Annotated in this window: 35 protein-coding genes and 1 pseudogene (1 of these 36 running past the window's edge); 26 read left to right on the top strand and 10 right to left on the bottom strand. The window is 44.3% G+C overall.

Annotated elements, in window-relative coordinates; all coding sequences use genetic code 11:
• The 12 genes from BUC01_RS07680 to BUC01_RS07625 all read left to right on the top strand — a co-directional run.
• On the top strand, positions 1-12 hold the end of the coding sequence (locus BUC01_RS07680; protein WP_025831442.1) for a discoidin domain-containing protein. The gene continues 888 nt to the left of window position 1, outside the view; 12 of the gene's 900 nt are visible here — the last part of the coding sequence; the start codon falls outside the window, past its left edge; its stop codon occupies positions 10-12.
• Between the two features lie 19 nt (positions 13-31).
• Positions 32-1,510 carry a family 16 glycosylhydrolase gene (locus BUC01_RS07675; RefSeq protein ID WP_025831443.1) on the top strand — a complete coding sequence of 493 codons (1,479 nt, stop codon included), beginning with the start codon at positions 32-34 and terminating at the stop codon, positions 1,508-1,510.
• Between the two features lie 88 nt (positions 1,511-1,598).
• Entirely contained in the window at positions 1,599-3,497 is a 1,899-nt protein-coding gene (locus BUC01_RS07670) for a family 43 glycosylhydrolase (protein ID WP_073313242.1), read from the top strand.
• A 96-nt stretch (positions 3,498-3,593) separates the two neighbouring features.
• Positions 3,594-4,844, top strand: a complete 1,251-nt coding sequence (locus tag BUC01_RS07665) for a DUF2264 domain-containing protein (protein ID WP_025831444.1) — start codon at positions 3,594-3,596, stop codon at positions 4,842-4,844.
• A 39-nt stretch (positions 4,845-4,883) separates the two neighbouring features.
• Positions 4,884-6,173 (top strand): alpha-l-rhamnosidase, encoded by a 1,290-nt coding sequence (locus tag BUC01_RS07660; protein WP_025831445.1) that lies wholly within the window; start codon positions 4,884-4,886, stop codon positions 6,171-6,173.
• A gap of 250 nt (positions 6,174-6,423) precedes the next feature.
• Entirely contained in the window at positions 6,424-7,548 is a 1,125-nt protein-coding gene (locus BUC01_RS07655) for a glycoside hydrolase family 88/105 protein (protein WP_025831446.1), read from the top strand.
• A 236-nt stretch (positions 7,549-7,784) separates the two neighbouring features.
• Positions 7,785-9,674 carry a glycoside hydrolase family 43 protein gene (locus tag BUC01_RS07650; RefSeq protein ID WP_243462450.1) on the top strand — a complete coding sequence of 630 codons (1,890 nt, stop codon included), beginning with the start codon at positions 7,785-7,787 and terminating at the stop codon, positions 9,672-9,674.
• Between the two features lie 71 nt (positions 9,675-9,745).
• Positions 9,746-12,673 (top strand): glycoside hydrolase family 97 protein, encoded by a 2,928-nt coding sequence (locus BUC01_RS07645; protein ID WP_025831448.1) that lies wholly within the window; start codon positions 9,746-9,748, stop codon positions 12,671-12,673.
• A gap of 200 nt (positions 12,674-12,873) precedes the next feature.
• Positions 12,874-15,402: an alpha-L-arabinofuranosidase C-terminal domain-containing protein gene (locus tag BUC01_RS07640; protein WP_025831449.1), complete on the top strand. Its 2,529-nt coding sequence runs from the start codon at positions 12,874-12,876 to the stop codon at positions 15,400-15,402.
• Positions 15,403-15,575: 173 nt separating this feature from the next.
• Positions 15,576-17,513: an alpha-L-arabinofuranosidase C-terminal domain-containing protein gene (locus BUC01_RS07635; protein WP_025831450.1), complete on the top strand. Its 1,938-nt coding sequence runs from the start codon at positions 15,576-15,578 to the stop codon at positions 17,511-17,513.
• 149 nt (positions 17,514-17,662) lie between these two features.
• A complete protein-coding gene (lacZ, locus tag BUC01_RS07630) occupies positions 17,663-20,758 on the top strand; it encodes a beta-galactosidase, LacZ type (RefSeq protein WP_025831451.1) in 3,096 nt (1,031 codons plus the stop codon).
• A 304-nt stretch (positions 20,759-21,062) separates the two neighbouring features.
• Positions 21,063-23,744, top strand: a complete 2,682-nt coding sequence (locus tag BUC01_RS07625) for a hybrid sensor histidine kinase/response regulator (protein WP_025831452.1) — start codon at positions 21,063-21,065, stop codon at positions 23,742-23,744.
• 66 nt (positions 23,745-23,810) lie between these two features.
• On the opposite strand, the gene BUC01_RS07620 is transcribed toward BUC01_RS07625, so the two are convergent.
• Positions 23,811-27,947, bottom strand: coding sequence for a hybrid sensor histidine kinase/response regulator transcription factor (locus BUC01_RS07620; protein WP_081795781.1), 4,137 nt, complete (start codon positions 27,945-27,947; stop codon positions 23,811-23,813).
• A gap of 225 nt (positions 27,948-28,172) precedes the next feature.
• Here BUC01_RS07620 and BUC01_RS07615 point away from each other — a divergent pair, with 225 nt between their 5' ends.
• Genes BUC01_RS07615 through BUC01_RS07605 form a run of 3 tightly spaced genes read left to right on the top strand, consistent with a single transcriptional unit; the run spans position 28,173 to position 35,757 of the window.
• Positions 28,173-31,139, top strand: coding sequence for a SusC/RagA family TonB-linked outer membrane protein (locus BUC01_RS07615; protein ID WP_073313239.1), 2,967 nt, complete (start codon positions 28,173-28,175; stop codon positions 31,137-31,139).
• Between the two features lie 11 nt (positions 31,140-31,150).
• Complete coding sequence (locus BUC01_RS07610) at positions 31,151-32,821, top strand: RagB/SusD family nutrient uptake outer membrane protein (protein ID WP_025831454.1); 1,671 nt, start codon at positions 31,151-31,153, stop codon at positions 32,819-32,821.
• 38 nt (positions 32,822-32,859) lie between these two features.
• The gene (locus BUC01_RS07605; protein WP_025831455.1) at positions 32,860-35,757 is read left to right on the top strand and encodes a glycosyl hydrolase 115 family protein; all 2,898 of its coding nucleotides are present in this window, start codon (positions 32,860-32,862) and stop codon (positions 35,755-35,757) included.
• 325 nt (positions 35,758-36,082) lie between these two features.
• Here BUC01_RS07605 and BUC01_RS07600 read toward each other — a convergent pair whose 3' ends face one another.
• Positions 36,083-39,403: a beta-galactosidase gene (locus BUC01_RS07600; RefSeq protein ID WP_073313236.1), complete on the bottom strand. Its 3,321-nt coding sequence runs from the start codon at positions 39,401-39,403 to the stop codon at positions 36,083-36,085.
• Between the two features lie 174 nt (positions 39,404-39,577).
• Here BUC01_RS07600 and BUC01_RS07595 point away from each other — a divergent pair, with 174 nt between their 5' ends.
• On the top strand, positions 39,578-40,195 hold the full coding sequence (locus BUC01_RS07595; RefSeq protein ID WP_025831456.1) for a NanQ anomerase/TabA/YiaL family protein: 618 nt from the start codon (positions 39,578-39,580) through the stop codon (positions 40,193-40,195).
• 323 nt (positions 40,196-40,518) lie between these two features.
• Here BUC01_RS07595 and BUC01_RS07590 read toward each other — a convergent pair whose 3' ends face one another.
• Complete coding sequence (locus tag BUC01_RS07590; protein WP_025831457.1) at positions 40,519-41,319, bottom strand: gamma-glutamyl-gamma-aminobutyrate hydrolase family protein; 801 nt, start codon at positions 41,317-41,319, stop codon at positions 40,519-40,521.
• Positions 41,320-41,513: 194 nt separating this feature from the next.
• Between BUC01_RS07590 and BUC01_RS07585 the strand changes: the two genes are divergently transcribed.
• The 3 genes from BUC01_RS07585 to rprY all read left to right on the top strand — a co-directional run bounded on the left by BUC01_RS07585 (position 41,514) and on the right by rprY (position 46,184).
• Positions 41,514-43,670 carry an elongation factor G gene (locus BUC01_RS07585; RefSeq protein ID WP_025831458.1) on the top strand — a complete coding sequence of 719 codons (2,157 nt, stop codon included), beginning with the start codon at positions 41,514-41,516 and terminating at the stop codon, positions 43,668-43,670.
• A 275-nt stretch (positions 43,671-43,945) separates the two neighbouring features.
• Positions 43,946-45,478 (top strand): sensor histidine kinase, encoded by a 1,533-nt coding sequence (locus BUC01_RS07580; RefSeq protein ID WP_073313234.1) that lies wholly within the window; start codon positions 43,946-43,948, stop codon positions 45,476-45,478.
• A gap of 4 nt (positions 45,479-45,482) precedes the next feature.
• Positions 45,483-46,184, top strand: a complete 702-nt coding sequence (gene rprY, locus BUC01_RS07575; RefSeq protein ID WP_009130608.1) for a response regulator transcription factor RprY — start codon at positions 45,483-45,485, stop codon at positions 46,182-46,184.
• A gap of 160 nt (positions 46,185-46,344) precedes the next feature.
• On the opposite strand, the gene BUC01_RS25430 is transcribed toward rprY, so the two are convergent.
• Together BUC01_RS25430 and BUC01_RS07570 are read right to left on the bottom strand one after the other, a co-directional pair.
• The gene (locus BUC01_RS25430) at positions 46,345-46,521 is read right to left on the bottom strand and encodes a hypothetical protein (RefSeq protein ID WP_175560869.1); all 177 of its coding nucleotides are present in this window, start codon (positions 46,519-46,521) and stop codon (positions 46,345-46,347) included.
• Positions 46,522-46,711: 190 nt separating this feature from the next.
• On the bottom strand, positions 46,712-47,158 hold the full coding sequence (locus BUC01_RS07570; protein WP_073313231.1) for a MarR family winged helix-turn-helix transcriptional regulator: 447 nt from the start codon (positions 47,156-47,158) through the stop codon (positions 46,712-46,714).
• 159 nt (positions 47,159-47,317) lie between these two features.
• Between BUC01_RS07570 and rpsF the strand changes: the two genes are divergently transcribed.
• The 3 genes from rpsF to rplI are packed head-to-tail and all read left to right on the top strand — an operon-like array spanning position 47,318 to position 48,402.
• Positions 47,318-47,662: a 30S ribosomal protein S6 gene (gene rpsF / locus BUC01_RS07565; protein ID WP_004288441.1), complete on the top strand. Its 345-nt coding sequence runs from the start codon at positions 47,318-47,320 to the stop codon at positions 47,660-47,662.
• Positions 47,663-47,664: 2 nt separating this feature from the next.
• Positions 47,665-47,937, top strand: a complete 273-nt coding sequence (gene rpsR / locus BUC01_RS07560; protein WP_004288442.1) for a 30S ribosomal protein S18 — start codon at positions 47,665-47,667, stop codon at positions 47,935-47,937.
• A gap of 15 nt (positions 47,938-47,952) precedes the next feature.
• On the top strand, positions 47,953-48,402 hold the full coding sequence (gene rplI / locus BUC01_RS07555; protein ID WP_009130611.1) for a 50S ribosomal protein L9: 450 nt from the start codon (positions 47,953-47,955) through the stop codon (positions 48,400-48,402).
• A gap of 237 nt (positions 48,403-48,639) precedes the next feature.
• On the opposite strand, the gene BUC01_RS07550 is transcribed toward rplI, so the two are convergent.
• The 4 genes from BUC01_RS07550 to BUC01_RS07535 all read right to left on the bottom strand — a co-directional run bounded on the left by BUC01_RS07550 (position 48,640) and on the right by BUC01_RS07535 (position 52,321).
• On the bottom strand, positions 48,640-49,350 hold the full coding sequence (locus BUC01_RS07550) for a hypothetical protein (RefSeq protein ID WP_025831459.1): 711 nt from the start codon (positions 49,348-49,350) through the stop codon (positions 48,640-48,642).
• Between the two features lie 20 nt (positions 49,351-49,370).
• A complete protein-coding gene (locus BUC01_RS07545) occupies positions 49,371-50,108 on the bottom strand; it encodes a BRO1 domain-containing protein (protein WP_025831460.1) in 738 nt (245 codons plus the stop codon).
• Between the two features lie 167 nt (positions 50,109-50,275).
• Entirely contained in the window at positions 50,276-50,488 is a 213-nt protein-coding gene (locus BUC01_RS07540; RefSeq protein WP_025831461.1) for a PG1828 family lipoprotein, read from the bottom strand.
• 159 nt (positions 50,489-50,647) lie between these two features.
• Positions 50,648-52,321, bottom strand: coding sequence for a long-chain fatty acid--CoA ligase (locus BUC01_RS07535; protein WP_025831462.1), 1,674 nt, complete (start codon positions 52,319-52,321; stop codon positions 50,648-50,650).
• An 85-nt stretch (positions 52,322-52,406) separates the two neighbouring features.
• On the opposite strand from BUC01_RS07535, the gene mtaB reads away from it, so the two are divergent.
• The 4 genes from mtaB (at position 52,407) to BUC01_RS07515 (ending at position 56,888) form a co-directional block, all read left to right on the top strand.
• Positions 52,407-53,726: a tRNA (N(6)-L-threonylcarbamoyladenosine(37)-C(2))-methylthiotransferase MtaB gene (gene mtaB, locus BUC01_RS07530; RefSeq protein WP_025831463.1), complete on the top strand. Its 1,320-nt coding sequence runs from the start codon at positions 52,407-52,409 to the stop codon at positions 53,724-53,726.
• A gap of 15 nt (positions 53,727-53,741) precedes the next feature.
• Complete coding sequence (locus tag BUC01_RS07525; protein ID WP_025831464.1) at positions 53,742-54,641, top strand: lysophospholipid acyltransferase family protein; 900 nt, start codon at positions 53,742-53,744, stop codon at positions 54,639-54,641.
• Positions 54,634-55,650 (top strand): glycosyltransferase family 2 protein, encoded by a 1,017-nt coding sequence (locus BUC01_RS07520; protein ID WP_073313228.1) that lies wholly within the window; start codon positions 54,634-54,636, stop codon positions 55,648-55,650. Before BUC01_RS07525 ends, BUC01_RS07520 begins: the two co-directional genes overlap by 8 nt.
• Before the next feature lie 716 nt (positions 55,651-56,366).
• On the top strand, positions 56,367-56,888 hold the full coding sequence (locus tag BUC01_RS07515; RefSeq protein WP_073313225.1) for a methylglyoxal synthase: 522 nt from the start codon (positions 56,367-56,369) through the stop codon (positions 56,886-56,888).
• A gap of 645 nt (positions 56,889-57,533) precedes the next feature.
• On the opposite strand, the pseudogene BUC01_RS07510 reads toward BUC01_RS07515, so the two are convergent.
• Positions 57,534-57,671, bottom strand: a pseudogene (locus BUC01_RS07510) (DDE transposase); the annotation flags it as partial.

The following is a 57,671-nucleotide window of genomic DNA, read 5'->3' as shown; positions in this document are numbered from 1 at the left end:
CCTTTGGATTAATTTAAATTGAGATAGTAATATGAAAAATAAGATAAGAATTTGGGCGGTTCTCTGTGTAGCCGCCTGCACAATCACTTTCTTTGCTTGCGATGATGAGAAAGATATCACTTATAAAGGAAATCTGGATCTGAACTTATTGGGCATCAAACAAGCCAGTGAAATATGGGATGGAACAAAATGTAACGTGACTACAAATATCCAGCAACCCAAAGAAGGAGAAAGTCAAAAAGTAGATAATTTCAGTTATCGACTGAATCTGGCACTTTACCAAAATCGCAAAGCGGAAAAAGATGCTACGGTAGACTTGGTCATAGCTACAGACTCTTTGAATAAAGCCATTGCAATGGTTGGCACATCATCTATTTATGATGTTTTTAAAGATGTTGAACTTTTGCCGGAAGAATATTACAATCTTTCAGCAAGTAAGATGGAATTAAGTGCTGATAGTAAAATATCAGAAGAAGTAGAACTGAATGTTTATTCCACTAAGCTAATCACTTTGATACAGGATGAGCGGAAAAAGAGTGCTACGTTTGTGTTACCCATACAAGTTCAAAACTCGTCTTCTTATACTATTAATGGAAAGACGAATACAATTATGTTCTTCTTTAATGTGACTTACGTAGCACCTGCAAATCCGGAAGACTATGTTGCTGACGGCGAAGGTGTTCCCGACGACCATACATTAGAAGGAGGTTATAAATTGTTGTGGCACGATGAATTTAATGGAACAGGTGCGCCTAATGCAGAAATGTGGAGGTTTGAAGAAGGCTTCCAACGTAATGAAGAAGATCAGTGGTATAAGAAGGAAAATGCCGAGATGAAAGAAAATGCACTGGTCTTTACTGCGAAACAAGAACGTGTGAAGAATCCGAACTACAATCCGAATGCAACGGGTGGTAACTCTTGGAAGCAGACCCGTGAATATGCGGAATATACTTCCGCTTGTGTGGTTGCTACGAACAATTATGCCTTTAAGTATGGAAGATTAATTGTACGCGCCAAAGTACCTATCGAACAAGGCGGATGGCCTGCAATATGGTCTACCGGTAATTGGTATGAATGGCCTTTAGGTGGTGAAATTGATATTCTCGAATTCTATAAAGAGAAAATTCATGCTAACCTTTGCTGGGGTGGTTCTTCTCGTTGGAATGGCACATGGAATTCGGCAAATTATCCTATAACTGATTTTACTTCCAAAGATGCTAAGTGGGCGGAGAAATATCATATTTGGCGTATGGATTGGGATGAAAAATATATTCGTATCTATTTGGATGATGTACTTCTTAATGAAACCGATTTGAGCACAACTAATAATAAAGGTGATCATGGTGCCGGAGATGGTGGAAATATCAATCCTTTCTCTAATAACATAGAGGGTTTTGGTCAGCTTATGATGTTGAATCTTGCTATAGGAGGTAATAATGGAAGACCTATAGAGGCAACTTTCCCGCTTGAATACCGTGTAGACTATGTACGGGTATATCAGAAACAGTAAAACGATCCTATAAATAATATTCCGTATTGTCCTATAGCCTAACAGACATTAGGATGGTACGGAATATTAGTTAAATAACGAAGAATACATGAGAACTATAAAGCATTTTGGAGGATTATTATTACTAATAATCATTTGTCTTCCTCTATCCTCACAGACCGGAAGAGAATGGAAGGATACAGCCAATGAGTATATCAACGCCCACGGCGGCGGCATCTTATTCCATGAAGGTCTGTACTATTGGTTTGGCGAGCACCGTCCCGAGAAAGGCTTCACCACCGAAGTAGGGGTGAACTGTTACACCTCCCCCGATTTACAGACTTGGACACATAAGAGTGTAGCGCTTCCCGTTTCCGAAACTCCCGGTGATGATATCGAACGTGGCTGCATCATCGAACGTCCGAAGGTGATATACAATCAGAAGACCGGAAAATTTGTGATGTGGTTCCATCTCGAACTGAAAGGTCAGGGCTATGGACCGGCACGTGCTGCCGTAGCCGTCAGCGACAAACCGGAAGGCCCTTACCGCTTCGTGCGTTCCGGACGGGTGAATCCCGGCATATATCCGGAGAATATGCCCGAAGCGGATCGTAAGGTGACGTGGAACCTGAATAAATATAAGAAATGGTGGACACCGAACTGGTACAAAGCCGTTAACCGGGGATTGTTTGTTAAGCGTGACCTGGAAGGCGGACAAATGTCCCGTGATATGACCCTGTTTGTAGATGATGACGGCAAAGCCTACCACATCTATTCTTCCGAAGAAAACCTGACTTTGCACATTGCAGAACTGACGGATGATTATTTGCAGCACTCAGGCCGGTATATCCGTATCTATCCGGGCGGACACAATGAGGCTCCGGCAATCTTCAAGAAAGATAATACCTACTGGATGATTACTTCCGGTTGTACCGGATGGGACCCGAATGCAGCCCGTATGTTTTCGGCTTCTTCCATCTGGGGACCATGGAAACAGCATCCCAATCCCTGCCGTGGCGAAAATAGCGAGAAGACTTTTGGCGGACAGAGCACATTTGTGTTGGAGCTTCCGGAGAATCGCTTTATATTTATGGCCGATGTTTGGAAACCGAAGAGTCTGATGTATTCCGGACACATTTGGCTACCTATTCAGTTTGACGAAAAAGGTGTTCCGTTTATTGAGTGGACGGACAAACAAGTGCTTCCGACAAACCCGGTCAGACAATCGGAGTGGAAACAGGTATGGAGTGACGAATTTAATACAGACGGTCTTCCGGATACCACTGTTTGGAGCTATGATAATGGCTTTGCACGCAATGAAGAAGCCCAGTGGTATCAGAAAGGCAATGCTTACTGCAAAGATGGAAAGCTGATTATTGAAGTGAGAAAAGAAGAAGGACGTAAAAATCCCTGGTATGAGGCCGGAAGTAACGATTGGCGGAAGAAGCGGGAGTTCATCGAGTACACTTCCTCGTGCATCACTACGGCCGGTAAGAAAGAGTTCTTGTATGGCAGATTTGAAATCCGTGCCAAGATTCCTGTAAGCGGAGGGGCATGGCCTGCCATTTGGACTTTGGGTAGCGGTATGGATTGGCCCTCGTGTGGCGAAATCGACATCATGGAATATTATCGCATCAAAGGCGTACCGCATATTCTGGCAAATGCCGCCTGGGGAACTGACCGGCAGTGGAATGCGAAATGGAAGAGCAAAGCAATTCCTTTCACTCATTTCACGGACAAAGATCCGGCGTGGGCGGATAAGTTTCACATCTGGCGTATGGATTGGGATGAAACGGCCATTAAAATCTATCTGGATGATGAATTGCTGAATGAAATTCCTTTGAGCGAAACTGTTAACGGTACTATTGGCGGGGGAACGAATCCTTTCCGCAAACCGCAGTATCTTTTGTTGAACTTGGCTCTTGGCGGCATCAATGGTGGCGAAATTGACGATAAAGGAATTCCCATGCGCTATGAGGTAGATTATGTACGCGTATATCAGAAATAGTCAATAATATACCCCTTTTTGCAACATTTTTAGTCGTTCGCTTTCTCTGAAAAGGTATATATTTGCAACGATGAAAAACAACTTATATACAATATCATGAAAACAAAAAAATATTTGTGGTTGCTATTGACCGTAGCATTATTGATTCCCGCCAATATCTCGGCAAAAAAGAAAACGGAAAAAGTGAAGACTGACCGTGAACTGTGGACCGGTGTCTTGTATCAGATGGCCGCCCCAGTACTTAGCAGCATGAGCGAAGGCCGCTTGCAGGATGATATGCAGGTGGAGTTAAGCCCCACCTGGGACGGACGCGACAAGCGGGTGACCTATATGGAATGCTTCGGCCGGTTGATGGCAGGTCTGGCTCCGTGGTTGTCACTGCCGGACGACGATACGGCAGAAGGAGTGCAGCGCAAGCAATTGCGCGAATGGGCGTTAAAGAGTTATGCCCAGGCCGTAGACCCGGAAAGCAAAGATTATCTGCTATGGAGAAAAGAGGGACAGCCTTTGGTAGATGCTGCATACGTGGCAGAGAGTTTTTTGCGCGGATACGATGCCTTATGGATGCCATTGGATGAGCTGACCAAACAACGCTATATCGCCGAATTCCAGCAATTGCGTCGGGTCGATCCTCCTTATACCAACTGGTTGCTGTTCTCCTCGACCATTGAGTGTTTCCTGAAAAGAGCGGGCGCACAGACTGATTATTACCGCATTACTTCCGCCCTGCGTAAAGTAGACGAATGGTATGTGGGTGATGGCTGGTACAGCGACGGACAGGATTTTGCTTTCGACTATTACAATAGTTTTGTGATTCATCCGATGTACGTGGAATGCCTTGAAGTGATGACGGATGGCGGAAAGAAGAACATCTGGAATGTAGCGGGCGGCAACTTCCCCAAAGCTATGAAGCGTATGCAGCGTTTCGGCATGATATTGGAACGCTTTATCTCTCCCGAGGGCACATTCCCGGTATTCGGACGCTCCATTACCTATCGCACGGGCGTGTTGCAACCGCTTGCCTTGTTGTCATGGCGCGGCTGGTTGCCCAAGGAACTGCCTGCCGGACAAGTACGTGCAGCAATGACAGCTGTCATTCAGCGTATGTTTGGCGACCACCGGAACTTCAATGAGAAAGGCTATCTGACTTTAGGCTTCAACGGGTCACAGCCCAATATTTCCGACTGGTATACGAATAATGGCAGCCTGTATCTGGCTTCACTGGCCTTCCTGCCTTTAGGACTGCCAGCCGATGCTCCTTTCTGGACGGATGAGCCATTGCCCTGGACATCGAAGAAAGCTTGGGAGGGAGAAGATTTCCCGAAAGACCACGCTTATCATGACTAAGATGCTGAGCTGTCAAATTACCTCTTAAATAAGGATATCATGAACAGACATATTCTCTTTTTCTTTCTAATTCTCTCAACGACTTTCACACTCCGGGCACAGCAAGCCCGGCTTGTGGAGGTGGGGCAGGGATATAGCCAAACGTCAGTCAACACAACCGTCTTCCGTAACAACTCTCTTGTGACACAAGGAGATGAGCAATATATCTGTTATTATGATGCGGACGGTTATCTGGTGCTGGGCAAGCGGAAACTGAATTCCGACCGGTGGACGCTGAACCGCACACAATACAAAGGAAACGTAAAAGATGCCCATAACGTCATCAGCATGATGCTGGACGGAGACGGTTATCTACACCTCTCGTTCGACCATCACGGGCATCTGCTGAATTATTGCCGCAGCACAGCCCCGCATACATTGGAACTTGGAGACAAGGAACCCATGACGGGTGTGGATGAAGGAAATGTCACCTATCCGGAGTTCTATCCGCTGAATGGGGGCGATTTGCTGTTCGTCTACCGTTCCGGTTCTTCCGGCCGGGGCAATCTGGTGATGAACCGCTATTCCGTGAAAGAGAAGAAATGGAGCCGGGTGCAGGACGTCCTGATTGACGGCGAAGATAAGAGGAATGCTTACTGGCAGCTCTATGTAGATGAGCAAGGCACTATCCACCTCTCCTGGGTGTGGCGTGAAACGTGGCATGTGGAGACGAACCATGATCTTTGTTATGCCCGTTCCTTTGACAATGGCGTGACATGGTATAAGGCGAATGGTAAGAAGTATGATCTGCCTATCCGCTACGCCAACGCGGAATATGCTTGCCGAATTCCGCAAAACTCAGAATTGATTAATCAGACCAGTATGAGTGCCGATGCGGGCGGCAATCCCTATATCGCGACTTACTGGCGCGACCCCGACAGTGAAATCCCCCAATACCGCATCGTATGGCATGACGGAGCCATGTGGCATAACCGCCGGGTTTCAGACCGCCGGACTCCTTTCTCTCTGAAAGGCGGCGGCACCAAGATGATTCCCATTGCCCGTCCGCGTATCGTGGTAGATGGTGGTGAAATCTTCTATGTCTTCCGTGACGAGGAACGGGGAAGCCGGGTGTCGATGGCGCATGCGTTGGCAGTCGGGACGGGCGAATGGACTTTTACTGATCTGACCGACTTTCCGGTAGATGCCTGGGAACCGTCGCATGATACGGAGCTTTGGAAGCAAAAGCGCCGTCTTCATCTCTTCGTGCAACATACCAAGCAGGGCGACGGAGAACGTATGGTGGACTTTGCTCCTCAGCCGGTGTATGTGCTGGAAGTGAATGATTGATGTGAATGTGTATATAATTTATCGCAATGGCAGATCCTCTCTGATCCCCTCTCAGAATGCTTCCTGAGAGGGGGGATAATGAGGTAACGACTGAAATAGGTTAAGTATACGAGTGAATGGCATTCAAGTAACGACTGAATAGGGTTCACTTAGGGATGCAATTGATAAGAGTGGTTTGACAGATATGAATTTGTTGTTCTTTATGAATGATAACAAATGGTATGCTAATTAAGTAAAAAAGGAAAAGTATATGAAAAAGTTTTTTGGAAACATCCTGATCCTGGCTTTTTGTCTGAACGGAGTGTTGGCTTGTACCACTCCCAAAGATGAAGCCAAAGAAGTAGTGGATATAATTTATAAAGTGAATAACTATTGGCAGGCGCAAAACCCCAAGCACGGACGTTCTTTTTGGGACAATGCCGCTTACCACACCGGTAACATGGAAGCATTCTTCCTTACCGGAGATTCGAAGTTCATGGACTATTCCAAAGCCTGGGCGGAGCACAACGAATGGAAAGGAGCCAAATCGGACGATAAAGCCGAATGGAAATACAGTTACGGTGAAAGTGATGACTACGTGCTCTTTGGTGACTATCAGATTTGCTTTCAGACGTATGCCGACTTATACAACATAGAGCCGGACTCGCAAAAGATAGCCCGTGCCCGCGAGGTGATGGAGTATCAGATGAGTACGGACAAGAATGATTATTGGTGGTGGGCCGACGGTCTTTATATGGTGATGCCCGTGATGACTAAACTATATAAGATAACCAACAATCCGCTTTATCTGGAAAAACTGCATGAATACTGGGCGTTTGCCGATAGCCTGATGTACGACCCCGAAGATGCCCTCTACTATCGTGACGGGAAATATATCTATCCCAAACATAAGAGTGTGAACGGCAAGAAAGATTTCTGGGCACGCGGAGACGGCTGGGTGCTTGCGGCATTGGCCAAAGTCTTGAAGGACTTGCCCGAAGACAATGCATATCGCCAGGAATATATCGGCCGTTTCCGGGCCATGGCAAAAGCGGTGGCCGCCTGCCAGCAACCGGAAGGCTACTGGACGCGCAGCCTGCTCGACCCCGAACATGCACCGGGACCGGAAACCAGTGGCACGGCTTTCTTTACTTATGGCTTGCTATGGGGCATGAACAACGGCTACCTGGATAAAGCCACTTATCAACCGGTAGTGGAAAAAGCCTGGACGTATCTGACGACTGTTGCTCTGCAACCGGACGGACGCATCGGCTATGTACAGCCTATCGGTGAGAAGGCTATCCCGGGACAAGTGGTGGATGCCAATTCAACCGCCAATTTCGGAGTGGGTGCATTTCTGCTTGCCGCTTGTGAAATGGTACGTTTTTTGAATTGAGTTTTCAGTTCTCAATATAGATGGGAAATGGGGCTTGTCGTTAGCGACAAACTCCATTTTTGTTTCATAGTAGCGGGTAAATCTTTGTTTTTTAATGAAATGACATAAAATTATTCCTATTTTGAATGAATCGTGGTGGTATATGTCTTTTTAAATGTGTATTTTTGACACCCAATAATTTATGCGAAATTCTTATGAGGAACACTATCAGAAAAATTGCAGTAGCAATCAGTTTAATGTTGGCAGTGACGCTGCCCACGTTCAGTCAGCAACATCCTGTTCAGGAAAAAGATTATGTAGCCTATCTGTTTACCTACTTCCATGGTAATCATATCAGCGAGGAGGCCGTGTGTTATGCCGTCAGTATGGATGGGTATACTTACTGGGCACTGAATGACAACAAACCGGTGATTGACTCCAAAGTTATCAGTTCAACAGGGGGAGTGCGTGATCCTCATATCCTGCGTTGCCAGGATGGAAACACGTTCTATATGGTTGTGACGGATATGGTGTCCGGCAATGGCTGGGACTCAAACCGTGCGATGGTATTGTTGAAGTCCACCGATTTGGTGAACTGGTCACATTCGGTCATTAATATGCAGAAACGCTATCCCGGGCAAGAACAGCTGAAAAGGGTATGGGCGCCACAGACGGTTTTCGACCCGGAGGCCGGAAAGTATATGGTCTACTGGTCCATGAAGTACGGTGATGGTGCAGATGTGATTTACTATGCATATGCCAATGAAGACTTTACGGATTTGGAAGGGGAACCGAAACCGCTTTTCATTCCGGAAAATAAAAAGTCGTGCATTGATGGCGACATTGTATATAAAGATGGTATATTTCATTTATTCTATAAGACCGAAGGCCACGGAAACGGCATAAAGGTTGCGACTACCCGTTCTTTGACCTCCGGCAAGTGGGAAGAAGAACCTGACTATAAGCAGCAGACAACGGACGCTGTGGAAGGTGCAGGTACGTTTAAGCTGATTAATCAGGACAAGTATATATTGATGTATGATGTATATATGAAAGGTAAGTATCAGTTTACGGAAACCACTGACCTGAAGAACTTCAAAGTCATAGACAGCGAGGTGAAGATGAATTTCCACCCCCGTCACGGAACGATTATCCCCATTACCCGTGATGAATTGATACGTATCACTGACAAGTGGGGCAAACCTGCCGAACTGGGTGAATTGCCCAACAATCCCGTATTGCCGGGCTTCCATGCCGACCCCGAAGTGTTGTATTCACAGAAAACGAAGAAATATTATATCTATTCTACCACCGACGGGCAACCCGGTTGGGGAGGATGGTATTTTACGGTTTTCTCTTCGGATGATTTGAAGAACTGGAAGTACGAGGGCGTCATGCTCGATTTGAAATCCGATCAGGTGTCTTGGGCTAACGGTAATGCATGGGCTCCGTGTATCGAAGAAAAACTGATAAAAGGTGAGTATAAATATTTCTTCTATTATAGCGGCAACCCGGTTAAGGAAGGCGGAAAACAGATCGGAGTAGCTGTGGCGGATTCTCCTACCGGGCCGTTTACGGATTTGGGTTATCCCATTGTTACGGAATCTCCCGTAGGTCATGGCCAGCAGATTGATGTGGATGTCTTCACTGATCCTGTTTCAGGCAAGTCCTACCTGTATTGGGGCAATGGCTATATGGCTGGTGCGGAATTGAATAAAGACATGGTTTCCATCAAGAAGAAAACCCTCACGGTGATGACTCCCGAAGGCGGAACTTTGCAGGACTATGCTTTCCGTGAAGCGCCTTACGTGTTCTATCGCAACGGACTCTATTACTTTATGTGGTCGGTGGATGACACCGGTTCACCTAATTACCATGTGGCATACGGCACATCCAAATCGCCGCTTGGCCCGATTGAGGTAGCCAAAGATCCTATCGCATTGATTCAGAATCCGGAAAAGGGAATTTATGGCCCCGCACATAATTCAGTACTACAAATTCCAGGTACGGATGAGTGGTATATCGTTTATCATCGTATTAATAAGAACTATCTGAAGGATAGTCCGGGTACGCATCGGGAAGTATGTATTGACCGCATGGAATTCAATGCGGATGGAACGATTAAACGGGTAATTCCTACCCTTTGAGTGGGAATTTGAAATGATAAATGATAAATGATAATATAAAAGTATTAAATACCTGAGAAACATTTTTAAACATGAAAAACAGACTGAAAGGATTAGCCTTTTTATGTGTGGCGGTCACTTTACCGCTGGCTGCACAAGATGTAACCGTCAGTGGACCGGACGGTAAGCTGCAATTGACCGTTTCGTGTCCGGAAGGAGGAGAAGCCGCGTATTCTCTCACCTATAACGGCAAGCAAATGCTCGAATCCTCTCCCCTGGGATTGCAAACCAATGTGGGGGACTTCGCGAAAGCAATGAAGCTGACCGGGCATAAAGAGAGAAAGATTGATACCGTTTATACTCAGACGCGCATCAAAGCCTCCCGTATACACTACCGTGCCAATGAACTGGTATGTGCCTTTACTAATGCGAAGGGGCAAAAGATGGACGTGACATTCCGCGTGAGCGACAATGATGTGGCTTTCCGCTATACATTGCCTAAACAAGGCGAGCGGGGAAGTGTCATTGTAGACAACGAAAAGACCGGTTTCCGTTTCCCGGCGCAAACCACTACTTTCCTTACTCCCCAGAGTGATGCCATGATAGGCTGGAAACGTACCAAACCCAGTTATGAAGAAGAATATAAGGCTGATGCCCCGATGGATGTGCGTTCGCAATACGGACATGGATATACTTTCCCTTGTCTTTATCATGTGGGTGAAGACGGCTGGGTGCTCATCAGTGAGACAGGAGTCGATAGCCGTTATTGCGGTTCGCGCCTGAGCGATGTTACCGAAGGCAATCTGTATACGGTAGCTTTCCCCATGGCCGAAGAAAATAATGGCAATGGAACGGTTGCTCCGGCCTTTGCTTTGCCGGGTTCTACCCCGTGGCGTACAATTACGGTAGGCGAGACGCTGAAACCTATTGTGGAAACCACTGTGATGTGGGATGTTGTGGAGCCATTGTATGAAACGGAACATGACTACCGGATGGGACGTGGCACATGGAGCTGGATTCTCTGGCAGGACGGTAGCATCAACTATGACGACCAGGTGCGTTATGTCGATCTGGCTGCGGCTATGGGATATGAATATGTGCTGATAGATAACTGGTGGGATACCCGCATCGGCCATAAGCGCATGGAGTCTCTTATCGACTATGCGCAGGGCAAAGGCGTGGATGTGTTCCTGTGGTACAGTTCCAGCGGTTACTGGAATGATATAGAACAAGGTCCTGTTAACCTGATGGATAATCCCATTGCACGCAAGCGTGAAATGAAGTGGTTGCAGCAGCAGGGCGTCAAAGGTATCAAGGTCGATTTCTTCGGTGGAGACAAGCAGGAGACTATTCGCCTGTACGAAGCTATCCTGAGTGATGCTGACGATCATGGTCTGATGGTTATCTTCCACGGTTGCACGGTGCCGAGAGGATGGGAACGTATGTATCCTAATTATGTGGGTAGCGAGGCAGTCCTGGCTTCCGAGAACTTGATTTTCAACCAGCACTTCTGTGATGAAGAGGCTTTCAATGCCTGTCTGCATCCGTTTATCCGTAATTCGGTGGGTTGTATGGAGTTTGGCGGTACCTTCCTGAACAAACGCCTGAACCGTGGCAATAATGGTGGAACCACACGCCGGACTACCGACGTATTCCAGTTGGCTACTGCCGTACTGTTCCAGAACCCTATCCAGAACTATGCTTTAGCTCCCAATAATTTGACGGATGCCCCGCAGGTTTGCCTCGACTTTATGAAGCGAGTGCCCACCACGTGGGATGAGACTCGCTTCGTTGACGGTTATCCCGGGAAGTATGCAGTGATTGCCCGTCGCCATGGCCAGCAATGGTATGTAGCGGCAGTGAACGGTACAAAGGAAGTGCTGAAACTGAAACTCGAACTTCCCATGTTGGCAGGACAAACCATTTCTCTCTATAATGACGACAAACTGTTGCAACCCGGGCTGCAATCGGTGAAGCTGAAAGCGGACGGCAAACTGCAACTGACCCTTCAACCGGAAGGTGGCGCCGTGCTGACCCGGGAGTGGAAGACGGATGAAAAAGAGATGGGCGCCTACCTGTTTACTTATTTTAAAGATGAAACGCACAGCCTGTACTTTGCCGTAAGTGACGACGGATATACCTTTACGGATGTGAATAACGGTCAGCCCATCATTGCCGGTGATACGATTGCCGAACAGAAAGGGATTCGCGACCCGCACATCTATCGTGCACCGGATGGCACTTTCTATATAGCAATGACCGACCTTCACATCTTTGCCCAAAAGAAGGGATTACGCAACACGGAGTGGGAGAGAGACGGTGCAAAATACGGATGGGGCAACAACCGCGGGTTGGTGCTGATGAAATCGAAAGACTTGATTCACTGGACGCATCATGTAGTCCGTATCGATAAATCCTTCCCGGGGTATGATGAAATCGGTTGTGCCTGGGCGCCTGAGTTGGTTTACGACGAACATGCAGGCAGAATCATGGTGTACTTCACCATGCGCATGGGCAATGCCCGGAATATGCTCTATTATGCTTATGCAAACGAAGACTTTGACGGCTTGGAGACAGAGCCGCGCTTGTTGTTCCAGTATCCTGATGCTACGAAATCGGCCATTGATGCGGATATTACGAAGGTAGGCGACAAATATCATATGTTCTATGTAGCTCATGACGGAACTCCGGGCATCAAGCAGGCGGTTTCCAAGTACATAAACCGTGGTTACTCCTATCTTCCGGAGTGGATTGATCCGGAACCGGGAGCTTGCGAAGCACCCAATATGTGGAAACGCATCGGTGAAGACAAATGGGTAGTGATGTATGATATTTATAGCATCAACCCTCATAATTTCGGTTTCAGTGAGACTGCTGATTTTGTGAACTTCACGCATCTGGGACACTTCAATGAGGGAGTGATGAAAGCCACTAACTTTACGTCTCCCAAGCATGGGGCGGTGATTCATATCACTAAGAAGGAGGCTGATAAACTGAGAAAATACTGGAAGGGGAAATGATAGTTTAGCGGCTTTGCCGCTAAAAATTGACAATTAACAATTGACAATTGACAATTACCATTCGGAACGATTGTTTAAGCACAATATAGCGCAGCCTAATTGTTAATTGTCAATTGTCAATTGTCAATTTTTAGCGGGCATCCGTCCGCAAAATTATCATTTATTACTTCAAAATATTAACCCAACAAATCTTATATATCATGAACAAATTGATGAAATTTTTAAGTTTGTGTCTGCTGCTATCCTTTGTGTTGCCTGTGCAGGCAAAGGTAGATGCTGTGATGAACGAACCTGACCAGGTATACCTCTTCTCGTATTCCAACCGTGACGGAAGAAGCGGTTTGAAGTTTGCCTGGAGTCCCGATGGAGAGAAATGGTTCAGCGTGGCAGATGGCTTTGCTTATGTAAACTCTGACTTTGGCCCGTGGGGACGTGCAAAAACGATGTTTAAACCCCACCTGACGCAAACCCGTGCCGACGGCAAATGGCATTGCATCTGGGCAGCCACCAATACCGGTGAAGCGCTTGCCTATGTAACCTCTCCTGATTTGCAAAAGTGGGAAGCACAGAAATACTTCTCTCCGGCCGAGCGTAGCAAGTACGAACCGAAAGACGTATTCCCCACTACTGAAAAGAAGATAGTGATAAACGGCCACGAACAGGAAGGCTGGATGCAGGAAGTACCTTATGCTACGGTTCAGAGTATCATCCGTTTTGCCGAAGCCAAGAAATACCGCCAGTCACTGAATGCCGAACGTACGGAACAAGACCCTGTTCGTTTTGCAAACCTGAAACCGGTAGAAGCTACTATCCGGGTGAAAGCTGATGAAGCCAAGAGTATCAGCAACCATCTGATTGGTATTTTCTTTGAAGACATCAACTATGCGGCTGACGGTGGTCTGTACGCTGAGTTGATACAGAACCGCGACTTTGAATATGCCCCTACTGACCGTGGTAACGACCAGAACTGGAACTCTACACATTCCTGGAGTGTCCGCGGAGAGAATGGAAAATTGAGCATCGCAACGGAGAATCCGATACATCCCAATAATTCCCATTACGCAGTGTTCGAAGTGAACATGCCTGCTGAAGTTTCTCTGGTGAATTCCGGTTTTGACGGTATTGCCGTGAAGAAAGAAGAGAAGTACGATTTCTCTTTCTTCTCAAAAATGCTGGAAGGAAAAGGCGGAAAGGTGAAAGTGGCTTTGCAGACTAAAGACGGTAAGGAGGTGGCAATGGCTGTGCTCTCCGTCACTTCCAAAGAATGGAAGAAGCAACGCGCTGTGCTGACGGCATACCAGGATGCCACGGATGCCGTACTGACTATTACTCCTCTTGTCTGGATGGGCACTCAACAACTGGCATTGGACATGGTTTCCCTCTTCCCGCAAAAGACTTTCAAAGGTCGTAAGAACGGACTCCGTGCCGACCTGGCACAGACGCTTGCCGACCTTCATCCCCGTTTTATGCGCTTCCCCGGCGGATGCGTGGCTCATGGCGATGGGATAGACAATATTTACGATTGGAAAGGTTCTATCGGCCCGTTGGAGGCCCGTAAGCCTCTGCGTAATCTTTGGGGCTACCATCAGACCCGCGGCCTGGGCTACCATGAATACTTCCTGTTCTGCGAGGATATGGGTGCAGAACCCGTACCGGTAGTTGCGGCAGGTGTGCCTTGCCAGAACTCGGGAACGTGTGCCCATCATTCCAACGGTGAACTGACTTGCATGGGACAACAGGGCGGTATTCCGATGGAAGAAATGCCGCAATATATTCAGGACGTTCTCGACCTGATAGAATATGCCAATGGAGATGCCCGCAAAACTGTATGGGGTAAGAAGCGTGCCGAAGCCGGACATCCGAAACCGTTCAATCTGAAGTATATCGGTATCGGTAACGAAGATATGATAACGGAAGTATTCGTAGAACGTTTCAAGATGATATTCGATGCTGTCAAGGAGAAATATCCCGAAGTAACGGTGATTGGTACTACCGGCCCGTTCTATGAAGGTACGGATTATGAAGTAGGTTGGGACCTTGCCACCGAACTGGGTGTGCCTATGGTTGACGAACATTATTATGTAGAACCGGGCTGGCTGATTCACAATCAGGATTATTACGACCGTTACGACCGTAAAAAGGCGAAAGTATACTTGGGCGAATATGCCGCCCACCTGCCGGGCCGCCCCAATAATGTAGAAACAGCACTTGCCGAAGCCTTGTACCTGACAGCCGTAGAGCGTAACGGTGATGTAGTGGAAATGACTTCCTACGCTCCGCTATTGGCTAAAGACGGACATACGCAATGGAATCCGGACTTGATTTACTTCAATAATACGGAAGTGAAGCCGACAGTAGGCTACTATACACAATTAATGTATGGTCAGAACTCCGGAAACGAGTATCTTGCTTCTGATGTGAAACTGAACAACGGTTGGGATGCCGTGAAGAAGCGCGTAGGAGTTTCTGTTGTGAAAGACGCCAACACAGGAGATTACATCGTGAAGTTGGTGAATATGCTCCCCGTAGAAGTATCTGCCCAGGTGAAGTTGGACGGAGCTACTTTGGTAAATCCTTCGGCTACAAAAACGATATTGACAGGTGATCCGAAAGACAAAGGAGCTAAACCTGCTTCTTCTGATTTCAAGGTAGAAGGAAATGACTTTTCTTACTCAATGCCGGCCTATTCGTTTACAGTGATACGTATCCATGAAGGCGTTGGCAAATGATGATAACAATCTAAGACTGATATTTATGTTTAATTAATAATTCGAGGATTCTGTTAACGTCTATTAGCTGTTAGACTAACGACTAGTCTAGGGTAGACTAGATGTTAGTCTGGCGGTGGACTTGCTTTCAGACCAGGGTAGACTGTCGGACCTCTTACTAAATCATATAAACCATGAGAAAATTAACCACCCTTTTAGCTTTGTCCCTTGCACTGGGTGTGCAGGCGCAGACGCATGTGATGACCGTTGATGTTTCCAAACCAACGGCACAGATACAGCCCGAAATGTATGGCATCTTCTTCGAAGACATCAACTTCGGTGCTGACGGCGGACTTTATGCCGAATTAGTGAAGAACCGTTCTTTTGAATTCCCGCAACCTTTCGTCGGTTGGGTGCCTTTCGGCAATGTAACCGTGCAGGATGCAAATCCCTGTTTCGACCGCAATCCGCATTACGTGCGTGTAGTCAATGACGGTCGTCTGTTGCGTGCCGGACTGGATAATGAAGGCTATCGCGGCATCGGTGTGAAACAAGGCGAAGAATACCGTTTTTCCGTATATGCCCGTACACCGGATGCCAAGCCGATGAAACTTTCCATCGAACTGGTGAATTCCAATGCGCAGAATCTTCTGAAAAAAGAAATAGAAGTGAGCGGCCGCGACTGGCAGAAACTGACCGCTGTGCTGAAATCTCCTTTCACCGATGCCCATGCCCGCCTGCGTATCGTTCTGGAAACCAAGGGTACGGTAGACATGGACCACATCTCCCTCTTCCCCGTCAACACTTGGAAAGGACGTGAGAATGGTCTGCGTGCCGACCTGGCGCAAGCCCTTTACGACCTCAACCCCGGTGTATTCCGTTTCCCCGGTGGCTGCATCATCGAAGGTAACAGTCTTGAAACCCGTTATCAGTGGAAGAACTCGGTAGGTCCTGTTGAAAACCGTCCTCTGAATGAAAACCGCTGGAATTATACCTTCAAGCACAAGGCATTCCCCGATTATTTCCAGACCCTCGGCCTTGGTTACTTCGAATATTTCCTTCTGAGTGAGGACCTCGGTGCAGAACCTCTCCCGGTGATAAGCTGCGGGCTCTCCTGCCAGTACGAAAGTAACGAAGTCGTTCCTATGGACGAGCTTGACCCCTACATACAGGATGCACTCGATCTGATTGAGTTTGCCAACGGCCCGGTTACCTCTACCTGGGGCAAAGTACGTGCCGATATGGGACATCCCGAACCTTTTAACCTGAAAATGATAGGTATCGGCAACGAACAGTGGGACAAGGTCTATGTAGACCGTCTGGAAGCCTTCACTAAAGCTATCCGTACGAAGTATCCCACTATCAAGGTTGTCGGCAGTTCCGGCCCCAGTGCCAGCGGTGATAAGTTCGATTACCTCTGGCCGGAAATGAAGCGTCTGGGTGTAGACCTGGTGGATGAACACTATTACATGAATCCCGACTGGTTCTTCAGCAACGCTTCCCGCTATGACAACTATGACCGTAAAGGTCCGAAAGTCTTTGCCGGAGAATATGCTTCACACGACCATTCCACGAAGAAAGATAACAACTTCCTTGCAGCCCTTTCCGAAGCAGCCTTCATGACGGGACTGGAACGGAACGCTGATGTAGTTCATCTGGCCACATACGCTCCTTTGTTTGCCCATGTAGATGCCTGGCAGTGGAATCCGGACTTAATCTGGTTTGATAACCTGCGGATGATGCGTACACCGAACTACTACGTTCAGCAAATGTATGGCATGAATGCCGGAACCGATGTGCTCAGTCTGAAAATGGACGGCAAAGCTGTTGCAGGACAAGACAGCCTCTATGCAACCGCTGCGTTGAATGCACCGACAGGTGAAATTATTCTGAAATTGGTGAATGCCGGTAGCCGGCCTGCTGAGGTTCAGATAGATTTCAACGGCTTGAAGAAACGCCAGCTTGTTGCAGGTTCATGTACTTACCTGCAAAATGATAATTGGAGAACGGTGAACACGTTGGATGAGGAAGCAATTGTTCCGCGTGTTCGTCCGGTACAAGTGAAAGGGCAGTCTCTGAAGCTTGAGCTTGAACCACGCTCGTTTGGAGTATATCGTTTGCAGGTGAAATAGGGAAATGAGTGGGGAGCAAAAGTCACTTTGGTCTGTTTTCCCCTCTTTTTGAACTATAATTCTCCTTTGAATTCATTAAATCACCCTATCTTTGTAGCAGTATGAAAAGAATTACTTTCATACTGCTACAAACATAATAACTTTATATCATGAAGAAACATCTTATCACCGGACTCTTTGCAGCCTTGGCTCTGACTGCAAATGCACAGTCCTTTAAAGAGTGGCTTGACCCGGAAGTCAATGCTGTGAACCGTGCGCCTATGCACGCTAACTACTTCGCCTACGAGTCGGCAGATGCTGCCATGAAAGGCGAGAAAGCCAAATCCGCTAACTACATGACTTTGAACGGCACCTGGAAATTCTTCTGGGTACCCAATGCTGACCAACGTCCTACCGATTTCTGGAAAGTCGGTTTTAACGACAAAGGCTGGAATGATATGCAGGTTCCCGCTGTATGGGAGTTGAACGGTTATGGCGACCCCATCTACGTAAACACCGGTTATGCCTGGCGTAACCAATTTCAGAACAATCCTCCCGAAGTTCCCACACAGAACAACCACGTTGGTTCTTACCGTCGCGAAATCCTTGTTCCGGCTGACTGGAAGGGAAAAGATATTATCGCACACTTCGGTTCCGTCACTTCCAATATGTATCTGTGGGTGAACGGCCGCTATGTAGGTTACAGCGAAGACAGCAAACTGGAAGCTGAATTCGACCTGACTCCTTACCTGAAACCTGGACAGGAAAATCTTATCGCCTTCCAGGTATTCCGTTGGTGCGATGGTACGTACCTGGAAGACCAGGACTTTTTCCGCTTCAGTGGTGTAGGTCGTGATTGTTACCTCTATGCCCGCAATAAAAAACGTATTCAGGATATCCGCGTTACTCCGGACCTGGACGAAGCATACAAAGACGGTTCCCTCAGCGTGAAACTCAACCTGAAAGGCAGTGGAAATGTAGACCTGGAATTGCTGGATGCAACAGGCAAGCAAGTAGCCACCGCAACCGCCAAAGGTAGCGGAAACGTCCTGATGAATGTGGAGAATCCTCACAAATGGACTGCCGAAACTCCTTATCTCTATACCCTGCGTGCTACTTTGCAAGGCAGCAACGAAGTTATTCCCGTAAAAGTAGGTTTCCGCAAGATTGAATTGAAGGGCGACCAGATACTTGTCAACGGTAAGGCTGTCCTCTTTAAGGGGGCCGACCGCCACGAACTTGACCCTGACGGTGGCTATGTGGTATCTCCCGAACGCATGATACAGGATATTCAGGTGATGAAGAAATTTAATATCAATGCTGTGCGTACCTGTCATTATCCGGATGACAATCTGTGGTATGATCTTTGCGATAAATACGGTATTTATGTGGTGGCCGAAGCGAATGTCGAATCGCATGGTATGGGCTACAAGGAAAAGACCCTTGCCAAGAATACCGCCTATGCCAAAGCCCACATGGAGCGTAACCAACGCAATGTGCAACGTGGTTTCAATCATCCCAGCATCATTTTCTGGTCACTGGGCAACGAAGCCGGTTTCGGACCCAACTTCGAAGCATGTTACCGTTGGATAAAGAATGAAGATCCCAGCCGTGCTGTGCAATACGAGCAAGCCCACGGCAACGAATTCACCGATGTTGATTGCCCCATGTATGCTGGTTATGAGCATATGGAGAAGTATGGCAAACGTACAGATGCTAAGAAACCGCTTATCCAATGTGAATATGCCCATGCGATGGGTAATTCACAAGGTGGTTTTAAAGAATATTGGGATCTGATTCGTAAATATCCTAACCTGCAAGGTGGATTTATCTGGGATTTTGTAGACCAGTCTGTCCGTTGGAAAGGTAAAGACGGGGTAACTATTTATGCTTATGGTGGTGATTTCAATCGCTATGATGCTTCAGATAAGAATTTCTGTGATAATGGTCTTATCAGTCCTGATCGTGTGCCCAATCCGCACATGTATGAGGTCGGCTACTTCTACCAGAACATATGGACTACCCCGGCTGACTTGAAAAATGGTGAAGTAAACGTTTATAATGAAAACTTCTTCCGCGATCTGTCCGCTTATTACATGGACTGGGAAGTGTTGGCTAATGGTAAGGTAATCCGCACCGGCCGTGTAGAAGACCTCGACGTTGCTCCGCAGCAGACTGCCAAAGTGAAACTGAACATCGGCAAGACTTGCGAATGCAAGGAATGGTTGCTGAATGTGAAGTATCGTCTGAAGAACCGTGAAGGATTACTTCCTGCCGGATATGCCGTAGCGAAAGATCAGTTTGTACTGAATCCTTACAAGGCTCCTTCAATGGAACTGAAGAATACAGAAAGCGTAAACGTAGCTACTGTAGTTCCGCAAGTGCAGGAGAACGACTGGCGTTATCTGATTGTGAACGGTGAGAACTTCCGTCTGGAATTCGACAAACATAGTGGTTACCTGAGCCGTTACAATGTGGCAGGTGTGGAAATGATGAATGAAGATGCTGTTTTGGCACCTAACTTCTGGCGTGCGCCTACTGATAATGACTTCGGTGCAGGTCTGCAACAAAAGTTTGCGGCTTGGAAGAATCCGGGATTGAAGTTGACTTCTTTCAAATGGGAAACCGTAGGCAACCAGGTACAGGTAAATGCAGAATATGACATGAAGAACGTTTCTGCACGTTTGAATCTGACTTATGTCATCAATAACAAGGGTGCCGTGAAAGTAACTCAGAAGATGACAGCCGACCAGCAGGCAAAGGTATCGCCCATGTTCCGTTTTGGTATGCAGATGCAGATGCCTAAGTCATTCGAAACGATAGAATATTACGGTCGTGGTCCGATAGAAAACTACAGTGACCGTAACCATGTGACTGACCTGGGCTTGTACCGTCAGAGCGTGGATGAGCAGTTCTACTCTTACATCCGTCCGCAGGAAACCGGAACGAAGACCGACATCCGCTGGTGGAAGCAATTGAATTCCGCAGGCCGTGGCTTGCAGATTGTGGCAGAAGCTCCTTTCTCTGCATCCGCCCTGCACTACACTATCGAGTCTTTGGATGATGGTTGGGACAAAGGTCAGAGCCACTCTCCCGAAGTGAAACAGGCTGACCTGACAAACCTTTGCATTGACAAGGCACAGATGGGGCTGGGCTGTGTGAATAGCTGGGGTGCATGGCCGTTGCAGCAATATCAGTTGCCTTATGGTGATTATGAATTCACATTCATTCTCACTCCGGTGCAACATGGTATAGAAGTGGAATAAGAATTCTAAAGATTGTGTCTGTTGAAAGGCACTTGATAGCTTCATAATAGAATATCTAATAGAAGAGACATGCCGAAAACAGGCATGTCTCTTTGCTTTTTACCTCCTGTATTCATGCTTTTTCCGCTTTTTTACTTGCCTAAGTTTAGTTGTATTTCAGTTTTGTTACTTTAAATTTTAGAATATCGTTTTTTAATCATACTTTTGCCATGCAAGCTCTGTATAAAAGAAGTATAGCTTGGAATACATGGACTGCTGAAACGACAAACCTGCCAGTACTGAAGTACCGACAAAAACTAATAATATGATGGAACAAGATGAAACCCTTTCCCACGAAGAACTTTTATTAGCAGAGAGTTTGTATGCCCGTTTGCCGATAAGTATTGATATATATGATGCAAACGGCGTCTTACGTAGTATCAATGACCATGCTTTGCGCATGTATGGCGTTGATGACCGGTCAACTGTAGTGAATATTGTCAATCTCTTTCAGAGTCCCTATATGGATGAAGAACTTGAAAGAAAGATACGGGCAGGCGAAGACGTTGCTTTGGAGTTTGAGTATGATTTTGACCGGATCAACGATGATGCTTACTTTACGAGCAATAATAAAAAATCCATGATTTATGAGGCTAAAGTTGTTCCTTTGCGAAATAGCGAAGAGAAGATTATCGGCCATATCCTGCTTTCCAATGATGTGACTGCTTTAAAGGAAGCTGATTTTCGTACGGAAGAAAACAAGAAGAATCTGGAGATGGCTATGAATGCCGCCAATATGTCTTCATGGGTGTATGATGTGCGTAAGAAGAGCTTTAGTTCTTTATATGGAGAAGCGATTGCAAAGGAAATGTTGCCATGGGAAGAAATGCTGGAAATACTACATCCCCAGGATCATGCCCCATTAAAGCAGATATTTGCTCAACTGATAAACGGAGAAATACAATACGGACACATAACGCTGCGTTATTACAATGAAGCAGAAGAACAGTATCGCTATTATGAAAGCCGCATGCGTATGTCTTCCGAGCATCGGGGCAAACGGTTGATTATCGGTACACAGTTGGATGTGACCGAGAAAGTGCTGATGGCAAAAAAGACCCAGGAACTGATTACCAAACGCGAACTGGCTATGCAAGTCAGTAATATCGTCCATTGGGATTTTGATATACAAACCCTGAAAATTGAGTCATACAATGATCCTGTCAATGACTATGCCAGTGACAAACTGATGACTTTGGAAGAATTTAGGGAATTTGTATACCCCGAAGACTATTCCACCTACAATGATGCCACGCAATCCATGGTGTTGGGTGAAGACAAAATGATTGACCTGACTTGCCGTATAAAGACGAAATATGATGAAACATGGCAGTATTGTCATGTGATGGGAGTGCCTTTTGAACGGGATGAAGCAGGGCATATCATAAAGTATACCGGATTTCGTCAGAACATCTCCAAGATGCACCAACTGAACGAAGAAATAAAGGAAAGAAACTACAAGATGGAGCTTACTTTCAAAACCGTTGGTATGAGCTATTGGGATTTTGATGTAGAAAGTGGGCTTTTCAGAGCTTTCAATGATCCGGTGAACGATTATAATCCTGAAACTCCCATTACCCCGGAAGACTATATGGAACATGCACATCCCGATGATATGGATCGTATACGTGAGTTCATTGATCTTATGCTCAACGGGATAGATAAGGACTTTAGCTTTAATTACCGCACCAAGACAAAGTGGGATAAGGAGTGGCAAAGTTTGGTGATTACCGGCATCCAGTCCGAGAGGGACAGGAAGGGAAAAGTAATCCGTTATACCGGTATTAGTTTCAACAATACGGAATGGGAAAGAGTAACCCGCGAATTAAAGGAACTGAAAGAAAAGGCGGAGCTTTCCGATAAACTTAAATCTGCTTTTCTGGCAAATATGAGCCATGAGATACGTACTCCTCTGAATGCTATCGTAGGCTTTTCCGAGCTCATGGCACATTGTGACGATCCAGCAGAGAAAGAAGAATATGTAGAAATCATCCAGTCCAACAATGAGTTGCTGTTGCGCCTGATTAATGATATTCTTGACCTGTCCAAGATTGAGTCGGGAATCCTTGAACGTAAGAGGGAAACATTCAACTTGGCAAAGCTACGTAGCGAGTTGTATACGATGATCTTGCCTAAAGTGGCAAATACTGATGTCGAACTCCTTCTGGATAGTTCGGGTGCGGAGTGCAACATCTTCCTGGATAGAAGTCGGTTGAAGCAAGTGTGGTCCAACTTCCTCACCAATGCGGTGAAATGTACCAAGTCGGGACATATCAAGATGGGATACACTCTTGAACGGGGAGGTATCCGGGTATACGTTGAAGATACAGGAGTCGGCATTCCACCGGAATTGCAAAACCGGGTGTTCGGACGTTTTCAGAAGCTGAATGAATTTGCGCAGGGAACGGGACTCGGACTGGCTATCTCGCGTGCCATCATCGAAGGTGCGGGAGGTGAGGTCGGCTTTACTTCTGCTCCTGGCGTAGGGTCTACTTTCTGGGCATGGATACCATGTGAGGTAGATTTGCTGGGAAAAGAAACTCCGGTCGTTGTGCTACCCGAAAAACAGGAAATGCCTGTAAGGATAGCAAACAGAAAAGACTTGAAAATTCTGATTGCCGAAGATAATGACGGTAATTACTCATTAGTGCAGCATATTCTTAAAGATTACAACATCACGCGTGTGCTGAATGGTGTGGAGGCTATTCAAAAAGTTCGTAACGGGCACTATGATTTTGTGCTTATGGATATGAAGATGCCTATAATGGGTGGTTTGGAAGCGGTTCGGAAAATCAGGGAATTTAATAAAGAAATCATGATTATTGCACTTACGGCAAATGCTTTTGAGTCAGACAGGGTTTGTGCTTTGGAGGCGGGATGCAATTTGTTTATTGCAAAGCCTCTAAAACAAAATGAACTGCTTGGCTTGTTTGCAACGGAAGAATAAAGTCTAAAAATAACGGTAAAGAAAGCGCTTGATTAATATTGAAGTGGACTTAGAGGAGATTCTTGTTTACTTCAACTGTTTTATATACTCTGATGGAGACATTCCGTATTCCTCTTTGAAACATTCTCTGAAATAAGATACGGAGTTCAGCCCAACCTGATGGGCTATTTCTGAAATATTATACTTTCCTGAGAGCAATAGTTGCTCTGCCTTCCTGAGCCTCAGTTTACGGATAAATTCTCCTGTAGACATCCCGGTCAGGGCTTTTATTTTTCTATAAAGAGAAGAGTAGCTCATTGATAACTCCTGGGCTATTGTGGGCACATCTATTTTTTCATCCATCAAGTTTTCTTCTATGATCCTTGTTATTCTCTCAATGAATTCATTATCTATTTTGTTTAATGATTCTTTGATGATAGATTGCTTAAGATGCGTGCTTGAAGATATTAAGGAAGCTATTTTCTTTCTTCCTTCCAATAGATTGGCCACTCTGCTTTTAAGTAAAGATGCGCTGAAAGGTTTGGTGACGTAGGAGTCGGCACCGGCATCATACCCTTCTGTTTTATCTTGTAATGTGTCTTTCGCTGTCAGTAGTATTACAGGAATATGGCTGGTTGCAATGTTATTTTTAATTTCCTTGCATAACTCGATCCCATCCTTCACGGGCATCATGATATCACTGATAACTATATCGGGAATACTTGTGAAGGCAACCTGGCATCCTTGTTCTCCATTCTCTGCGACAATAACATCGTAAGCACCCATCAGTGCTTCAGCAATATAATCACGGATGCCCCCCTCGTCTTCTACTACTAAAACGATGGGTTTACTTGATTTCTCTTCGTCTATAGATTCTTTGAGATTGGCATTGATATGTATGGCATCGGGATAGGAATTATTGGTTATTAACCGGACACGGAAGGATGAACCTACATTAGGCTCACTATCCACCAGGATAGTTCCTTCATGCAAATCTACCAGGTTTTTCACTAAAGCGAGTCCTATACCGAATCCGGGTATGTTTTTTCTTATATTAGTTTGATAATACCGTTCGAATATACGTGAGATATCCTCTTGGGGGATTCCAATCCCTGTGTCAGCTATCTCAATTTCGGTGTATTCTATATCATTAGCTATAACTGACCGCAAAGCAAGCGTGATGGTTCCCTTATAGGTATATTTGAATGCATTGGATAAAAGGTTATCGACAATCATCGAAATTACTTCTTGGTCAAAATATATCTGTATTTTGTCTGCATCAGTAATAATATCAAATGTGATATCAGCATTTCTGTTCAGTTCTTTATATTTGAAACCGATTTCCTGAATCTTTTCGACAATGTTTCCTTCAATTACACATAACTTCTTGTTTTGAGTTTCTGTTTTACGGAACTCCAATATTTGAGTGACCAGATTTAACAGGCGGATTGTGCTTTTATGAATAAGAGAAATCTTCTTCATGTGTTCCTCTTGAATTCTTGAATCGCACTGCAGGTCCTCAAGTGGCCCGAGTATTAACGTCAATGGAGTTTTCAGTTCGTGAGTGATATTGGTATAAAATCTTAATCGTTCTTCATTCAATTCCTGCTGTTTCTGGGCTTTTTCTTTCTCAAGTGATAGTGAGCTGCGTAATTGCAAACGTTTTTTATAAGATTTGATAATGAAGAATACAATGGTGGCTATACTTACTATATATATCAATTTAGCCCACCAACTGAGCCAAAACGGAGGATTGATGCTTATGAACAGTGTAGAATAATTATTTTGCCACTCCTGGTTTTTATAACGGGCTTTAATATGCAATTTATAGTTGTGATAAGGAATATTGCGAAATGCAACTTGATTTTCTCCTCCTATATTAATCCAGTTTTCCTCCAATCCTTCCAGTTTATAGGCATATTCAACTTTACCTTGCAGGGATTTGTTCATGACGTTGAACGTTATGCTGAATATATTCTGATTATGATTGAGTGTGACTTTTCCGTCTGTCATAGGTATGGATATGTCAATTGCATCTTCGTGAGGATTTCTACCATAGACTTTGAATTCGGTAAATATTACCGGAGGAAGAATAATATTCGAAGGCCTGTCATTGGGATTAAAGTAGCACACACCATTGATGCTGCCGAAATAAATAGTTCCGTCTTGAGTCTTACCGACAGAGTTGTTCATATATGTACCAAATAGGGTACCGTCTTTATGGTCATAATTAAGAAATCTTTTTTCTGGCTCAAAGAAACAACTGATACCTGAATGGGTACTCAGCCAGATATTACCTTCAGAATCTTCTTCAATAGAACAGACTAAATTACAGGCTAGTCCGTTTTGGGTGTTAAACAGTTGGTAAGCATCTGACTGCTCATCAGGGAATAAGACTAATCCTTCTGTTGTTGCAATCCAAATTCTGTTTTTAGAATCTCTGAATATCTGGTTGATTGCACAATTCTCAAATATGGTGTGTTCATTTATATGTTTCATTGTCTTGCTCTCCGGATTATATATACTAATCCCTCTATTGAGAGTACCGATCCATATGTTCCCGTTTTTATCTTGTGAGACAGCTCTGATTTCATTAGTCGATAGTTGGCTGTTATCTTTATTAAGAAAATCTTTTTTCTTGGTTATCAGGTTGTAAATTTCCAATCCGTTGCTGCTGCCAATCCACACATTTCTCTGATTGTCTTCAAAGAGACAATAGATTCTTGAATTGTTTTTTTGAGGGGTATAATGGATAAATCTGTTTTCTTTGCTTAAGAATATGTCAATCTCCATATCTCCAAACCATAAATCTCCATTAGAGTCTTTTAAAGAAGAATGATAAGCATTTGATGAAATCTCTCCTGTATCGTGGGAGTAAAATCTGCAATTCTTGCCATCTTTGTTGACATTGATACCTCCTCCATCGGTTCCCATCCATACATTTCCATTGTCGCCAACACATATTGTTAATACTTCTTTGTCATTGAGCCCGTTAGTGACTCCCGGAATCTTGTTAATTCTCCAACTATGAAAGAAAGATGAAGTGCTGCTGATGAAACTGGCCCCTCCGCCGTTTGACCCTATCCATACGTTTCTGAAAGAGTCTTCAAAGATGCTATGAACGGTTGGATTTGATATTCCCCAATAGATATCCTGGATAAACATATGATTGACATCCTTTTTCCCGGATAAAATCAGGTCTGTGTCTTTGGAGTCGAAATAACAAAGATCGGATATTGTACCCACCCATATTCGTCCATCACTGGTTTTGTAGACTTTATAAACTACTCCTTGCATCGTATAGTGAATTCCACTGACATTTTTAAAATTGCGGAATGTTTCTCTGAAGGGATCAAAAAGCGATAGTCCGCTGTTGGTTGCAATCCAGATTTTAGAATTGGTATCAACGAATATAGAATGGATTGTATTATCTGGAAGTGAATTTTTGTTTTGAGGTGAATGAGTGAAATTCTTAAAACTGTTGTTATCCGGAGAGAAAATAGTGAATCCGCTATAGGTATGTCCGAGGTATAAATCACCATTGCTGCCTTCAGCCAGTGCCATGATATCATTTGAGGGAAAATCAGGAACGGTCGATGTATTATAATGTATGAACTGCGAATTGTAGGGATTGTATAAATCTAATCCTTGATTCGTTGCGATCCATACATTCCCGTTAGAAGTGACCAGAATATCTTTTATTTCATTGGATATCAGTGTCTCCGGGCTATTCTTGTCATGTAAAAAAGAAGAAAATTGTTGTGTTGCACAATCAAATACATTCACCCCCATCCATCTGTTGGCAATCCATACCTTATTATTAATAATGTCTATAGCAATTTTATTAATATCGTTGCTATTAAGCAATTCTTTATTGGGTTCTTTTAGGTAGACAGTAAACTTATCTCCGTCAAATCTATTAAGACCATATTTGGTTGCAATCCATGTGAAGCCATACTTATCCTGAGCGATATCTGTTACATAGTTGCTGGATAATCCATCTTTCATGACTAAATTAATAGTCGGAATCTGCTGGCAGAAACCTCCTATGGAGTAAACTACTAACGAGAGTAATAAGATTAACTTAAATGGGCTGCTCTGTTTCATCTTTCTACTATTTTCATCTTCAAAATTACTACTTAATCTCAAACAAATACAAAAATCAGCATTAATAAGCACAATGATGGTCGCAATCCTTCCAAAAGTCGCCCACAATTCTGTCATTGAAAAAATAACGGCGGTATTCTGAATGATACAGATGCCTGAAGTCTTGGCTCGAATTTACCTTTGTCCGGTGAAATCTTTTGGAGAGCTAATTCTCCATGCTATGTGAAACCTTAAAATGATTGCCTATGAGAAGCACATAAGAGTTACAGTTCTTTTTTATTTCATTAGCTGAAAAACATAATGAATGAGTTTAAGTAGTTAATTTTAAATCACTATTATTTTATGAAACATTTTCTTATTTGGATTTTCTTGTTTTTTTTCGCTATGTCCGGTCTTGCGCAAGATTTGAATATCAAAGGGCAAATTACGGATACATCCGGTGAATCGATTATTGGTGTGAATGTAAAGGTGAAAGGTAAGGATACCGGGACTATAACAGATATAGACGGTAACTATCATCTTCAGGCTGCTCCGAATGATATTTTGGTTGTTTCTTATATAGGTTTTATTACTCAGGAAGTGCCTGTGAAAAATAGAACGGTTGTCGATATACGTTTGATAGAAGATGTGAAAGCATTGGATGAAGTGGTAGTAGTGGGATATGGAACACAACGTAAGGCTGACTTGACAGGTGCTGTTATACGTGCAGATATTAAAACGTTGAAAAGGTCTCCCAACTCAAATGTGTTGCAATCTTTGCAAGGGAATGTTCCGGGACTTAATATTGGGCAGGTGACCAATTCGGGAGGTACTCCGTCCATGTCTATCCGTGGTACGAATACTTTGGGAGGAAACAAGGATGTTCTGGTCATTCTGGACGGTATCATTTATACAAGCTCGTTATCTTCTATAAATCCTGATGACATTGAATCTGTTGATATCCTGAAAGATGCAAGTTCTACTGCTGTATATGGTGCACAGGCTGCCAATGGAGTAGTTATGATTACTACTAAAAAAGGTGTGGAAGGGAAACCGAAAATCACTTTCTCCAGTAGTTATACATTTTCCAACCCAACTCACAATTATTGTCCGATGAATCGTGAAGAGTATCTGGATAATGTCAGAGACTTCTATTATACGGAGGCTTTCCTGGGCCCTGATTATACTACCCCTAATCCTGATTTTGATCTCGCGTCTAAATTGCCGGATGCTCCGTTGAGGGATGAAAATGGAAATGTCAGTCCTTATAATTATAATTGGTGGGACGAAGGTACACAAAGCGGACATCTGTTTGAAAACCGTTTTAATATATCCGGTGGCAGTAAATCCATCAATTATATGCTTTCGTATTCCAATACGGATCAACGTGGATTTATCGTGAATGATGATTTTAAGAGAAACAGCGTTCGTATGAATCTGAATGCGGAAATAGCTCCCTGGTGGAAAATAGGAATTCAGACTTTTGGTGCATTTGTGAATCAGGATGGTGCGGAGCCGGGTTTGTGGAATCTGATAACTCAATCTCCATTGATTGAACCTTATGACGAAAATGGCAAAATAAAGCCATATCCTTTTAATACATTGGATACCAATCCTTTTATGGGATCGGATATTGATGATTACGAACGTCATAATTACTTTTTCGGTAATATATCATCCGAAATAAAATTGCCTCTCAAAGGATTGGTATATCGGTTGAATTTTGGTAATAACTATAGAGTTGATAATCACTTTCAAGCCAACCAGTATGGATATAATCTGCAAGGAGAGGCTTATAAAGAGCATACCGGTTACTATGATTATACTATAGATAATATTCTGGCTTACAATGCCACATTTGGTGAACATCATATTGATGCCACATTCTTATATGGAGCTTCAGAGCGTAAGTACGATTATACAAAGGCTTTGGGACAAGGATTTACACGCATGACATTGGGCTATAATAGTCTGGAACAGGCAACCACCCGCTATGTATATTCGGATGCCTGGAGAGAAGCCCTTTGCTATCAGATGGCCAGAGTCAGCTATCGTTTGATGGACCGGTATTTGATAACGGGTACAGTGCGTAGAGATGGTTTTTCGGGATTTGCGGCGAATAATAAATATGCCACTTTCCCTTCCATAGCTTTGGGATGGATTATCTCAGAAGAGTCTTTCTTTAAAATACCCTGGATTGATTATCTGAAACTGCGTGGGGGATATGGTATCAGCGGAAATCAGACCAGCAGATACAAATCTTTGTCCACAGTGGCTTCTGAGATCAGATATATTTTTGGTGATGGTGGAAAGCCTGTAATCGGACAGGAGGTTTCGGCTTTGGGAAATAATAATCTGAAATGGGAAAAAACAGCGGGGATAAACTTAGGGCTTGATTTCACAATTCTGGGCCAAAGACTCACCGGTTCTGTAGAATACTATTCGACAACTACGAAAGACTTATTGTATGATGTGGCTTTGCCCGATATTACGGGATTTTCGAAGATTGCTTCTAATCTTGGAAAAATCAAAAACAAGGGTTTCGAATTTATTCTCACTTCGAAGAATATACAGACTTCTGATTTTAAATGGACTACCTCACTCAATTTCTCGACAAACTCCAATAAAATCGTAACTTTGACAGGAGAAGATAATGACGGAGATGGCATAGAGGATGATAACATATCCAGTAATCTGTTTATAGGCCAGCCCATTTCTGCGGTATATGGGTATGTGGTAGATGGCATTTATCAGTTGGGTGATGATATACCTGCCGGTTTCCATCCGGGCAATTATCGTATTGTAGATATGACCGGAGAGGGAGAAATAACCCCTGAAGACCGTGTCATTTTAGGGAAAGGAGATCCGGCTTACCGATTTGGTATTATGAATACGCTGGAGTATAAGAACTTCACACTTAGTTTCTTTATCAATTCTGTTCAAGGAGGAAAGGATGGGTATCTGGCAGCCAACTCTTCTTCGTTAGTCAGAGATCAGAATAATCTGCGCTGGAATCGTATAAGTGCATGGGATTACTGGTCACCACGCAATCCGGATGCAGTCTATGCACGCTCCATTAGTACCCCCAAAATAACTCCTACGGTATATGAAGACCGGAGCTTTGTACGTTTGCAGGATGTTTCATTGTCTTATGCCTTTCCAAAGTCTGTTACGAACAAGGTTGGTTTGAGTGAAATTGATCTGTTTTTCAGTGGGAAAAACCTGCTGACTTTTACAAAATGGCATGGTTGGGACCCGGAAGCCGGAAGTACTTATTCGGGCAGACCGGTAATGAGAAGTTTTTCTTTTGGTGTTAGTCTTACTTATTAATCTGATTTATTATGAAAATAAAAATATATACTATTACCTTGTTGCTTTCAGTAGTGCTGGGTTCGTGCAGCAGTTCTTTTTTGGATGAGAAACCTTTGGATTTCATGAGTGCAACCAATTCTTTTCTTACCCAAGAAGATATTGATTGTTCAATAAATAATCTCTATTACCTGATAAGAAGAGAATTTTATAGTAGGGATGAAAACCGTCCGATGGATTACCTTTACGGTACGGATATTGTTTATGATGGCGAACCGAATGGTACGGAGCGACATTCCAATATGATTTCAGCTTATCATTCAACTGGTAATATTGCATCGGTACACTGGTCATTGCTTTATCATACCATATCAACTGCTAATACTATTATCGACCGTCTGCCTGCTTCTGAAGTATCAGAGGAACAAAAGACGATTGCCGAAGCCAAAGCCCGTTTCTTTAGAGGATTTGCATACAGAACCTTGGCTTATCTGTACGGTGGGGTACCTCTTTTATTGACGGAAATCGTCGAGCCTAAGTTTGATTATGTCAGAGCGTCCAAAGAAGAGGTGTTGAAGCAGGCACTTACGGATGTAGAGTTTGCGGCTACTCATCTACCCAGTTTGTCCAGTGTGCAGGATGGGGAAGTTTCTAATGCAGCAGCATATCATTTGCTTTCAGAACTTTATCTGGCAACAGCTCAATATCAGAAAGCGGTGGATGCTGCTACAACAGTCATCGATGATCCGGCTACCGGATTAATGTACACTCGCTTTGGTTCCAGAGCTAATGAAGTTCCGGGAGATGTATATTGGGATTTATTCCGAAAAAATAATCAGAACAGAGGTTCCGGAAATACAGAAGGAATCTGGGTTATTCAGATTGAAACTGACACTCCCGGTGGAAGTGGTTCCTTGACGGCCAAAGACCAGACATACACTTTGGAAAGGCATCATGCTCCGATGGTTCGTGACGTGAAAGCACATGGCATGAATCCTTTTAGTTGGCCGATTGGTGACTATACCGGAGGTCGTGGCATTGGTTGGGCCATTTCGACCCGATATTTCAGTGATGAGATATGGAAAGATGATTTCTATGGAGACATGAGAAACGCAAATCATAATTTTGTGAGAAAGTTTGCAGTTCATAATAAAGAGTATGCCAAACTTTACGGAGATACCATTGACACTCAGAATCCGCCGGTAGGGGTTACGGTCCCGTCTCGTCCGCTCTATGCTTATCAATCCAAGTGCACTACTCCGTATAATCATCCGGATGGTTTGTATTCCAATTCCAAAACTTTTGCACTTAACAGTGGAGCCGGTGCTACATACACGGATCAATATATGTTCAGGCTTGCCGAGACTTACTTGTTGCGTGCTGAGGCTTATCTGGCTTTAAATGATAAGAATAAGGCAGCGGCTGATATCAATGTGATTCGCGATAGAGCTCATGCTAAGCCTGTATCGGTATCTCAGGTAACATTGGATTATATTCTGGATGAGAGAATGAGAGAGTTAGGCGTAGAAGAAAGACGTAGAATAACGTTGATGAGAATGGGAAAACTTTACGACCGCGTGATGAAATGCAATCCCTATTATGCTAAGGAGATGGAAAAACATTATGAATTATGGCCAATACCTTATAAGGAAATTGAAGCTAACAGAGGAGCTGTGTTAGAACAGAACCCCGGATATGAATAAAGATGATAAGTAGTAATTAAAATATAGTTTATGTTATGATGAGATTTTGGTTTGTATTCATGTCTATGTTTCTTCCGGTAATATGCTGGGGACAGATTATTGTTAAAGAAACCGGAGGCATGACGGCCTTTCCGTTAGTGTCTTCCCATAAGACAGTGATTTATTATGATGCCGGAGATTATGGTGTAGTAGAAAAAACAGCTTGTCTTCTGGCTGAAGATATAAAGCGGGTGACTGATAAGAAGGTGTCTGTTTCTTCGAAAAAGGTTTCTTCGGAGTATGCTGTTGTTGTGGGAACAGTGGGACATAATACTTTCATTGACCGGTTGGTGGCAGAGGGACAATTAGATGTGTCTGCTATTCGTGGTGGTTGGGAACAGTTTGTTGTTAAAACGATAGATGATCCTGCCAAAGGACTGAAAAAAGTGCTTGTCATTGCCGGATGCGACAGGCGTGGCACAGCCTATGGCGTATTCACACTGTCAGAGGCTATAGGAGTGTCTCCTTTGTACTGGTGGGCCGATGTGCCAACAAAAAGAAAGTCTCAATTATATATTGAGAACATAAACTATGTTTCTCAGGCCCCGTCTGTTCAGTACAGGGGTATCTTTATTAATGATGAAGGTTGGGGAATAACTCCGTGGGCCGGAAAAACGTTTGATAAAGAACTGGGCGACATCGGACCGAAAACTTATGCTAAGGTGTGTGAACTGATTCTGCGGATGAAAGGTAATATGCTGGCACCTGCGATGCATCCTTCTTCGGGTGCTTTCAATAAATATCCTGAAAACAAATTAGTTGCTGATAGTTATGGAATTATAATGAGTTCTTCTCATTGCGAACCGTTACTCTTTAATAATGTGACGGAGTGGGATAAAAAAACAATGGGAGAATGGAATTATATAACTAACAAAGGAGGAATCAATAAGATACTCGACCGACGGGTTTCCGAGAATGCCCCCTATGAGAACATTTATACGATTGCTATGCGTGGTATTCATGACGCCGGACTCGTAGGTGTTCCCAAAGATAAAGAAGTCAGCTTGGTAGAGGAGGTCATTGCTGACCAAAGAGGTATTTTGAAGCAACATGTAGATTCTCCTCTTGACTCTATCCCTCAGATTTTTGTTCCCTATAAAGAAGTGCTTGATATCTATGAAAGAGGGTTGAGGCTTCCGGAAGACATTATGTTGGTTTGGCCGGATGATAATTTCGGTTATATCAAACGATTGAATAATAAGGAAGAAAGAAACCGTAAAGGCGGATCGGGCGTATATTATCATATTTCATATTTGGGCGAGCCGCATGACTATTTATGGTTGAATACAACTCCTCCGGCATTGATGTTCGAAGAAATGCGCAAGGCTTATGATACCGGAGCAAAACGCTATTGGTTACTGAATGTGGGAGACATCAAACCGGGTGAATTGGGTATGAAAACATTTCTGGATATGGCCTGGGACATTGATAAATTCAATTTTGATAATATAAACAATCATCAGGTGGACTTTCTGGCTTCCGTATTTGGTGAAAAGTATAGGGAAGATATTGACGATATAATGAACAGTTATTATCATTTAGGTTTCCAGCACAAACCGGAGGCAATGGGATGGGGATATGAATGGAATAATGAACATGCTCAGGAAAGAATGACGGATACAGACTTTTCTTTTGCAAATTATAATGAAGCAGAAGACAGAATGCAAGAGTACGACCGTATTTCTGATAAGAGCGAAAAGATATGGAACACGTTGCCGGAATCTTATAAGGCTGCTTTTTATGAGCTGGTTTTCTATCCTGTGAAGGGAGCGGCGCTTATGAACAAGAAAATGCTGACTGCGCAGCAGAACAGATGGTACGCGCGTCAAGGACGTGCGGCAACCAACTATTTGGCTGATAGAACAAAGGCTTATCATGATAGTATCGATTATTATACCGGTAAGTATAACTCCCTGCTTAATGGTAAATGGAACCATATGATGGCTCTGGCACCCGGATGGACTGCTACTTATCAGAAGATGCCACCGGTAACGACCATCGATGTACCGCAGAAAGCAGAAATGCGTGTTTTTCTTCCGGGACAGGACTCTCCTTTGGGAAAGATTACATTGAATGTCCTTCCTTGCGTAAATCCTTATACCCGGAAAGAATCTTTTATTGAATTGTATAATATAGGAGAACAAGCATTTACGTGGAATGCTAAAATTTCGGATTCGTGGATCAAACTCAGCAGGCAGAGTGGAACCACTCTTCTGCAAGAACGGATTATTGTATCTGTTGACTGGTCGAAAGTTCCGGTAGGAGAAAGGGTAACGGGTGAAATTGATATTATATCCGGCAGCAATCAGGAAAAGATTTATTTGCCTGTTTTCAATCCTGCTTATCCTACAGCCGGCGAGTTGAAAGGATGGTATGTGGAGGATAATGGTTGTGTATCTATCAATCCGGGAAAATTTCATAGAAAAGTGGAGAATGAAGATATAAAAATGAAAGTAATAGAGGGATTGGGATATGAGAACCAGTGTATACAACTGGGAGAGGCTACAAAACCTGTTCAGAATCCACGTCGTTCCAGACAGGCTGCCAAAGTGGAATATGATTTTTATACTTTTAATGCCGGTTCAGTAACGGTTTATACGTATGCATTACCTGTTTTTCCGGTGAATTCGGAACGTGGCACTTGCTTCGGCATAATGATAGATGATGGCTTATTGAAATATGCCTCGAATAATGCAAAAGAATATTCAGGCGAATGGCGGGAAAATGTGTATCGCAACAGCACGATAAATGCTGTAACCTTAAATATAGATAAACCGGGCAGACATACTTTGAAGTTGATATGCTCTGATCCGGGTATGATTATTCAAAAGGTTGTGATAGATATGGGAGGAATGAAGCGCTCTTATCTCGGACCTGAAATAACAATAGTGGAATGATTGGTTTGGTATAAAACCAATTTTTACCGGGTCTTCCCTTTATTTTGACCGAATTATCACCTTTTATGAAACAATTGTGCTACCTGGAATTCATTTTTTCACCGTACATTTGCAATGTCGGTTACGAAGAGTAAAAGACAGGTTGAATCTTGATAAGGTAGGATTAGTTTGAGATATAATAGAATTGTTTTACAAAGGATTGGCTAAGTTTAGGTTATGGGTTAACGAAGGGTAGTTAATAGTTTTAGGAGTTTTCAATAGGTATAAAGAATAAGCGGTTATCATCATAAGGATGATAACCGCTTTTCGGTTTATATGAATCAGGTTAGAATTTGAAATTCTGCGGCTTCACGTATATCTTGAAGTCCTTGATGCCGCCCGGAACTTCGCTTTCCATCCGGGGCAGGCATTGGAATCCTGTCAGCGTGTGGGTGGCGCCCAGGTCGATGACAATACTATGTGGATAGGGGCTGCCTTCCGTAGTGCTCCAATAGGTAGACTCCTGCAGGTCGAAAGTCTTGTCGGCAGAGCGGTTCACGTGCGATACGTCTTCGCTGTCGGCATAACTCACCGTCCAGGGCTCGCGTGACAAGCGGTCGCCGTTCTTATCCAGAAAGTACATTTCGGCAATGCAGGCCAGGTCTTTGCCATCCTGTGAATTTAATGCTTCCAGGCAGACATAGCGTCCGGTGACAGGTTTGTCGAACTTAACTTCCTGCCAGCCGTTACCCGGCTTGAAACTTCCCGTGAAGGCTGGTTTCTCACCGGACAAATCCAGGTTTTCGCCTTCGTTGCGGTGTGTCAAAGGCTTCTGTATGAGAAGCTGGTCGAGAAGCGGTTCGCTCAGGCCTTCCGATTTGGCTTCTTTAGGACCTACGATGTCGAATACTACTATTTCATTCTCACCTTTCTTCAACCAGCAACCCGGTACATAGAGCGTCTGTTGGGGACCGATTTCCCAGATACGTCCCAAAGCGTAACCGTTCACATAGACCAGACCTTTGCCCCAAGTCTCGAAGTTCAGGAACGTATCACTTGGTTTCTTCACCTGGAACTTAGCACGGTATACACCCGGAATGCGTTGTCCCAAATTGTCCGTCAGCGACTGTATGGGTTGGAACTTCATACCTTGGTAGAATTTGTAAGTATCTTCAATGTTGTATACTTCCCAGTTTTTCAAGTCGCAGGAGAAGGGGTAGCCGTTGATGTCCATAGACAGTTCCACGTTTTTCGTGATACCTTTGAAGTCCTTGATGGCGCGTCCGAAGTTGATGCGTCCCATGGCTTCTACGAGGATGTCGAGTTGCGCACCTTTCGGGCAGGCGGGCAGTACGAGTTGTTTCTCGCCGTTTCTCCGGTCGAGTTTGCCGATATACTTTCCATCCACGAATATCTGTGCATAGTCGTGTGCATCGTTCACCGTGAGAGTGGCGCCCGCTTTCAGTTCGGGCAGGGCGGTGCGGTAGAGGATGCTGCCGAAACCCTGGTTGTATTCTTCCATCGTGCGGATATTCTCATCCTTTTTGACGGCAGGCAGATTGTCGAACAACGGAGCCATTTCTGTGAACTGGAAGGCAGGGATGCTGATGGGTTTGATTAAGGCAGGCACTTTAGCCTGTTTCTCGCCATCCATATATTTGGCCATGGCCTCTCTCAACTTCCAGTACTTGGGAGTGGTCTGGCCGGATTCGCTGATGGGCGCGTCGTAATCGTAGGAAGTCACGTCGGGAGCAAAGCCCGGAGAGTTGGCGCCTGCCCAGTGTCCCCAGTTTGTTCCTCCGTGGGTCATATAAAGGCTGAATGAAATGCCTCTCGAAAGCATATCGTCGATACCTTTAATCATGTCTTCGGCAGGACGGGTTTCGTGGTTGGCTCCCCATTTGTCGAACCAGCCGCTCCAGAACTCGGAACACATCAAGGGACTGTTCGGACGGAGTTCTTTCAGTTTGGCAAATTGCTGGTCCACATTGGCACCCGTACCGAAGTTCATGGTCCAGATTAAGTCGTCCAGTCCGTTCAGGGTGAAGTTGGAAGCCCAGTCGCATTGGAAGAGGGCGATGTCATTGCCGAAGTGGGTGCGTACGATGTCTCTGATTTGGGAAACATATCCTTTGTCTGCACCGTAAGAACCGTATTCGTTTTCTACCTGTACCATGATGATGGGGCCGCCATTGGCGATAGTCAGGTCTTTCACTTGCTTGGCTACGGCTTCTTCGAAGAGGGCTACGCGTTCAATGAAGTAAGGATCTGATTCGCGCAGGCGGACATCCTTTTTCTTAAGCAGCCACCACGGCAGACCGCCCATTTCCCACTCGGCACAAACATACGGGCCGGGACGCAGGATGACATACATGTCGTTCTGCTGGCACAGACGGCAGAATTCTGCCAGGTCGTTCTGTCCGGTGAAGTCGTAGACTCCGGGTTGCTGCTCGTGGGAGTTCCAGAAGACGTAGAGGCAGACAGTGTTCATGCCCAGTGCCTTGCAAAGTTTGATACGTTGATCCCAATAGGGTTTCGGAATGCGCGGATAGTGCAACTCGGCGGCCTTTACCACAAACGGTTTGCCGTTCAGCAGGAAGGTGCCTTTGCCGGCTTCAAAGCGGCCTTGGTCTTCAAAACTGTCGAAACTCCACTTGTCACGCCAGGGGATGGTAATCTTATCGCCTTCGAAGGAGAAGGGGAGCCATACGTAACGCGAGTTTTCCAAGTCCTTTTTGTTCCAGCGGTCGAATAGGGCGATATACATATCTTTCTTACCCATTACTTTCTGCACATAAGTGCTTTGGGCATAGAAAGTCTTGTCGGCATCCGTGCCTGTGCAGGGGTTACCTATTGTTTTCCATTCGCCCATGATGGAGTCCGCTACGGCCAGTTCCGCCTGATTCGGGTCCCATCCGGTGCAGCCGGAAGAAAGCATGTAGTATTTCCCGTTGCGCTTGAATACGGCGGGGGCTTCACGGCTCTCTTTGATGAAATTGCGGGTATACCGTCCGGTAGGTCTCTGATAGTCGTCCGTCAACTCGCTGATGTACAGGGTGGCGTTGTTTTCGGAAGAATAGAAATGGTAGGCGCGGCCGTCGTCATCCACGAAAACGGTTTGATCGCGGCTCATCGCATTGTTGGGGCGGAAGCTGCCCAGGTAGGTGAACTCTCCGGTGGGGGAGTCGCTGATGGCTACTCCGGCGCAGGCTTTGCTATAGTCGGCACTTTCAACGTGTGCCCACATCACAAACTTCTTTGTTTTGGGGTTGTAAATCACTTTGGGACGTTCCAGTACTTTGCTGGTGTGCAGGTCGTGCCCCTGGTCATCCTTCACTGCGGGGAGGACGATGCCTTCGAACTTCCAGTTTAGCAGGTCTTTTGAAGAGTAGCAACTTACGCCGGTCACGTCTGTGCGATAACACTCCCAGGTCGCCCAATCGGGCAGGATGGTTTTGCCTTTCTTGTACTCGCCATACCAGTAGTAGGTTCCTTCATGGTAGAGGATGCCACCGCCATGTGCGTTGATGGGATTACCATCGGTGTCGTTCCACACTTCACCCGGTATGATGGCATTGTTGGCCGTTGCTCGGTTTTGCGCTTGTGCCGTGAAGGCTCCCAGCAAGCAGGCAATCACTAATGTCATACTCCAAAAAATGTTTCTCATGATTTGAATGGTTTTTATAGTTGTTTTCTAAAATATTTCTGTTGCAAAGATAGGAATGCTCTCCAACTTTAACCTACAAAAATAATTCATTATAGGAGGTCATTTGTGTCAAACTAATACGATTAATTATTTCTATCTTTGTAGTCATTAAACGAAATTATAGTAATCTTTAACATGAAACACATTCAATGGTTGTTGGCAACTGCTTGTATGCTTGCGGTTTGCCTGTCTGTCTCTGCTCAAAGTAGCAAAAAAGTTAAGAATCTCTCTCCGGAGAAATGGGTGAAATCAAAGGTTTGGAACGAAGGTTTGAAAGCGAAGCCCCATTCTTCTACAAATCTTGCGGAATTCAAGGCGCAATACGAAGCGAATCCGGAACAATGGAAGGCGGCTTTTCGCTGGTTGGCGTCGCACGACCTGACTGCTATCGAGAAGGGAAAGCATCCGATAGAAGGAACATCACTTGTGGTTTCTGTTGAAGATAGCAAGAATGAACCGTTAGAGAAGAGAGGTTCCGAGTCTCACCGGAAGCATATCGACTTGCAATACGTGGTGAAGGGTACGGAACGTTTTGCATTGCTGGATCATGAGTCTTCAAAGGTTAATTGCGAGTATAGTGAGAAAAAGGATGTGATTCATTATGATTATGATCTCTCGAAAACAACTTTTATCGATTCCGTTCCCGGTGAGTTTTTCCTGTTCTTTCCGTCCGACTGGCATATTGCGAAGATAGCTACGGATAAGGAAGATCAGAATATAAGGGTGATCGTGATTAAGTTGGATTACATATGATTCGCGCGCGTACCTAATCTATTATAGCAGCTCCATTTTATGAAAATAAGCCTATTGATAAGAGGAAGGGTGTAGTCGCAAGATTACGCCCTTTCTTGTGATTAGGAGAGGGTATACTTTAGCTTTGTCAGGCCCTTATTTGTTTCATTTAGTTTCTTCTAATTGAAACAAAAGTGCCTTGCCTGTGAAACAAGATTTTCTTCCCATTGAAACTACAGTTTCTTGCCTAAGAAACAAGAGTGCCTTAACTGAGAAACAAAAATGTCTTAACTGGGAGACAAAAGTGCCTTACCTGTGCCTTTCGGAATGAGTAGGCACAGGGTTTATTTACCTCTTCGAGATGCGGCCGCTTTGTCAATCAGAAAGTGGAAGAACCTGGCAGATATGCTGTCGCCTGCCATTGTTAATGCTTCCGGATGGAACTGTACTCCCCAAATGGGCTTTCCGTTGATATTTTCAATGGCTTCGGGAATACTGTCCGCGGCCCATGCCGTAATCCGGAAACCGGGTGCTGCCTGTTTCACAGCTTGGTGGTGATGTGTGTTAGTGAAAAGCTCTGTTTGCCCCGTAATCTGAGCTATTGCGGAGCCTTGCAGGAGATGGACTGTGTGGGTGGGCACACTGCTTGGCTCTTCCTGATTATGCCGTACCGTAGTGTCCGGGTGTTGTGCCGGTATGTCCTGATAGAGTGTTCCGCCGAATGCCACATTTATCAATTGCTCGCCCCTACAGATGCCTAACATCGGTATATTGCGCTGTGCTGCAAGACGAATCAGGGCGATGTCGTAAACATCGCGCAGCGAATCAACCTCCCCCAGTTGCTCGATAGGTTCTTCATTATAATAAGAAGGGTGAATGTCAGCCCCTCCTATTAATATAATTGCATCCAGTCGGCTGACGATATCTGTCAAAACCGTACTGTCCGTTGTGACAGGGATGAGCATCGGGGTGCCACCGGCTTGTATCACAGATTCGGTGTAAGTCGTTCGTGCACTCGAATAGTCATTGGGGTGGGAGCAGGAAATGCCGATCAATGGCCGTTGCCTGTGCGAGGCGCCATTGGATTGGCATCCGCTGAACAATAGAAGAATCAATAGCGTGGTGGCGGATAGCAGTGCTTTCATTGTAAGTTTAAAGATTAGTGATTTACGCTGTAAAGTTAAGAAAATCTTTCTGTTAGTAGTGATGTGTTACATAACATAGTTTAGTAACACCGTCGATTTATTGCTTTTCTTTTGATAAATTCATAATTTGCGCCTCACTAAAATTAAGGGTATGCGAAGGCATACTGATTTATTCATTTTAAATCTTATATATCATGAAAGTATATCAGACGAATGAAATTAAGAACATTGCCCTGCTTGGCAATGACGGCTCGGGTAAAACCACTCTCACAGAAGCGCTGCTCTATGAGAGTGGTATTATAAAACGTCGCGGCAGAATTACTGCCAAGAATACAGTCAGCGATTACTTCCCGGTGGAGCAAGAATATGGCTATTCTGTGTTTTCCACCGTTTTCCATGTGGAGTGGAACGGTAAGAAACTGAATATCATAGACTGCCCGGGTAGTGATGACTTTGTTGGAGCCGCCATGACAGCGTTGAATGTTACTGATACTGCGATACTGCTTCTGAATGGACAATATGGTCCGGAAGTAGGTACCCAAAACCATTTCCGTTATACAGAGAAACTGGGCAAACCGGTAATCTTCCTGGTGAACCAGCTTGACCATGAAAAGTGTGATTATGATATGGTGTTGGAGCAGTTGAAGTCAGCTTATGGTTCGAAGGTAGTGCCCGTGCAATATCCGTTGGCTACCGGACCGAACTTCAATTCGTTGATTGATGTACTTCTGATGAAAAAATATTCGTGGGGACCCGAAGGTGGTGCGCCCACTATCGAAGACGTTCCCGCAGAGGAAATGGAAAAAGCAACCGAACTGCATAAAGCACTGGTGGAAGCTGCTGCCGAACATGACGAAAGTCTGATGGAGAAATTCTTTGAACAGGAATCATTGTCGGAAGATGAAATGCGCGAAGGTATCCGCAAAGGTTTGGCTTCACGTGGCATGTTCCCCGTATTCTGCGTGTGCGCAGGTAAAGATATGGGTGTGCGCCGTCTGATGGAATTCCTGGGCAATGTGGTTCCGTTTGTGGACGAAATGCCTCCGGTGCATAACACCCGCGGTGAAGTTGTGAAGCCGGATCCGAATGGTCCTACTTCTCTTTACTTCTTTAAGACGGCTGTCGAACCACACATCGGTGACGTGCAGTACTTCAAGGTAATGAGCGGTAAGGTGCATGAAGGCGAGGACTTTACGAATGCTGATCGTGGTTCGAAAGAACGTATCGCCCAGATATATGCTTGTGCGGGTGCCAACCGTATCAAAGTGGAAGAAATGGTGGCCGGTGATATCGGCTGTACCGTGAAGTTGAAAGACGTGCATACCGGCAATACGCTGAATGGCAAGGGGACTGAAAATCGCTTCAACTTTATAAAATATCCGAACTCCAAGTATTCTCGTGCCATCAAGCCCGTAAATGAGTCTGATACGGAGAAGATGATGGCGATTCTTAACCGTATGCGTGAGGAAGATCCGACTTGGGTGATAGAACAGTCTAAGGAATTGCGCCAGACTATCGTTCATGGACAAGGTGAATTCCACCTGCGTACGTTGAAATGGCGTCTGGAAAACAATGAGAAATTGCAAATCAAGTTTGAGGAGCCGAGAATTCCATATCGCGAAACGATTACGAAAGCGTCTCGCGCGGATTATCGTCATAAGAAACAGTCGGGTGGTGCAGGCCAGTTTGGTGAAGTACATCTGATTGTTGAGCCCTATTACGAAGGTATGCCCGTGCCCGATACTTATAAATTCGGTGGTCAGGAATTTAAGATTAACGTGAAAGGTACCGAAGAAATCCCATTGGAATGGGGCGGTAAGCTGGTATTCATTAATAGTATCGTAGGTGGTTCTATTGATGCACGCTTTATGCCTGCTATCCTGAAGGGTATCATGTCACGTATGGAACAAGGACCGTTGACCGGTTCGTATGCCCGTGACGTGCGTGTGATTGTGTATGACGGTAAGATGCACCCGGTAGATTCCAATGAAATCTCTTTCATGCTGGCAGGACGTAATGCGTTCAGTGAAGCATTCAAGAATGCAGGTCCGAAGATTCTTGAACCTATCTATGACGTGGAAGTATTTGTTCCGTCTGATAGAATGGGTGATGTGATGGGTGACTTGCAGGGACGCCGTGCCATGATTATGGGTATGAGCAGTGAAGCCGGTTATGAAAAACTGAGTGCTAAAGTACCTTTGAAAGAAATGTCATCCTACTCTACAGCATTGAGCTCTTTGACAGGAGGACGTGCTTCATTTATCATGAAGTTTGCCAGCTATGAGCTTGTTCCAAGTGACGTACAAGACAAGCTCGTTAAGGAGTTTGAAGCTAAGCAAGCCGAAGAATAAAAGACTTCACTTCGTCTGTTTTTATAATTTGTTAAAGCCGTTACTCCCTCAGAACGAGGGGTAATGGCTTTTTTATTAACACTGATTAAGAACATACGGAAATGTGAATGTGAATGATTAATTTTTTATTAAATTTGCAAACCAAAAACACTTCTATTTGTTATAATGCTCGTAATGCAACTTAAAAAATGCCTTTCGGTTAATTTACGAGAACTCGCGGTTAAATCAGGTTAATTTGTTAGGAGTGTTAATTAGGGAGTGTTAATTTTGTGACTATGAAAAAGTCAACTATATGGATATTAGGCGTCGTTATGGGGCTATCTTTCCTCAGTCTGTTGTATCTGCAAATCAGCTACATAGAAGAGATGGTAAAGATGCGTAACGAGCAATTTGATGAAGGCGTCAAGCGCGGACTGATGGCTGCTTCCAAAGAAGTGGAGTCCGAGGAAGTTGCCCGTTGGTTGAAGGAGGACATCTCTGAAGCGGAAAAGAGAGCTTGGGAACAAGGCAAGTCCGTGGTGCAGATTGAACAATTTACAGCGACATCGCCGGATGGTTCCAAGTATCCGGTGATGGAACTGCGGACGATAACCAGTACTCAGACAGAGTTGCCACGCGCTATGATTTCGCGTAAGCATGGTGCCAAAACGATACCTCAGACAGCCCGTTCGATGGCGGATTTGGTCAGGAACCGTTATTTATACCAACGTGCCTTGCTGGATGAAGTAGCCTTGCAAATGGTGTATAAGGCAAGCAACAGGCCGGTTGAAGAACGTGTCAATTTCAAGAATCTGGACCAGAACTTAAAGTCGGGCCTGGTAGATAACGGTATCGATCTGAAGTATCACTTTAAGGTGATAGATCGTGACGGACGTGAGGTGTACCGTTGTTCGGATTATGTTGATGAAGGAAGTGAGAACTCTTATTCTCAGCCTTTGTTTCTGAACGATCCGCCTGCCCGTATGAGCATGGTGAAGATACACTTCCCGGGTAAAAGGGATTATATTTTCGATTCGGTCAGTTTTATGATACCGTCGATGATATTCACCTTTGTGCTGTTGATAACATTTATATTCACGATTTACATCGTGTTCCGCCAAAAGAAACTGACGGAAATGAAGAATGACTTTATCAACAACATGACACACGAGTTCAAGACACCGATATCGACAATCTCGCTGGCTGCGCAGATGTTGAAAGACCCCGCAGTGGGTAAGTCACCTGCCATGTTCCAGCATATATCGACGGTGATTAATGATGAAACGAAGCGGTTGAGGTTTCAGGTGGAGAAGGTGCTCCAGATGTCGATGTTCGACAAGCAGCGGGCTACCTTGAAGATGAAGGAACTGGATGCCAACGAACTGATTACGGGAGTTATCAACACATTTGCCTTGAAGGTGGAGCGTTATAACGGTAATATAGAGTCGGAACTGAACGCAACAGACCCGATTGTCTTTGCAGATGAAATGCATCTTACGAATGTGATTTTTAATCTGATGGATAATGCGGTGAAGTATAAGAGACCGGATGAGGATCTGGAATTGAAAGTGAAGACCTGGAACGAACCGGGCAAGCTGATGATTTCTATCCAGGATAACGGTATAGGTATTAAAAAAGAGAATTTAAAAAAGATATTTGAAAAGTTCTATCGCGTGCATACAGGTAATCTGCACGACGTGAAAGGCTTCGGACTGGGGCTTTCCTATGTGAAGAAAATCATTACGGATCACAAGGGAACCATTCGGGCAGAGAGCGAACTGAACGTTGGAACTAAATTTATTATTGCATTACCTTTACTTAAAAATTAATGATATGGACGAGAAACTGCGTATTTTATTGTGCGAAGATGATGAAAATCTTGGCATGCTTTTAAGAGAATATTTACAGGCGAAAGGTTATTCCGCCGAGTTATATCCCGATGGTGAAGCTGGATACAAAGCTTTTCTGAAGAATAAATATGACTTGTGTGTATTTGACGTGATGATGCCGAAGAAAGACGGTTTCACATTGGCTCAGGAGGTGCGTGCGGCAAATGCCGAAATACCTATCATCTTCCTGACTGCAAAGACACTGAAAGAAGATATTCTGGAAGGCTTTAAGATTGGTGCGGATGATTATATCACCAAGCCGTTCAGTATGGAAGAGCTGACCTTCAGAATTGAAGCTATCCTGAGACGCGTGCGTGGAAAGAAGAACAAAGAAAGCAATATCTATAAGATTGGTATGTTCACTTTCGATACACAGAAACAGATTCTTTCGACTCCTGACAAGCAGACGAAGCTGACTACCAAAGAGTCGGAACTGTTGGGACTGCTTTGCGCCCACGCCAACGAAATCCTGCAACGTGACTTTGCGCTGAAGACTATCTGGATTGATGATAACTACTTCAATGCCCGTAGCATGGATGTGTATATCACAAAATTGCGTAAGCATCTGAAAGAAGATCCTTCTATTGAAATCATCAATATTCACGGAAAGGGGTATAAACTGATTACACCGGAACCGGAATCTTAAGGAAATTGAGAGTTGACAAGGTATTTAGTTGACGAGGGGACAAGGATTTGTAAGACTATCCCTCCTTGTTTCTTGTAAACTGAATCCCTTGTCAACCGAAAAAGAATAAAAAAGGCGGTTGCTAAAATAGCAACCGCCTTTTTTATTCTTTTTTCCGATATCAGTCAGCCAATCTCTTATTGATGACAATGTATGAAATCAACCCCAATACCATAAGAACAGCTGATGTTCCCAAAATGGTGTTGTTGTTTACATTACCGGTAAAGGAACATGCAACCAAGATTACAGCTCCTACCAGGACTAATATCAAGCCCAGATTTTTTAATAAACCTTTCATGTGTGTGTATTTTAATAGATTATTATATTCTTGTCACAAAGAAAAGCATAATTCTTTAACAAGCGAAATTATTTTTGCAAAAAAACCATATTTTAATGAAGAATGAAGAATGAAGGATGAAAAATAAGGCTGAATATCACATCTTTTGCCTGAATCTCTTCATTCTCCATTCCTTATTCTTCATTTATTTTTAGTCTTTCGTATTGAAAAATATCTTTCTCAATACTTCCTGGCTAATTCTCAGCTCTTCTACTGTGATGCCATGCAACGCCTCCTTCAAGGTCTGGTTGGCAATGACCCGTGCACGCTCTTCCAATTCTTTCCCGTCTTTGGTGAGATGGATGAGGTTGGTGCGTCGGTCTTTCTTGTCAGAGATGCGGACAACCAGATGCTGGCGTTCCATATTGTCGATGAGGCGCGTCATGCTGGGTTTGTCTTTAAAAGTTGCATTGCACAACTCTTGTTGTGTCACTCCGTCTTTTTCCCACAAAAAGATGAGTACAGTCCACTGTTCCGGAGTAATCTCCAAACCGTTCTGGCGGAAGTTACGGGACAGTTTTCGGTTGATGGCGGCGGAAACTTTACCATTCAGTATGGCGAAAATCAGCCGGATGTCAAAGTTAAATTGCTCTATCATGAAATTATTGTTTAAACAACTTTGCAAAGTTAAGTCACTTCTGTGATAAATCCTATCTTCGGACACAAAAAAACATTAAATGTTTGTGGAACAAAATAAAATTCCTACCTTTGCACCGCAAATTTTTAAACGAATTATTAATTCATTAATTAAACAAGTATGAATCAATACGAAACCGTTTTCATTTTAACTCCCGTTTTGTCTGATGTTCAGATGAAGGAAGCGGTAGAAAAATTCAAAGGCATCCTTACTGCTGAAGGTGCTGAGATTGTAAATGAAGAGAACTGGGGACTGAAAAAACTGGCTTATCCTATCCAGAAGAAGTCAACAGGTTTCTATCAGCTGATTGAGTTCAATGCAGAACCGACTGTAATTGAGAAGTTAGAGCTTAACTTCCGTCGTGATGAGCGCGTTATCCGTTTCTTGACTTTCAAGCAAGACAAGTACGCTGCTGAATACGCTGCGAAGAGAAGAAGTGTTAAATCAACTAAAAAGGAGGATTAATCATGGCACAACAAGTTCAATCAGAAATCAGATATTTAACTCCGCCGTCAGTGGACGTTAAGAAGAAAAAATACTGCCGTTTCAAAAAGAGTGGTATTAAGTACATCGACTATAAGGATCCCGAATTCTTGAAGAAATTCTTGAATGAGCAAGGTAAAATCCTTCCGCGTCGCATCACCGGTACTTCTTTGAAGTTCCAACGTCGTGTAGCTCAAGCTGTGAAGAGAGCCCGTCACTTGGCTTTATTGCCCTATGTAACTGACATGATGAAATAATAGGAGGAGGAAAGTATGGAAATTATATTGAAAGAAGACATTGTAAACTTGGGTTATAAGAACGACATCGTAACCGTTAAGTCTGGTTATGGTCGTAACTACCTCATCCCGACAGGTAAAGCTGTGATTGCTTCTCCCTCGGCAAAGAAAATGTTGGCTGAAGATTTGAAGCAACGTGCTCACAAGCTGGAGAAAATCAAGAAAGATGCTGAAGCATTGGCTGCTAAACTGGAAGGTGTATCTTTGAAGATCGCTACTAAGGTTAGCTCAACCGGTACTATCTTCGGTTCTGTTGGTAACATCCAGATTGCAGAAGCGCTGGCTAAGTTAGGTCATGAAGTTGACCGTAAGATCATCGTTGTAAAAGACGCTGTGAAAGAAGTTGGCGAGTACAAAGCTATCGTTAAGCTGCACAAGGAAGTTTCTGTAGAAATTCCTTTCGAAGTAGTTGCTGAAGAAGCATAATTGAATACTTCATATAGAAAAAGCCCGGTTTCCGAAAAGGAGGCCGGGCTTTTTTATTTTTGATAAGCATTTACCGGATGTGATAAGTATGTTAACTTAGTAATGCTTAAAAAGTAACTTGGTACATATAAATGAGTATTTGTCTCAATACTAAATTATTTTTCTCCTATTGGGAAAGGAATCTCCTACTGGAAAAAATAGAATGCCCATTATGCCACTTTGTTTTTTTAACGTCACCTAATACTCCTTGTCTATTCTTTTGATGGTTTCGTCAATTAATTCCAGGTGATGGTTGTACGTAAGCCGCGGATCATCATGTATATAGGAGATTTGCCGTATGGCAGCAAGGCCTTCCGGAAGGTTAAAAACAAAATTCCAGGTTTCCCTCAGCGTCGTCTTATCTTTATTAGAGAATTCCTGAAAATCTTGTCGATCGGTAAGTTTGGCTGTCATATTTTCTTTTGTTTTGGAAAAGCCTTCATAAAACTTATGTGAATTTTTAATAACGGCATACGCCTGAATGATTTGAACAACAAGCTCTTTGCTTTCAATATTTTGCATTAGAGAAGATGCACTGAGCATTTCCATAGCGTCGGTAAGAGGAAGAAAGTCTCTTGATTGGAAAAGAAAATAGTTGTAATAGTTTAGAGAATCTGAGGATGTCTCATTTATTCTGTCCTTATATTGAAGTAGATAGCGTGCTCCTTGTTTGTTGAATATCTCTAACTCCCTCATATCCTCTATTATTTCTTTGTTGATGAGCAATTCGCTTTTCACCAATTGTAAAGCTTGTGTAACCTCTTTCTTTTTATTGTGTTCTTGGATCATATCACTGCCTATGAAAGTGATAATGATGCCTAACACTACTGCTGTAAAATTGCAGATAAAATCTCCTAACCGTCTGGTTGTGGTAGGGGATGTGATAATCTCTTTTAATTTCTTTTTCATTTGTTCTTTCAGCTGTTGGTTTATTCGCATTCTTTTTCGATAGCTTCGATTGTTTTATCGATTTCTTCTACACAGGCGAAATAAATTCGTGCTTTTTGTATATTGGGGATTGCTTGAAGGAGTTGTAAACCTTCCGGTAGGATAAATAGAAGATGAAGTTGTTGCCCTAAGTCTTTTACGATATCTTCGGTTTTTTCTCTTAGCCTCGTCAGGTTGTATGCATAAGACTTTACTTTGGGATTATCATTGAAGTCGTTTTGCACATGATCTTTTATATTACTATATGTTTCAAAAGATGTTTCAGCGGCTTTGATGGCTCCGTATGCTTTGATTATTTGCAGGGCAAGTTCTTTGTTCTGAATTTTTTGAATAAGTGCAGAAGCTTTGAGCATTTCTATGGCATCATTGGTGAATGTGAATTTGCTCCATTGAAAAAGAAGAGGGAAATATTTATTAATGGAATCCTTAGGTATTCCACTTGCATTGTCTTTATTCTCAAAAAGATAATTTGCGGCACGTTGTTCCAAAGCTACTCTGTTTCCCATAGCTTCTATTTCTTCCCTATTCAGAAGAAGCTCACTTTTCACCAGTTGCAGTGATTTCTTTATTTCCTTTTGGGTGTTGCGTTCTGTAATCCAGTCGCTTCCGGCAAAGGTGAGAATAATGCCTAATACTACTGCAATGAAATTGCGGAAGAAGTCACCCAACTTATACTCTGTCGCTAAGTACTTTAATTTGTTTGACGGTTTTATTTTCATAAGGTTGTTATTTAATGTTGCAAGCAAAGATAAGAATAATTTAAAATAAATAAGAATATGGATGTAGGAAAGATTGTAGGGCTAAGGAAACAAAAGGGCATAAAAAAAAGTCTGTCCGTACTTTTGTACGTCAGACTTTCAATTCTCTCAGTGTTGTTGTACTGAAATTATTCAGCTACAACTGCTGCGCTATCTACTGCTACAGTATCAGCTGCTGCGGCTGCCTCAGCTGCTGCGGCTGCTGCTTCTTCTACTGCTGCGATTGAATCAGCGATGCGGATTGAATCTGCTGTTGCTTTTTCAGCGTCAGCTTGTTTGTTACCACAAGATGCGAAGGATACTGCTACGATAGCTACGGCCATCAAAACTAATTTTTTCATTTTCTTTGCTTTTTAAAAACGTAATACAATCAATTGCTTTATTAAAACGATGCAAAGGTATGTACTTTTTCAATATGTTGTTCTCCAAATACCAACTTTTTTTATGTTTTTTTTGGAGCTCAGCCCTTTTTGCCTCCTCTTTGTATGTTTTATAACATACTAATCTTCTGCAATACTGTTATATAGATATCGCTTGATGCTCCTTTTTGGAGTCTTTTCAAACTCTGTCGGATAGAGTTGAATCTGGCTTACTTTCTCGTAACTGGCTACGCTGCTATTCAGATTCTTCAGGTTCTCATCCATGATGGTTTTAAGGTTTTCCGGTTGGTTCAGTCCGAGTGAATCCAGAGCCTCGTAATCGGCATAGACCAGAGCAACCAGCTTTTTATTGCGTTCGATAACAAGGCTTTCCAGCACGAACGGCAGGTTGTTGAGACGCGCTTCTATTTCTTCGGGGAAGATGTTCTGTCCGCTGGAACTCAATATCATAGTCTTACTGCGGCCACGAATATAGAGGTTATTGTTATTATCCAGTTTTCCCAGGTCGCCGGTACGCAGCCAACCATCTTCGGTGAAAACTTCTTTGGTAGCTTCGGGATTTTTGTAATAGCCTGCCATTACGTTCTCCCCCCGTACCTGGATTTCGCCGATTTCAGATTCGGGGTTCTCCTTATAGATACGTGCTTCCATAATATCGAGTACGCGGCCGGAAGAAGTCGGGATAAATTCGTTCCAGGGGGCATAGCTGATGAGTGGTGCGCACTCCGTCATGCCGTAACCGATGGTGAACGGGAATTTGATACGATGGAAGAACTCTTCCACTTCCGGATTCATGGCGGCACCGCCGATGATGACTTCTTTGAAACGTCCGCCCAAAGCATCTATCAGTTTCTTGCGGATTTGTCCGTAGATTTGTCCGTCGAGCAGAGGGATGCTGAGTGCCCATTTCATGGTTTTTTTGTTGATGATGGGCTGGATGACATTTTTATAGATTTTCTCGATAACGAGCGGTACGGTGATTATCAGGTTAGGCTTCACCTCTTCAAAGGCTTTCATCAGAATCTTGGGCGAAGGAACTTTGCCCAGAAGGGTGACGTGCGTGCCCACAGCGGTGGCTGTAAGGAAGTCGAAAGCACAGCCGTAAGCGTGAGCCAATGGCAGGAAGGAGAGGACTTTATCTCCTTTTCTCAGCAACTCGGTACGGATGCCGAAGGTGACGTTTCCTGCAAGATTGTTTCCCGTCAGCATGACACCTTTGCTGAAACCGGTGGTGCCCGAAGTATAGTTCAGCAACATCACTTTGTCATTAGAAAGTGTAGTATATTCCACATTTTCCTGTCGGAAACCTTTTGGATAGGTTTCGTGCATTTCTTCATCCAGATGTTTGAGGAAACGATTGATTGTTTCTCCGTCGCGCTGGTGCAGACAACGGAAGTCGGAAAGTGAGAATACGGCACGTAATCCGGCAAGGCGTTCTTCCTCCAGGTGTTCCCAGATGGAATCACTGGTGAAGAGAAACACAGATTCGGAATGATTAACGATATGGTGTACGTCGTTCGGATTGAAATCTTGCAGGATCGGGACTATGATGGCACCGTACGTGATAGTGGCCATGTATGCGATGCACCAGCGGGCATTGTTCTTGCCTATGACGGCGATTTTATCGCCCCGGCGCAGGCTGCAATGTTTGAACAACAAGTGCAATTTAGCTATTTCTTGCGCCACTTGTCCGTAGGTATAACTCTCGTCTTCACCGTAATCGGTGTAGCAGGGAAGGTCCCAATTCTCACGGAAACTCTGCTCGTAGAGTTTGATAAAGTTCTCTTGTATCATTGCACGAAAATTGATGAATTGTGCAAAAGTAGGAAAAATCTAAGAATTATATGTAACTTTGTGGCAGAAATGTGTTTAGATAGATATGATTGATACCACTATATTTCAAGATAAGACAGCGGTTTACTATACGTTGGGGTGCAAACTGAACTTCTCAGAAACCTCCACTATCGGTAAGATTTTGCGGGAAGCGGGCGTGCGTACGGCACGTAAAGGAGAGAAAGCGGACATCTGTGTAGTGAATACCTGTTCGGTGACGGAAGTGGCGGACAAGAAATGCCGCCAGGCCATTCACCGCCTGGTGAAGCAGCATCCGGGCGCTTTTGTAGTTGTGACCGGCTGTTATGCCCAGTTGAAACCCGATGCTGTGGCAAAGATAGAAGGAGTAGACGTTGTGCTCGGTGCAGAGCAGAAGAAGGACTTGCTGCAATATCTGGGCGATTTGCAGAAACGTGAATCCGGTGAAGCGTATACTTCGGCGCTGAAAGATATTCATTCGTTTGCCCCGTCCTGTTCGCGTGGCGACCGTACCCGTTACTTTCTGAAGGTGCAGGACGGTTGCGATTATTTCTGTTCCTATTGCACCATTCCTTTCGCCCGCGGGCGGAGCCGTAACGGAACAGTGGCTTCTATGGTGGAGCAGGCACGCCGGGCGGCAGCCGATGGCGGCAAAGAGATAGTGCTGACAGGTGTCAATATCGGCGATTTCGGAAAGAGTACCGGAGAGACTTTCTTCGACCTGGTGAAAGCGCTGGATGCCGTGGAAGGTATTGAACGCTACCGTATCTCTTCCATAGAGCCGAACTTGCTGACCGATGAAATCATCGAATTCGTTTCACATTCCCGCAGCTTTATGCCTCATTTTCATATTCCGTTGCAATCCGGCAGCGATGAGGTGTTGAAGCTGATGCGTCGCCGCTATGATACGGAGCTTTTCGCTTCCAAGGTGCGGAGGGTGAAGGAGGTGATGCCCGATGCCTTTATCGGTGTAGATGTGATTGTGGGCACGCGTGGCGAAACGGATGAGTACTTTGAACAGGCTTACGAGTTTATCCGGGGCTTGGATGTGACTCAGCTCCATGTGTTCAGTTATTCCGAGCGTCCGGGCACACAGGCATTGAAGATAGAGCATGTGGTGACTCCCGAAGAAAAGCATCGTCGCAGTCAGCGTCTCCTGGAACTTTCGGATGAAAAGACGCGTGCATTCTATGCCCGTCATATCGGACAGACCATGCCTGTATTGCTGGAACGTCCCAAACCGGGTGCGCCTATGCATGGTTTTACGGCCAATTATATTCGGGTGGAAGTTCCTCACCATGATGCGTTGGATAATCAGGTGGTATCTGTCCGCTTGGGAGATTTCAATGAGGACGGGACAGCTTTGCAGGGAGCCCTCCTATTATAATAAGGTATAAGAAGTATGAAATCGAGACTTATCTATTGGTTGACTTATGCGAGCATGTGGCTTCTGGCTCTGCTCCCTTTCCGGGCACTCTATGTGCTGTCCGACGGACTTTGTTTTCTGATGCGCCATGTGGTGCACTATCGCCGCAGGGTAGTCCGAAGGAATCTGAAGAACTCTTTTCCTGAGAAATCCCAAGCCGAGCTGCGCGAGATTGAACGTGAATTCTATCACTATATCTGCGATTATATGCTGGAGGAAATCAAGATGATGCGTATGTCATTCGAAGACCTTTCCCGGCGTATGGAGTATGGAAATACGGAAGAGTATCTTGCCATGCTTGAGAAACATGGAGGTATTGTTGTGCTCATCCCGCACTATGCCAACTTTGAGTGGCTGACGGGCATGGGGGCTTTTATGAACCCTGAGGATGTTCCAATGCAGGTCTATAAACCTTTGAGAAATAAATATCTGGATGAGATGTTCAAGCTTATCCGTGCCCGCCACGGTGGTTACAACGTGCCGAAGCATTCCACCGCCCGCGAGGTCATCAAGCTGCGTCGCGACGGTAAGCGGGTGGTGATAGGGCTGATTACCGACCAATCCCCCAACCGCAGTGAAGCTCACCATTGGACCACCTTTCTGAATCAGGACACCGTGTTTATGGATGGAGGTGAGCGCATTGCCAAGATGATGAACTATCCCGTTTTCTATTGTGAACTGGAAAAACAGGGTAGGGGATACTGCAAAGCATACTTCGACCTATTGACCGAAAACCCGAAACAGACTGCTGACGGAGAAATAACCGAACTTTTCGTCCGCCGCCTGGAACAAACCATTCTGCGTGAACCTGCTTACTGGTTCTGGTCGCATAAACGCTGGAAGCTGACACGCGAAAATGTGAAACAACATGGATAAGATAGCGGTCGTTATATTGAACTGGAATGGATGCGACATGCTCCGTTCCTTTCTTCCTTCCGTAGTGAGCCTTTCCGAGGCGGACGGCGCAGTGGTGTACGTGGCGGATAATGGTTCTACGGATGTGTCTGTGGAGATGCTTCGTCGTGAGTTCCCTTCCGTGCGTTTGATCTTACTGAAAGAGAATCACGGTTTTGCTGATGGTTATAACCTGGCTCTGCAAGAGGTGGAAGCCGAATATGCGGTACTTCTTAACTCAGATGTGGAAGTAACCGGGCACTGGCTACGGCTGCTGGCTGATTATATGGATGCACATCCCGAAGCGGCAGCTTGTCAACCTAAGATTCTCAGTTGGCGGCAAAAGGAGATGTTTGAGTATGCCGGGGCAGCGGGTGGCTTTCTCGACCGCTACGGTTATCCGTTTTGCCGTGGCCGGATTATGGACGTGGTGGAAGAGGATAGGGGACAGTATGATAGCATTGTTCCTGTGTTCTGGGCTACGGGGGCGGCGTTGTTTATCCGCTTGAAAGACTATCGCGAAGCCGGCGGACTGGACGGGCGTTTCTTTGCCCATATGGAAGAGATTGATTTGTGTTGGCGGCTTCGTGCACGCGGCAGGCAGATTGTATGTGTGCCGCAAAGTGTGGTTTATCACGTGGGCGGTGCCACACTGAAAAAGGAGAATCCCCGTAAGACTTTCCTCAATTTCCGTAATAATCTTGTCATGCTTTACAAGAACCTGCCGTCGGAAGATTTGGTTCCGGTGATGCGTATCCGTGCTTTTCTCGACTATGTGGCAGCCGCCGTTTTTCTGTTTAAGTTTCAGTTTTCCAACGCATGGGCCGTGCTTCGTGCCCGGCGCGAATATCGTTCATTGCGTCCTTCTTTCGCTCCGGCCCGTGAAGAGAACTTACGAAAAGTTTCCCGGTCCGCGATACCGGAGCGAACTAAAAGCAGTATTCTGGTGCAGCGCTACTTTCATGGGAAGAAGCACTTCTCGCAATTGTGATTTTCATTGCTGCTTTCGTTTTGACACTTTGCATATTATGCATACTGAGAATGCGATGTTTCCGTCCAACGGTAGGAATGAACGAAAAGAAACAAACGAAAATCTGCATCTTGTTAATTGATAGTGTAATACATAAATACATACAACTCTAATAATAGAAAAACAGATGGTGTGTTTACTGAATATAGATGGTCTGTTTCCCATCTATAGACTGTTTGTTTACCATATATAGATGGTTTGTCTCCCATATATAGATCTTTCGCGTCACATCTATAGTTCTGACACGTCCCATCTATAGTTCCTGCGCGTCACATCTATAGTTCTGCCAGCTAATAACTATTGTTATTTGCATAAGTATAGCATATGCTGCCTGTTTTATACAGACTTCCTGCATTTATATTCAATGAATTATGCAACGGGATTCTATTTCGGGTGCTTTTTAAAAAGATACTGTTAGCATAAAGCTTATTTCAGTAGCTTTTTGTTTGAAATGAACTGTAAAACTTGACTTTTGTAGACTATCGCGTACAATAGGCGCTGAAGCAACTGCGGATAGCGTTCGAGGACTATTTGCCACTATTTTTAGTGCTCTGCTCCGGTGGCTCCATTTAAAATATATTTCTCTGAAATTAGGTAGATATCAGTAATCTGAGTATTTTTACGCTGTAATAATGAAAGTTGTTATCTGTTCCTAATTGTTTAAACGGTATTAGCTTATGGAAAAATTAGTTAGAAAGATTGGATTGGTGGCGCACGACGCCATGAAGAAAGACCTCATCGAGTGGGTGCTTTGGAACTCGGAATTGCTGATGGGGCACAAGTTTTATTGTACAGGTACTACGGGGACACTCATCCTCGAAGCTCTCAAAGAAAAACATCCCGACGTAAAGTGGGATTTCACTATTTTGAAATCCGGTCCTTTGGGGGGTGACCAGCAGATGGGTTCCCGCATTGTGGATGGTGAGATTGATTATCTTTTCTTCTTTACCGATCCCATGACACTTCAACCCCATGATACAGATGTAAAGGCGCTGACCCGCCTTGCCGGAGTGGAAAATATCGTTTTCTGCTGCAACCGCAGTACGGCCGACCATATTATTTCAAGTCCGCTGTTCGTTGATCCGACGTATGAGCGGACAGTGCCGGATTATACTGGCTACACCAAGCGATTCGCTAATAAACCGGTGGTTGCCGAGGCGGTGGAGTCTGCAAAGAAGCGGAAGAAAAAGAAAGGATAAAGGAGAAGACAAGTTCTCCGATGGGAGTAAAAAGAGGAGAGAAGGACTTCATATTGGAAAGTTCTTCCCTTTCTTTTTATGTGACACTTTGGGATAATTGTAACAGAAATAAGGATGACTTTTTGTTGCTATACTACATTTATATGCTCCTTTCTTTGTCTTTCTTCAATAAAACCATTAAATCTGCATGATGAGTTTATTATTAAAACGCTTGTAATCCAATGAAAAGAGAAGCTATCAGCGAGATGTACGAATGGAAAGGGAGGGAGGATAGAAAACCGTTTATCCTCCGGGGTGCTCGTCAGGTGGGTAAATGTACAAAATAATAGGTTCAAATCCTAAAATATCATGACTTTTAAGAAGTAAAATCTGTAAAACATGATATATTGGGATTTTGGATTGGGGGTATTTACAATATATAGGGATATTCAGTAAATGTCCCTCTTTCTAATAAATTAAGAGAACAGTTTTACTTTACGTGAGCTTTTCTCTTAATTTTTTTCTGTAAAGTCTCAAGTTTTCTATCTTTTTTATAGAATATTATTTACATATTCTTATTTTTTCTTCCCAACGGTACATTATGTATATGCCTTTTTAGGGGAAGTTAAAAACCTCTCCTGTTTTCCTCTTATTATTTTAGTCTGATTATGCAGCCGTTCTTTTTCTCTTTTCGACCTTTTCTATCATACATACCGCATTGGCCGTATGTATTCCAAAGAAAATCCAAAGCATTTCCGTTTTCCTGTTTCTAGCTTTTATTCTGGCCAGTGAGTAATGTTGTTT

This window comes from Bacteroides stercorirosoris (assembly GCF_900142015.1).
Lineage (GTDB): Bacteria > Bacteroidota > Bacteroidia > Bacteroidales > Bacteroidaceae > Bacteroides > Bacteroides stercorirosoris.
Note: the sequence above shows the minus strand (reverse complement) of the source record. Positions and strands in the feature narration are given on the sequence as shown.

Excerpts from the sequence above, each read along its gene's own strand:
- rpsR (WP_004288442.1), top strand. The coding sequence starts at position 47,665 with ATGGCACAACAAGTTCAATCAGAAATCAGATATTTAACTCCGCCGTCA.
- BUC01_RS07625 (WP_025831452.1), top strand. The coding sequence starts at position 21,063 with ATGATGGAACAAGATGAAACCCTTTCCCACGAAGAACTTTTATTAGCA.
- BUC01_RS07605 (WP_025831455.1), top strand. The coding sequence starts at position 32,860 with ATGAGATTTTGGTTTGTATTCATGTCTATGTTTCTTCCGGTAATATGC.
- rplI (WP_009130611.1), top strand. The coding sequence starts at position 47,953 with ATGGAAATTATATTGAAAGAAGACATTGTAAACTTGGGTTATAAGAAC.
- BUC01_RS07525 (WP_025831464.1), top strand. The coding sequence starts at position 53,742 with ATGAAATCGAGACTTATCTATTGGTTGACTTATGCGAGCATGTGGCTT.
- BUC01_RS07595 (WP_025831456.1), top strand. The coding sequence starts at position 39,578 with ATGAAACACATTCAATGGTTGTTGGCAACTGCTTGTATGCTTGCGGTT.
- BUC01_RS07600 (WP_073313236.1), bottom strand. The coding sequence starts at position 39,403 with ATGAGAAACATTTTTTGGAGTATGACATTAGTGATTGCCTGCTTGCTG.
- BUC01_RS07660 (WP_025831445.1), top strand. The coding sequence starts at position 4,884 with ATGAACAGACATATTCTCTTTTTCTTTCTAATTCTCTCAACGACTTTC.
- BUC01_RS07670 (WP_073313242.1), top strand. The coding sequence starts at position 1,599 with ATGAGAACTATAAAGCATTTTGGAGGATTATTATTACTAATAATCATT.
- BUC01_RS07540 (WP_025831461.1), bottom strand. The coding sequence starts at position 50,488 with ATGAAAAAATTAGTTTTGATGGCCGTAGCTATCGTAGCAGTATCCTTC.
- lacZ (WP_025831451.1), top strand. The coding sequence starts at position 17,663 with ATGAAGAAACATCTTATCACCGGACTCTTTGCAGCCTTGGCTCTGACT.
- BUC01_RS07580 (WP_073313234.1), top strand. The coding sequence starts at position 43,946 with ATGAAAAAGTCAACTATATGGATATTAGGCGTCGTTATGGGGCTATCT.
- BUC01_RS25430 (WP_175560869.1), bottom strand. The coding sequence starts at position 46,521 with ATGAAAGGTTTATTAAAAAATCTGGGCTTGATATTAGTCCTGGTAGGA.
- BUC01_RS07665 (WP_025831444.1), top strand. The coding sequence starts at position 3,594 with ATGAAAACAAAAAAATATTTGTGGTTGCTATTGACCGTAGCATTATTG.
- BUC01_RS07650 (WP_243462450.1), top strand. The coding sequence starts at position 7,785 with ATGTTGGCAGTGACGCTGCCCACGTTCAGTCAGCAACATCCTGTTCAG.
- BUC01_RS07535 (WP_025831462.1), bottom strand. The coding sequence starts at position 52,321 with ATGATACAAGAGAACTTTATCAAACTCTACGAGCAGAGTTTCCGTGAG.
- BUC01_RS07515 (WP_073313225.1), top strand. The coding sequence starts at position 56,367 with ATGGAAAAATTAGTTAGAAAGATTGGATTGGTGGCGCACGACGCCATG.
- BUC01_RS07635 (WP_025831450.1), top strand. The coding sequence starts at position 15,576 with ATGAGAAAATTAACCACCCTTTTAGCTTTGTCCCTTGCACTGGGTGTG.
- rprY (WP_009130608.1), top strand. The coding sequence starts at position 45,483 with ATGGACGAGAAACTGCGTATTTTATTGTGCGAAGATGATGAAAATCTT.
- BUC01_RS07545 (WP_025831460.1), bottom strand. The coding sequence starts at position 50,108 with ATGAAAATAAAACCGTCAAACAAATTAAAGTACTTAGCGACAGAGTAT.
- BUC01_RS07615 (WP_073313239.1), top strand. The coding sequence starts at position 28,173 with ATGAAACATTTTCTTATTTGGATTTTCTTGTTTTTTTTCGCTATGTCC.
- BUC01_RS07655 (WP_025831446.1), top strand. The coding sequence starts at position 6,424 with ATGAAAAAGTTTTTTGGAAACATCCTGATCCTGGCTTTTTGTCTGAAC.
- BUC01_RS07610 (WP_025831454.1), top strand. The coding sequence starts at position 31,151 with ATGAAAATAAAAATATATACTATTACCTTGTTGCTTTCAGTAGTGCTG.
- BUC01_RS07520 (WP_073313228.1), top strand. The coding sequence starts at position 54,634 with ATGGATAAGATAGCGGTCGTTATATTGAACTGGAATGGATGCGACATG.
- BUC01_RS07645 (WP_025831448.1), top strand. The coding sequence starts at position 9,746 with ATGAAAAACAGACTGAAAGGATTAGCCTTTTTATGTGTGGCGGTCACT.
- mtaB (WP_025831463.1), top strand. The coding sequence starts at position 52,407 with ATGATTGATACCACTATATTTCAAGATAAGACAGCGGTTTACTATACG.
- BUC01_RS07675 (WP_025831443.1), top strand. The coding sequence starts at position 32 with ATGAAAAATAAGATAAGAATTTGGGCGGTTCTCTGTGTAGCCGCCTGC.
- BUC01_RS07550 (WP_025831459.1), bottom strand. The coding sequence starts at position 49,350 with ATGAAAAAGAAATTAAAAGAGATTATCACATCCCCTACCACAACCAGA.
- BUC01_RS07570 (WP_073313231.1), bottom strand. The coding sequence starts at position 47,158 with ATGATAGAGCAATTTAACTTTGACATCCGGCTGATTTTCGCCATACTG.
- BUC01_RS07590 (WP_025831457.1), bottom strand. The coding sequence starts at position 41,319 with ATGAAAGCACTGCTATCCGCCACCACGCTATTGATTCTTCTATTGTTC.
- BUC01_RS07585 (WP_025831458.1), top strand. The coding sequence starts at position 41,514 with ATGAAAGTATATCAGACGAATGAAATTAAGAACATTGCCCTGCTTGGC.
- BUC01_RS07620 (WP_081795781.1), bottom strand. The coding sequence starts at position 27,947 with ATGACAGAATTGTGGGCGACTTTTGGAAGGATTGCGACCATCATTGTG.
- BUC01_RS07640 (WP_025831449.1), top strand. The coding sequence starts at position 12,874 with ATGAACAAATTGATGAAATTTTTAAGTTTGTGTCTGCTGCTATCCTTT.
- rpsF (WP_004288441.1), top strand. The coding sequence starts at position 47,318 with ATGAATCAATACGAAACCGTTTTCATTTTAACTCCCGTTTTGTCTGAT.